35 protein-coding genes and 1 tRNA gene (2 of these 36 only partly in view) are annotated in these 57,671 nt (G+C 37.5%); 3 read left to right on the plus strand and 33 right to left on the minus strand.

The genetic code is table 11. The features are described 5' to 3' along the window. The 29 genes from IEV85_RS10980 to IEV85_RS11120 all read right to left on the minus strand — a co-directional run. A protein-coding gene (locus IEV85_RS10980) for a porin family protein (RefSeq protein WP_188463217.1) crosses the window boundary here: on the minus strand, positions 1 to 716 show its 5' end (the start). It extends 964 nt beyond the left edge of the window; 716 of the gene's 1,680 nt are visible here — the first part of the coding sequence; its start codon is at positions 714 to 716; its stop codon lies off the left edge, out of view. Between the two features lies 1 nt (position 717). Next, positions 718 to 3,795, minus strand: a complete 3,078-nt coding sequence (locus IEV85_RS10985; protein ID WP_188463219.1) for a tetratricopeptide repeat protein — start codon at positions 3,793 to 3,795, stop codon at positions 718 to 720. A gap of 70 nt (positions 3,796 to 3,865) precedes the next feature. Then, positions 3,866 to 4,888: a DNA polymerase III subunit delta gene (holA, locus tag IEV85_RS10990; RefSeq protein ID WP_188463221.1), complete on the minus strand. Its 1,023-nt coding sequence runs from the start codon at positions 4,886 to 4,888 to the stop codon at positions 3,866 to 3,868. Positions 4,889 to 5,086: 198 nt separating this feature from the next. Beyond that, positions 5,087 to 7,939, minus strand: coding sequence for an insulinase family protein (locus IEV85_RS10995; protein ID WP_188463223.1), 2,853 nt, complete (start codon positions 7,937 to 7,939; stop codon positions 5,087 to 5,089). Positions 7,940 to 8,240: 301 nt separating this feature from the next. After that, positions 8,241 to 9,038: a patatin-like phospholipase family protein gene (locus IEV85_RS11000; RefSeq protein WP_188463225.1), complete on the minus strand. Its 798-nt coding sequence runs from the start codon at positions 9,036 to 9,038 to the stop codon at positions 8,241 to 8,243. Then, complete coding sequence (locus IEV85_RS11005; RefSeq protein WP_188463227.1) at positions 9,035 to 9,883, minus strand: MBL fold metallo-hydrolase; 849 nt, start codon at positions 9,881 to 9,883, stop codon at positions 9,035 to 9,037. Before IEV85_RS11005 ends, IEV85_RS11000 begins: the two co-directional genes overlap by 4 nt. Positions 9,884 to 10,094: 211 nt before the next feature. Beyond that, positions 10,095 to 11,039 (minus strand): acetyl-CoA carboxylase carboxyltransferase subunit alpha, encoded by a 945-nt coding sequence (locus IEV85_RS11010; protein ID WP_188463230.1) that lies wholly within the window; start codon positions 11,037 to 11,039, stop codon positions 10,095 to 10,097. Positions 11,040 to 11,287: 248 nt separating this feature from the next. Then, positions 11,288 to 13,204, minus strand: a complete 1,917-nt coding sequence (locus tag IEV85_RS11015; RefSeq protein ID WP_188463232.1) for an alpha/beta hydrolase-fold protein — start codon at positions 13,202 to 13,204, stop codon at positions 11,288 to 11,290. A gap of 291 nt (positions 13,205 to 13,495) precedes the next feature. Continuing rightward, entirely contained in the window at positions 13,496 to 14,386 is an 891-nt protein-coding gene (locus IEV85_RS11020; protein WP_229712574.1) for an alpha/beta hydrolase, read from the minus strand. A gap of 78 nt (positions 14,387 to 14,464) precedes the next feature. Beyond that, positions 14,465 to 15,814, minus strand: coding sequence for a family 43 glycosylhydrolase (locus IEV85_RS11025; protein WP_188463236.1), 1,350 nt, complete (start codon positions 15,812 to 15,814; stop codon positions 14,465 to 14,467). Between the two features lie 485 nt (positions 15,815 to 16,299). Then, the gene (locus tag IEV85_RS11030) at positions 16,300 to 18,234 is read right to left on the minus strand and encodes a glycoside hydrolase family 97 N-terminal domain-containing protein (RefSeq protein ID WP_188463238.1); all 1,935 of its coding nucleotides are present in this window, start codon (positions 18,232 to 18,234) and stop codon (positions 16,300 to 16,302) included. Positions 18,235 to 18,294: 60 nt separating this feature from the next. Beyond that, complete coding sequence (locus IEV85_RS11035) at positions 18,295 to 20,214, minus strand: glycoside hydrolase family 97 protein (RefSeq protein ID WP_188463240.1); 1,920 nt, start codon at positions 20,212 to 20,214, stop codon at positions 18,295 to 18,297. A 289-nt stretch (positions 20,215 to 20,503) separates the two neighbouring features. Next, positions 20,504 to 23,116, minus strand: coding sequence for a xylan 1,4-beta-xylosidase (gene xyl3A / locus IEV85_RS11040; protein WP_188463242.1), 2,613 nt, complete (start codon positions 23,114 to 23,116; stop codon positions 20,504 to 20,506). A gap of 45 nt (positions 23,117 to 23,161) precedes the next feature. Then, positions 23,162 to 24,730, minus strand: coding sequence for a beta-xylosidase family glycoside hydrolase (locus tag IEV85_RS11045; protein ID WP_188463244.1), 1,569 nt, complete (start codon positions 24,728 to 24,730; stop codon positions 23,162 to 23,164). 14 nt (positions 24,731 to 24,744) lie between these two features. Beyond that, on the minus strand, positions 24,745 to 25,707 hold the full coding sequence (locus IEV85_RS11050) for a family 43 glycosylhydrolase (RefSeq protein WP_188463247.1): 963 nt from the start codon (positions 25,705 to 25,707) through the stop codon (positions 24,745 to 24,747). A gap of 1,026 nt (positions 25,708 to 26,733) precedes the next feature. After that, positions 26,734 to 26,807: transfer RNA gene (locus tag IEV85_RS11055), tRNA-Asp, on the minus strand. Positions 26,808 to 27,097: 290 nt separating this feature from the next. Continuing rightward, the gene (locus IEV85_RS11060; protein WP_188463249.1) at positions 27,098 to 27,706 is read right to left on the minus strand and encodes a hypothetical protein; all 609 of its coding nucleotides are present in this window, start codon (positions 27,704 to 27,706) and stop codon (positions 27,098 to 27,100) included. 266 nt (positions 27,707 to 27,972) lie between these two features. Continuing rightward, on the minus strand, positions 27,973 to 28,956 hold the full coding sequence (locus IEV85_RS11065; protein ID WP_188463250.1) for a sulfotransferase domain-containing protein: 984 nt from the start codon (positions 28,954 to 28,956) through the stop codon (positions 27,973 to 27,975). Positions 28,957 to 28,987: 31 nt separating this feature from the next. Then, entirely contained in the window at positions 28,988 to 29,902 is a 915-nt protein-coding gene (locus IEV85_RS11070) for a DUF5655 domain-containing protein (protein ID WP_188463252.1), read from the minus strand. Positions 29,903 to 29,912: 10 nt separating this feature from the next. Then, the gene (locus IEV85_RS11075) at positions 29,913 to 30,599 is read right to left on the minus strand and encodes an HNH endonuclease family protein (protein WP_188463254.1); all 687 of its coding nucleotides are present in this window, start codon (positions 30,597 to 30,599) and stop codon (positions 29,913 to 29,915) included. Next, a complete protein-coding gene (locus IEV85_RS11080; protein ID WP_188463256.1) occupies positions 30,583 to 32,193 on the minus strand; it encodes an AAA family ATPase in 1,611 nt (536 codons plus the stop codon). The genes IEV85_RS11075 and IEV85_RS11080 overlap by 17 nt, the downstream gene beginning before the upstream one ends. 451 nt (positions 32,194 to 32,644) lie before the next feature. Beyond that, positions 32,645 to 33,505, minus strand: coding sequence for a hypothetical protein (locus IEV85_RS11085; protein ID WP_188463258.1), 861 nt, complete (start codon positions 33,503 to 33,505; stop codon positions 32,645 to 32,647). Positions 33,506 to 33,541: 36 nt separating this feature from the next. Continuing rightward, positions 33,542 to 35,473 carry a tetratricopeptide repeat-containing sensor histidine kinase gene (locus IEV85_RS11090; RefSeq protein ID WP_188463260.1) on the minus strand — a complete coding sequence of 644 codons (1,932 nt, stop codon included), beginning with the start codon at positions 35,471 to 35,473 and terminating at the stop codon, positions 33,542 to 33,544. A gap of 3 nt (positions 35,474 to 35,476) precedes the next feature. Continuing rightward, complete coding sequence (locus IEV85_RS11095) at positions 35,477 to 35,854, minus strand: hypothetical protein (RefSeq protein WP_188463262.1); 378 nt, start codon at positions 35,852 to 35,854, stop codon at positions 35,477 to 35,479. A 1,726-nt stretch (positions 35,855 to 37,580) separates the two neighbouring features. Next, positions 37,581 to 39,431 carry a glycoside hydrolase family 2 protein gene (locus IEV85_RS11100; RefSeq protein ID WP_188463264.1) on the minus strand — a complete coding sequence of 617 codons (1,851 nt, stop codon included), beginning with the start codon at positions 39,429 to 39,431 and terminating at the stop codon, positions 37,581 to 37,583. A gap of 55 nt (positions 39,432 to 39,486) precedes the next feature. Further along, positions 39,487 to 40,659, minus strand: coding sequence for a glycoside hydrolase 5 family protein (locus IEV85_RS11105; protein WP_188463266.1), 1,173 nt, complete (start codon positions 40,657 to 40,659; stop codon positions 39,487 to 39,489). A 29-nt stretch (positions 40,660 to 40,688) separates the two neighbouring features. Continuing rightward, complete coding sequence (locus IEV85_RS11110; RefSeq protein ID WP_188463268.1) at positions 40,689 to 41,780, minus strand: family 43 glycosylhydrolase; 1,092 nt, start codon at positions 41,778 to 41,780, stop codon at positions 40,689 to 40,691. A gap of 254 nt (positions 41,781 to 42,034) precedes the next feature. Next, positions 42,035 to 43,564 carry a RagB/SusD family nutrient uptake outer membrane protein gene (locus tag IEV85_RS11115; RefSeq protein ID WP_188463270.1) on the minus strand — a complete coding sequence of 510 codons (1,530 nt, stop codon included), beginning with the start codon at positions 43,562 to 43,564 and terminating at the stop codon, positions 42,035 to 42,037. 24 nt (positions 43,565 to 43,588) lie between these two features. After that, a complete protein-coding gene (locus IEV85_RS11120) occupies positions 43,589 to 46,651 on the minus strand; it encodes a SusC/RagA family TonB-linked outer membrane protein (RefSeq protein ID WP_188463272.1) in 3,063 nt (1,020 codons plus the stop codon). Positions 46,652 to 47,037: 386 nt separating this feature from the next. On the opposite strand from IEV85_RS11120, the gene IEV85_RS11125 reads away from it, so the two are divergent. The 3 genes from IEV85_RS11125 to IEV85_RS11135 all read left to right on the plus strand — a co-directional run bounded on the left by IEV85_RS11125 (position 47,038) and on the right by IEV85_RS11135 (position 54,779). After that, positions 47,038 to 51,030 carry a two-component regulator propeller domain-containing protein gene (locus tag IEV85_RS11125; protein WP_188463274.1) on the plus strand — a complete coding sequence of 1,331 codons (3,993 nt, stop codon included), beginning with the start codon at positions 47,038 to 47,040 and terminating at the stop codon, positions 51,028 to 51,030. Between the two features lie 347 nt (positions 51,031 to 51,377). Beyond that, the gene (locus IEV85_RS11130; RefSeq protein ID WP_188463276.1) at positions 51,378 to 52,664 is read left to right on the plus strand and encodes a phage integrase SAM-like domain-containing protein; all 1,287 of its coding nucleotides are present in this window, start codon (positions 51,378 to 51,380) and stop codon (positions 52,662 to 52,664) included. Between the two features lie 108 nt (positions 52,665 to 52,772). Next, positions 52,773 to 54,779, plus strand: coding sequence for a DUF4365 domain-containing protein (locus tag IEV85_RS11135; RefSeq protein ID WP_188463278.1), 2,007 nt, complete (start codon positions 52,773 to 52,775; stop codon positions 54,777 to 54,779). A gap of 30 nt (positions 54,780 to 54,809) precedes the next feature. Here IEV85_RS11135 and IEV85_RS11140 read toward each other — a convergent pair whose 3' ends face one another. The 4 genes from IEV85_RS11140 to IEV85_RS11155 form a co-directional block, all read right to left on the minus strand. After that, a complete protein-coding gene (locus IEV85_RS11140) occupies positions 54,810 to 55,475 on the minus strand; it encodes a hypothetical protein (RefSeq protein ID WP_188463280.1) in 666 nt (221 codons plus the stop codon). A 2-nt stretch (positions 55,476 to 55,477) separates the two neighbouring features. Continuing rightward, positions 55,478 to 55,783 carry a hypothetical protein gene (locus IEV85_RS11145; protein WP_188463282.1) on the minus strand — a complete coding sequence of 102 codons (306 nt, stop codon included), beginning with the start codon at positions 55,781 to 55,783 and terminating at the stop codon, positions 55,478 to 55,480. Then, a complete protein-coding gene (locus IEV85_RS11150; RefSeq protein ID WP_188463284.1) occupies positions 55,773 to 56,948 on the minus strand; it encodes an antirestriction protein in 1,176 nt (391 codons plus the stop codon). Before IEV85_RS11150 ends, IEV85_RS11145 begins: the two co-directional genes overlap by 11 nt. Positions 56,949 to 57,034: 86 nt before the next feature. Next, positions 57,035 to 57,671, minus strand: partial view of a ClpP family protease gene (locus IEV85_RS11155; protein WP_188463286.1) — the 3' portion only. It continues 23 nt past the right edge of the window; only the last 637 of its 660 coding nucleotides appear in the window; its start codon lies off the right edge, out of view; it ends in the stop codon at positions 57,035 to 57,037.

Below are 57,671 nucleotides of genomic sequence, written 5' to 3' on the forward strand. Positions count from 1 at the left end.
GATCCCTCTCCAGCCTCATAATTAGAAAATAACTGGTAGAGTTCCAGACCTATTCCATACTGGTAAGCATCCTCCAGGTTTCTATCCTTCAAGTTGATACTGGCGCCTACTGTATGATAAGTACGTTGGATGCTGTCTCTGTCTATTTCAGTAACAGTGGAATCATAACCGTATAAATAATTATTATGTCTTTCATAAAAGGCATCAGCCTCAACCACTGTTTTATCGAAAATAAGCTTTCCGTAAGGCTTTACTAGCTGATAACCTGAGCCTGAATTATTGCCATCTACTGCTCCTTTTGCAAAGCTTTGATGGTTGAAATGCAGCCCATAGCTTTGGTTTTTATTTCTTTTATTAGCTAAAAAAGCTTCCAGATAAGTAGCTCCATAATTACCTAATCCGGCTTTTACCTGATTGGCATACAGCTTATCAAGTTTTTCATCCTGCACAGTAAGTACACGGATTTTAGGTTTAATGCTATTAAGTGTAGGTTGAAATTCCTTTATAGTGAAAGTAACCGGTACCTGAATACTGTCTTTTTTAATTTTCGGCACTTGCTGAAAATTACGCGTTGCCCGAGGTAACTCAATTTGCCTGTTTTTTTCGATAATGATTTGGGAATCTTCCATTTCACTGGTTTTAGGGTTTTCCCAATTATCCTGCGCATTTACAGTTTGTACAAGCGCAACAAGTATGATAAAAAGTAAATAACGCATATTAGTTTTTTGTAGAATCAGTTTCAAGAATCATTTCACCTTGGGCCGCCCGAATGGAATCTTCTTCCCTCTTATTTTGTAAAGATTGCTGCTTTTCTTCCTCTTCAATTTTTTGCAGTTTCAGTTTTGCTTCTTTTACCAGCACTACGGATTTAGCATTTTCAATAATGGAGTTTAAAGTTGCTTTGGCCTGGAATAATTCGCCCATAGCATGGTAATTATCTGCTATTAATAAAAAAGACTTTCCTAACCACTCGGGGTAATTGGCAAAATCATTATTTAAAGAAAACAGTGTATTAAGAGACTTTTGATACTCCTTAGAAGTATATTGCATTAAAGCAATCATATACTTTGATTCTGCCGCATTGGCATCTTTCGCATTATCCACTGCTTTGGCAAACTGCTCTTCTGCATTTTTGTAATCTCCCTGGTAGTAGTATGCCAATCCTTTGTTCAGATAAGCCTCATTCACAGCATTGGAATTGACCGGTGCTTCATTTAAGATTAAGTCAGCATATTTTATCATTTCTGAATACTTGCTTTCTGCCTTTGCAATCTGCAATAAACCTGAGTAAGCATTGTATTTATCTTTATTATTATCTGCCGATTGTAGTACCTTATTATAGTATAATCCGGCATTCTCATAATTATTGTTTAAGTACTCCAATTCAGCAATTTTCTGCAAAGATCTTTTCACAAAAGGTGTTTTATTCTCCTGAACCACCTCGTAAAAATAAGTAAGAGCTTTATCATTCTGCTGATTTCTGTAATAGGCATCTGCCAGGTAATACTTGGCTTCAAAGCTTAAAGCATTGTCAGGGTACTCGCTTAAGTAACTTTGGAAAGCTGCCACTGCTTTATCATAACTTTGGTTGAAGTACAATGATTTTGCAGCGTCAAATTCGATAGCTGTAACAGCTTTATCGTTAGGATTCGCTGTCTTATAAGCTGCTAAATATTGATCAATATCGCCTGATGTACCCTGCATTCCGTATATTTCCTGCAATCCTAATAACGCTCCGTTTGCTGTTGGGTGAGTAAGGTAATTATCTAAAATGTTTTTATAGTCCTGAATTGCCTGATCATACTTTTTTAGGTTGAAATAAGCAATGGCTCTTTTGGATAATGCATAAGGCTTCAATGGTGTTTGCTGACTCGCCTTTAACAAATAAGAAAATCCATCTACTGCTTCTGCATATTGTCCGCTTTCAAAAGCCACCTGTGCTTTCTGAAAAAGTGCATTATCATAATAGCTGGAGTTTTTATATTCAGACAAAATGATGTCGAAATTCTTATTGGCTTTCTCATTCTGGGATAAAATGCTGTGAATTACACCTTTTTGAAAGTAAGCGTAATCAATTTTCTCACTTCGCTCATTAATGGCTGTTTGATAGTTACTAAGTGCTAAATCGTAATTTTTAGTTACATAATAACAATCAGCCAAACGAATAATCGCATCACCGTAATAAGGCTGAGACTTCCCTCCTTTTACATAGGCGTTAAAGTAATTAAGCGCATTTTTAAATTGCTTGTCATTATAATAAGCATGTGCAATTCCATACTGCAAGCCGGGGTACCAATCGTCAGAAGTGGTAGAGTTATTCAACGACTTTTCGTAAGCTTTAATCGCTTCTTCATATTTCTTTCCAGTGGAATAGGCTTCGCCCATCCAGTAATATGCCTGGCCGGTCAGCTTCTTATTCTGCGGATAAGCTACAGATTTTTCAAAAAACTGTACAGCCATAAAGAAATTGGCCTGGTTAAAATAAATGACACCCTGATAGAAAGCGACCTTTTGGTAGGCCTCCTTAAGCTTTAGTGTTTTTTGAGGAACAGACTCTAAAAATTTAATGGCAACATCATAGGCATTTGTATTAAGGTAAGCCTGTGTAAGTAATTCTGTTGCTTCCGTAGCATAATTACTTCTCGGATATTGAGCGATAAAATCCTTTAACTCTGTAATTGCATCATTAAACAGGTTCTGCTTAATGTATAGTTTAGCTAACTGATACTGGCTTTCTTCTTTAATGCCTGAAATAAAATCTAACAATTTAGCCTGCTGAAATGCATTGATGGCATATCGTGTATTGTCTTTTTCCACATACAGCTTACCCAGGTAGTAAGAACTGAATTGTGAAAGCGAATCTTTCACTAAGCCCACTTGCTCAAAAAGGCTTATTGCTTCTTCTGTATTTTCTTGTTTGTACTCAGCATAAGCCATTCTGTAAAGTATTTCTCTTTCCGGTTTTGCTTTGCTTTTATCTCTGAAATCTGTAAAATACTCAGAAGCTTCCGGATAGTTCTTTTTGAAATAATAGGAGTCACCAATAATCAGGCTTAAATCAGCAGAAGCCATACCTGAAAGGTTATTCCGGATACTCTCTGCGTAATCAATTACCTGATCATACTTTTTTTGCCTGTAGTAAATATTGGCAATCATCGTAGAAGTAGTAGCTTTATAGGACTCATTTTCACTGGCCTTTTTTAAATCGATTACTGCCTGGTCATAGTCCTCCTGCTCAAAAGCGATGTAGCCTGCATAATAGCTGGCAGCAGGCTGATAACTTGAATTCCCTCTTTTTAATTGGTTAAAATAAGGAAGAGCCTCAGTAAATGCTCTCCTGCTAAAGTATGAATAGGCTAATTTGAACTGATAATCTGTTTTATCCTTAGGCTTTAATGCACTTTCTTTCACCAATTCATAATATTGAATGGCTTTAGGATAGTTTTTCTCTCTGTAGTAGAAATTTCCTAATTGAAAGTAAGCTTCTTCAGCATATACATTATTAGGATGATTTTTAACAAAGTTCTTGATTCTGGCTTCACCATCCGCATGGAAAAGGTAGATAGCCGCCAGCGCACTAAAATACTCTGCATTTTGCGCCTTAAGAGCTGTTCTTTTGGGATGATAGGTATACTCTTCCAAAAGCTTTTGGGAGGCATTATATTGCTGTGATTGAAAAAGATTAAGCCCTTCATTGTAGAGGTCATCCGCTGATTGATCAACGTGAGCATATTGCGCAAAGCCTGATAAAGGTAGACAGAACAGAAGTAAGGATATTAATATTTTGTGGTTCATTGTATTTTTCAATTACGTATTTAACTCTATTTAGTGTTAAATATTTTTTAAAGGGGTGTTTTTATTACTCTTAATGCATCAACTTAAACACTAATTCTTTCATTAATTGATCTTCCGGCATAGAAGCATTTACACCTTTGCTGGTCAAATCAGCCTGGTAAATGTAGGCCAGGTTTTGAATCACTTTATTAAGACTGAACCTCCTGACTGCTGCCATGTATTCTTTGGCGATATAAGGAGAAACACCTGCTGCCTGCGCTACTCCACGATCTGTTTTATCAGGATGTTGATGAATAAGTAGAAGTTTGGTAAAAAAGCTATGTAAAAAACCTATGGACAAGATGGCAGGATGATTTTTTGGGTCTGCGGCAAAATACTGAATAATTCTGTTGGCTTGTAACACATCTCCCTGAACCAATGCCTTCTGTAATTCAAATATATTGTAGTCCTTATTAATCCCCACGTATTCCTGCACCAGGGCAGCATCAATTTCAATGGGATCTTTAAAGTTGACGAGTATTTTGTCAATTTCATTGGAAAGCCGCTCCAGGTTATTACCTATGTATTCTGTGAGCAACATCATTGCCTGGCGGTTAATTTTATACCCTCTGCCGCTTACATATTGCTGAATCCAGTCTGGAACTTTATTTTCATAAATTTTATTTGATTCAAGATAAACGGTATTCTTTTCAATTACCTTGAATATTTTCTTACGCTTATCAATTTTTTTGTGCTTATGGCAGAAAACAAGAACAGTTGAAGGTTGCGGATTTTGAAGATAAGCTTCGAAAACTTCCATACCTCCTTCTTTCTTTTTAAAGTCTGCCAACTCCTGCGCTTCCTTTAAAATAATCACCTGTCTTTGTCCCATCATGGGAAAGCTTCTGGCAGCAGAAATCACATCATTTAAAGCTACATCTTTACCATATAAAATGCGCTGATTAAAGCTTTTCTCTGCATCACTCAAAGCATTTTTCTCAATGTAATTGCTAATAACATCTATAAAATAAGGCTCTTCACCCTGCAAAAAATAAATGGGAGCATAAACTCCTTTCTTTAAATCATCAACAATCTGCTCTGCTGTTTTTGCCATTCAATATCAATTATTTTAACAACGCGAAGATAAGAGATACTTTGAATATGATGAAGGGAAGCAAAAAGAATTACTGCTCTGGTAAAATGACATAGGAATGATGAATAAGTACTCAGGAAGCTAGCAAGAAAAAAGGATAGCATTTCTGCTACCCCTTCTATTTAATCGAACAAACAAAATAACTTAAAGCAACTAAGCTTATTTAACTTCAATTTTATTATCAACTGGGTTTCCATCAGCATCCACTTTTACCACTTCTTTTAAGTTTAAAGCCTCTACCCCTTCCAATTGTGTTTTGGCATCACCTACAATGATGTAACTCATTTCATCAACATTCATGTATTTATCCATAATAGCTTTCATATCTTCCACAGTATAAGCTTTCAACTCCGCTTGATTTTTGCTGATGAAATCCTTAGGCAGGTTGTAAGATGAGATTTGCTGAAGAATGCTCAACTTCTGACCTAATGTTTCATAGTCCCGTGCTTCTTTTCTGATTAAAGCAGTTCTCGCTTTTTCAAGTTCAGCCGAATCATATTCAGATTTATAAGTTTCGATAACATCTTTAAAAGTCTGAACTGATTGTGGTGTAACATTGGTTTTTACACTTGAATAAGCAGTAAATGGTGCTGGAGAATTAGATGATGGTAAATAAGAATAAGCTCCGTAAGTGTAACCTTTATCTTCTCTTAGCACCTGGAATAATTTCCCGCCTGAATTACCTCCAAGCCCATAATTAGCTACGGTTAATGGGTAATAATCTTTGTCGTTTCTTGGTACTGCCATTCTTTTCATTTGAATAACTGACTGCTTGGCATCACCAAAATTAGCAAAGTAAATTTTACCCTGATCAGGTACAGCATTTACCTCGTAAGTAGGAAACTCCACTTCTTTTTTCTGCCATTTTTCACTTAAACCTGATAACGCCTTTTCAACATCTGCCTGAGAAACACTACCTGCTACCTGAAAGCCAGTAATATTAGGCGCAAAGTAGTTGGCATAATAATTCTTCAGGTCATCAATAGTGATTTTCTGCACAGACTCCACTGTACCACTTGAGGGTTTAGAGAAAATATGGTTGTCTCCATAAATGATTTTATCAGCAACTGTACTTGCAATGGCATCAGGATTGGCATTGCGTTGTTTAATATTATTGATTTGTCTTTCTTTAATTCTTGCAAATTCTGCTTCATCCCATCTTGGCTCCAATAACATTTCTTCCATAATGGCAATGGTTTCAGCAAAGTAGCGCGAAAGTGAGTTTCCGTAAATTACAATTTCCTCATTACCACTGTAAATGTTAATGCTAGCACCTAATTGACCAATAGCATCCTGTAATTCTATAGGAGTTTTGTTTTTGGTACCTTCTTCCATTAGCTGGGTAGTAAGGCTGGCCACACCTGGCAATTCAGGGTTATCCAACATTTGTCCGCCTTTAATTCTAATACTGAAGTTCACTAAAGGCAACTCATTAGACTCAATGCCCAAAACTTTAATACCATTAGCCAAAGTAGTTTCATAAATAGTTGGTGCAGTAATCAAAGGCTTTTCACCCAAAGCCGGAATAACACTTCTATCTATTTTACTTGGTGTTTTTTCATAATCAGCAGCTGAATCAAGCTCAGCAAGATCAACATCAGTGGCAGGCTCAACTTCTTCTATTTTCACTGTTGCTTTCTCAGAACCATCCAAAATCAATTCAAGCTGCCCTTGTGGCACCATGCTTGTTATAATTGCATTTTTACCTTTAATGTACTTTTCATACACACGCATCACGTCCTCTTTCTCTACTGCTAAGATTTTATCGATATCCTTAGAAATAAAGCCCGGATCACCTTTAAATTCATTATAATTACTTAATTGAAAAGCTTTTCCGAGTACACTTGAAATTCCGTTATAAAAATTTGTCTCCTGACGCGCTTTAATTCTGTCAAGATCTTTTTCTGAGAAACCATTTTTCTCGAAATCAGCCAGTGCTTCGTTAATGGCAACATATACGGAATCCAAATCCACACCGTCTTTAGCTCTAACCCCTATGTTAAACTCACCTGCTAATTCGCTTGAGTTATTATAAGAGAATACACTTGGGGCATACTCAGTTTCTTCAACTAATTTCTTATAAAGTGGTGCTCTTTTACCTTCACTTAAAATTTCTCCTAACGCATCCAGAGCCCAGGTATCTTCATGATATTGCTCCACAGTAGGGTAAGTAATTCTCAAATCCGGAACTTTTGCATACGCATCCTCATGGTACAATTTCTTAGTTTCACTCAGTGTTACAGGCATTGGCTCCAATACTTTGGCCTCTCCTCTTGAAGGAATTTCACCAAAATACTTTTCGATCCATGCTTTCAGTTCTTCTTTATTGAAATCACCAGCAACAACCAAAGTAGCGTTGTTAGGTCCATACCAGTTATTGTAGAAATCTTTTACGTCATCTAAAGTAGCTGCCTGCAAATCTTCCAACTCACCAATCACCTCCCAGTTGTAAGGGTGACCTTCAGGATATAAAGCTTTCTTTATAATATAATTTCTGTGGCCATAAGGCTGGTTATCAACTCTCTGTCTTTTTTCATTCTGCACAACAGGTTTTTCTCCTTCTAAGTCTTTCTTAGTAATGGCATTAATGAAATAACCCATTCTATCAGCTTCCATCCAAAGTATTCTTTCAGTAGCATCTTTAGGAACTACCTCATAATAAACGGTTCCGTCTGTCCAGGTACCACCGTTAAATGTGCCTCCCAAGTCAGAAATATTCTTAAAGAAAGCCCCTTCTTCAACGTTTTCAGATTTTTGAAACAACATGTGCTCAAAAAAGTGAGCAAATCCAGTTCTGCCCGGAAGTTCCCTGCTGGAACCAACATGCATTTGAATGGCTACTGCCACAATTGGGTCTGACTTATCCTCATGTAAAATTACCTCCAGGCCATTAGGCAGGGTATATTTTTCGTAGTCGATGGATAATTCCACTTTGCTTTCCTTCTTATCTGATTGACATGAAACGACTGCCAACATCAAAAAAGCCAAAGCGAATGCTGATAACTTTCTCATAATTTTAGTTTAAATTCTTAATTTGTTCATAAATTCAGGAATAAAAATCACTTAATCCATTTTAAAAAATATGAGCGGATTGCTTATAAGATGAGTGGTAGAATTAGGTTGCTTAGCAGTACCTACATCATCTATAAATTCTGTAATTGAGCTGTATTAGCGCCTGAATAAACCAGCCTTATAATTGTATTTTTCAGGTACAAGAACCCTATCGTTCTTATAACTAGATAGATCGTAAATCATCAACTATCCAATAATTACAGTTGAGAACAAATGAGGTAATTAAAGAATTACGTTTACCCTATATCTCTGATGATTTGCTTTTTGCTTTGCCAGCAGATTTTATAAAGCCAGGCTTTTGCTGAGCCAGCATATTTTTAGTGTATTCGTAGCCGATATCAAATATTTCATGAGCTTTGGAAAGTGCAAAAACTTTATATTGATCCAATTGCTGAGGTTCAATGAAAAAATCTACATATTGCTTTTGCTCTGATGTATTGCAGCCAATAGCCATTAACATTGTGCGTTCCAGTGTATCCTTAGTTCCTCTGGCCATTGCATGCTTTGCTATCGGGTTGCAGTTTATTCCAAAGAGATAATCAGCTTGCTCACGGATAACCTGAGCCGGCATATTGCATAAAACACCTCCATCCACATAGAGGTCTTCTCCTATTGTAATTGGCTCAAAGATAACAGGAATACTGGCAGAAGCTAATAAGGGCCTAATGAGTTCTCCTTCAGAAAAATACGCTACTTTTCCTTGTGTATAATTTGTAGTGGAAATGGTAAAAGGCAATTCCAGGCTTTCAAAGTTATTCTCGGGAAAATAGTTTAATAAGAGGTCCGAAATCTTTTCAAGCTTAACAAAGCCTGAACCTATAATTATAGGTCTGAAATACTTCAGGAAATTAATGTCAGCAATAATTTCCATTGTTCTTTTGGGAAGATACCCTGCTGCCAGAAAAGCACCCACTATTGCTCCAGCACTGGCACCTGAAATAATTGAAGGTCTGATTCCGGCTTCATGCAAGGCTTGTACAGCCCCCAAATGCGCAAAACCCCGTGCACCACCTCCTGAAAATGTTATACCTATTTTCACAATACTTCTTCCAGCTTAAATATTTGATCCAATCGAACACCTTTTTCAGTATTCTTCACTGTACAACATTCATTGGTAGCATCATGTTCCATAAATATAATATAATTGTTATCTGCTGCTTCCTTCAGAAACTTCTGCTTCTCATCCATAGTGAGCAGAGGTCGGGTATCATAGCCCATTACATAAGGTAGAGGAATATGGCCAACAGAAGGCAATAAATCTGCTGCGAAAACAATGGTTTTATCTTTATAGTTAATTTTAGGAATCATTTGCTTGTCTGTATGTCCATCAGCATACAGAATATCAAATTGCTTAAAAGGGGAAGGTTTACCCTGATCAACAAAGTGAAGATGTCCGCTTTCCTGCATGGGTAATATATTTTCTTTTAAGAAGCTCGCTTTTTCCCTTGGATTTGGCTTGGTGGCCCACTCCCAGTGGTCTTTATTACTCCAGTATTTGGCATTTTTAAACTGCATTTCCAGCTTAGTTTGTGCGGCATCTTTCCAGTTAACACCACCTCCGCAGTGGTCAAAATGAAGGTGTGTTAAAAACATATCCGTTACATCATCAGGGCTAAAGCCTGCTTTCTTAAGCGACCCATGCAAAGAAGCGTCTCCATGAAGATAAAAATGACTAAAGAATTTAGCATCTTGCTTATCTCCTATTCCATTATCAATCAATATCAACTGGTCGCCATCTTCAATCAGCATGCAGCGCATGGACCATGTACATAAATTGTTCTCATCAGCCGGATTGGTTTTTTGCCACAATACTTTGGGTACTACACCAAACATAGCGCCACCGTCTAACTTAAAAAAACCTGTTTCTATGATATGTAATTTCATTTTAGCTTATTTTAAATTTAGTTTATCTGGGTTCAAATTATATTTTTATAACCGTAAACCCAGCTTTACCTATAACTCAAATAAAGTTTCCTCCTATCTCCCTATCTGTATCAGAATGAGCATGTGTTATAAGGTACTGCACAAATTTTTAGATGAAAATTTATAAACAAAAAAACCGCCTCATCAGCGGTTTCTAAAATTGTATCAGGCATTATTTTACAACGCCCATCTGGTTAAATTTTTCAATTCGTTCTTCAATTCTCTTTTCAGATGATTTTTTACTTAACTCTTTAGCATTTTTAAGGATTGTTTTCTTAATCTCTTCAGCAATGGCTTTTAAGTTAGTATGAGCACCTCCTAAAGGTTCAGGAATGATGCCATCAATCAATTTATTTTTTAGCATATCCGGAGCCGTTAATTTCAGGGCTTCCGCTGCCTGCTCTTTGTAATCCCAGCTTCTCCAAAGAATGGAAGAACAAGATTCCGGAGAAATTACTGAATACCATGTATTTTCCAACATCAATACTTTATCTCCTATAGCAATGCCTAAAGCTCCTCCTGAAGCACCTTCACCTATAATTATACAAATTACAGGTACTTTCAACATAAACATTTCCTTCAGGTTGCGCGCAATGGCTTCGCCCTGCCCTCTCTCTTCTGCTTCCAGACCTGGAAATGCTCCCGGAGTATCAATAAAAGTAACAATTGGTTTTTTAAACTTCTCAGCCATTTTCATCAACCTTAAAGCCTTTCTGTAGCCCTCAGGGTTAGCCATCCCGAAATTTCGGAGCTGCCTTTGCTTGGTGTTGCGTCCTTTTTGTTGGCCAATAAACATAAAAGTTTCACCGCTTACTGTACCAAATCCACCTACCATTGCCTTATCATCGGCTACTGTTCTGTCACCATGCAGCTCTACGAAATCATCTGTTATTTCATAAATATAATCCAATGTATAAGGCCTGTCCGGATGCCGTGATAATTGTACACGTTGCCAACGGGTAAGGTTTTGGAAGGTCTCTTTTTTTAAGGACACAATTTTTTCTTCAAGTTTACTTATAGCTGAGCTGATATCTATATCACTGTCCTGAGCCAGCGATTTCATTCCAGCTAATTTATTTTCCAATTCTACTATCGGTCGTTCAAATTCCAAAAGCATTATTTTAGTTTATTTTTTATAGTGTAAAATTAGCATTTTAATCCGAAGACACACATAAAAATGTATAATTAACAAAATCCGATAAGATAATTCAGGATTTCAGTCTTTAAGCTAATTTAATTATAATTTAAGCTCTTTATACTATAAGTGTAAAATGAACATTAAATATGCACTATTTCATTTTTATTACTTTAACTGATTTATCTGAATGTATTTACGTACAGCACAAAAAAACGGTCAAAATTTATCTACTTAAACAACAAAGGTGCAAATTTGAATAAATCATGCCTCCACACAGGCCATGTATGTCCTCCGGGGTGTTCGCTGTACTCATATTTTATGCCCATTTCATCAAATTTCTCCATCATGATCTTGCAGTTTTCATAAGCAATATCTTCTTTTCCACCCATTGAGATGAAAAAGTGCTTTAAATTACTGTTAATTTTTTCTCTATTTTCTTCCATATATTCGTATTGAGGTTTAGATAATTCATCTGAATTAGCAAACCAACCTGAGCTAAATACCCCTAAATAAGCAAACTTATCAGTATTTTTAATACCTGCATGCAATGTTTGCAAACCTCCCATCGAGAGTCCCGCCAGGGCTCTGCTCCCGGCATCAGTCTTAACACGGTAATTGTTCTCAATGAACGGAATTGCTCCCAATTTCAATTCATTTTCAAATGCTTTGAGAGAATTTTCATTAAACCCTGCTCCCCTGCCAAATATGTTACCATCCATCATAGCAATTACCATAGGTTTTGCCTTATTCTCCGCTATTAAGTTATCTAATATCAAATTTGCTTTGCCCTGAGTCGCCCAGCCGCTTTGATCTTCACCTCCTCCGTGCAATAGATACAATACAGGATATTTTTCAGATGATTTATCATAACCCGGTGGTGTATAAATATACATTTCGCGCCAAGAATTGGTAGCCTCCGAAAAATATTGCTTGATTCTGATATCTCCATGTGGCACTTTTTTTAATTGATAAAAATCATCACCACTGAAAGGTATTTCTATGCCACTGGCCATTCGTCCCATACCATAAAATGTTTCACTGGCAGGGTCTGCTACAGCAACTCCATCAATTATTAATGAGTAATAATGAATTCCCCCACTTATAGAATCAGTAGTAACGGTCCACACTCCCTCCTCATCTTTTTCCATATCATACTTTTTGCCTAAGTCTACCTGGATATTCTGAGCATCAGGTGCTTTTATTCTAAAAACAACTCTATTATCCGGCAAAATTCGTGGGTACGCTGCATTCCTGACATTAGTACTGGCAGGCATTCCTAAAATACTGTATTTATTAAATAAATGTTCTTTAACGGGTTTAAACAATAGTTGCGAGAACATATATAAATCGTTCTTCCAAACATCAAAATCGTGTCCTCCGGGTTCTACATAGAAAATATGAGGCACTTGCTTATCTCGGAGGTAATCACTGGTTCGCTGACTAAAATTGATAAGTCCATCGGAAGCACCACAAGAAATCCAAAGTAATTTCAACATTTCACGAGCTTTATCAGGATTGGGCACAAGTTCTTCAGGGGCTTTTGTATTAGGAGCAGAAGAAAATCCTCCTACCCAGGCAAACTTATCAAGGTTACCTAAGCCAAAATTGAGAGACTGACCACCACCCATTGATAAACCGGCTATAGCTCTGTGTTCCCTATCGCTATAAACCTTAAAGTTCTTTTCGATAAAAGGAATAAGATCGTTCAAAAGGTCTTTCTCGAAAGTGGCAAAGGCTTCTACCTTATCTTCTGCAAAAATGTTACCTTCTGCACGGTCATTTTTCATAGCCCTTCCGTTCGGCAATACCACAATCATAGGTTCCAGTTTTCCATCGGCATAGAGATTGTCAAGAATCACATTCGGAGCACCGTGTTTTAACCATTCCTTTTCATCCCCACCTATGCCATGTAGAAGATAGAGAACAGGGTATTTTTTCCTTTTATTGTAACCAGGAGGCGTATAAATTAATGCTTTGCGCGCAGTGCCTACAGTTTTAGATTCGTAAGTAATGCTGTCCAATTTTCCTTTGGAAATTTCAGACCTCTCATTATCGAAGCCTTCAGGTGCTTTTTTCTCAATGCCCTGAGCAAAGAGGATTGTATTTACTACAATTAAGCTTAGAATCAGAATGATTTTCTTCATTGGTAAAAAAGTTTATTTGTTGTTAAATAATATGTTTAAGGTTCTACTTCAAATTTCTTGGTACGCTACACTTTCTTTATTTAAGATAAATAATGTATCAAGTTTGCTCTATCCACTCTTTTTTCTATTACTGATATACTGTAAGACTCTTTCCTTTCTTTTGGCTTTCCCGATGAAAATTAGGGACAGGTACCCAAAGGAAACAATGCCATAGGCATCCCTGTAGGGAAACTCAAGGCTGAATTCATCTCTCTATAAAAAATACTTACCAGTATATAAATGTTATTACCATTATTTCATATAACTATTCATTTTCAACCAGTCCAATAAAGGATTGATCCATCCTTTTCGCTGAAATATAAATCCATGGCCTCCCCTGGGATAAATATGCATTTCAACGTCCACATTGTTAAGCCTCAAACTTTGAAAATAAGCTATCGTGTTATTTACATCAACCAACTTATCATCTGCTGTATGGGTTAAATAGGCAGGAGGTGTATTGCCTGTTACTTTTAGTTCATTCGAGTATAACTTAACATCTTCTGAACCAGGGTTTTCACCCAATAAAGCATCCCGAGAACCTAAATGAGTTAAACTGTCAGTCATACTAATCACTGGATATACTAATATTTGAAAGTCAGGCCTAAGGCTTGTGTTTTTGGGATTTGAAATATAAGATGTATCAAAATGAGTAGCAGCAGTTGAAGCCAAATGCCCTCCGGCAGAAAATCCCATGATACCAATTTTGCCTTTGCTCAAACTGAATTTAGCAGCATTTTCCCTCACGAATTTAATAGCCTGTTGCGCATCTTGTAAGGGACCGATTTTTTTATCGACCATAATCTGATCATCAGGCAAACGATATTTTAAAACAAAAGCAGCAATACCATTTTCAGCCAATATTTTGGCATTGGTCACCCCTTCACCTTCATACACTACCACTCCATACCCACCACCCGGTATAATGATGATGGCTGTTCCGTTTGCTTTTTCAGGATTAGGCTTAAAATACGCTAAAGTGGGGTGGGATACATTTCTGATAACATCCTCTCCGGTTTCTTTAAGCGCTGAAGCTTTTGAGTTGGGAATTTCATCGGGGTATAAATTAAAGACTTCCTGTGCGCTTACTATTGTTGAAAGGAACAACATGGAAGTAAGAAAGCTGAGATAAAAAAATTTCATCATAGAGTTACATTTAAAAATTGTGGTTCAAAACATATACTTACTGGTTTACCTTGACTGTCCATAGTCAAAAAAAATCTAATCGAATTTTATCCAGTCAATTTCAATCTCATTATTATCCTTTGCGACAATAAAGAGATTGTGAATACCGGCTTCCATTTTTGATAGAGAGGAATTGGTTTCTTTCCAATCCTCACTTGGCGGAACCTTGATTTTCGCCACTAAAGCACCATCCAATTCGTTGCTCCTTATTTCCAAAGATCCGCCTTTTGAAGACCTAGCTCTTACCATCACAGATTTTAAAGGTTTTTTCTCAAATTCCACACTGTTGTATTGTACCCAGGCTCCTGCTTTATTGTAGAGAATTTTCCATCCTTTAAAAGTGTTTAATGAATCCAGAAATGCTAAAGCAGTTCCTTTCTCACTTTTATGGGTATACCTGTCCACCTGTATTTTTGCAGTAGCTTTTGTTAAGCCAATGCCTCTTAAAGTAGGGCTCACTTTTTTAATAGTTCCATCCTTATTAAAAAACAGGCTATCTGCTCTGATTGACCTTGCTTTATCAAAATCAGGAGAGTAATCATTGTGATGGTAGAATAAATACCACTGGTCTTTAAAGTTGATGATGGACTGATGATTTGTCCAGCAACCTGTGGGTGATTCATCCATAATTACCCCGGTTACTTCAAAAGGCCCTAGTGGGTTATCAGAAATGGCATATTCTAATCTTTCTGTTTTATTTTCTACATGAGGATATGTAAGGTAATAGATTCCATTCCTTTCAAAAACATAAGGGCCCTCCTTTAATCCTTCATCAGGTAAGTCTTTAAGTGTAACTACTTCCGAATCGAGTTCCAGCATATTCTCTTTCAACTTAGCCCCATAAATATCTCCTGCTGACCAGTAAAGATAAGCCTGACCATTTTTATCAATAAAAACATTCGGATCAATGCCGCGGACACCTTTTATGGGGTGTGCTTCCGGAGTAAATGGACCTTCCGGTTGGTCTGCTACTGCTACGCCAATTCTGAAGCCTTTGCCGTAAGTGACTGTATCTTCAGGAAAGGTTGGAAAATAGAAATAATACTTTCCGTTTCTTTCAATACAGTCAGGAGCCCACATGCTATAACTTTCAGGTTTTACCCATGGAACCTTATTTTGGTGGACTATCATTCCATGATCTGTCCAATCAGTGAGATTTTCTGAAGAAAACACATGATAGTCTTCCATAGCAAACCAGCCAATACGTCCTTTGCCTTCAGTGGCGATAATATCATGAGAGGGATATACATAAACCTTGTCACCAAATACTCTGGCAGATGGATCAGCTGTAAACTGATCATTAATCAGAGGGTTTTGAGCAAGTGAATAGCTCATGGACATAAAAATCAATGCAATTGTAATAGAAATGTGATATTTGTGTTTCATGTGTATATAATTTTTTTTTATGTCGTCATATCTATATGTCGGTGCAAGTAATTAGAAAATGTGATTTCTATATTTTAATATTTCAGATGCTCGTAAGCAGATCATTCCGTTCTGGCTCTAAGACTCCTTCTTTTCTTTTTTTTTCTTTATAACAAGTTTTGGTTCCCTCAAATGATGTCATTTCTACATTTCGCCAAAAACACCTCTATAGTTCCATGAAGGGTAACACCCCTATAATCCCCTCAAGGGGATAGTCTCACAGATTTAAGTTAACCGAAATCCAATAACTTCACCACTATTTTCTACTGTAGTAAAAGGCTTGCTATTTCCCTTGAAGTTTCAGCCAAAGGCTGACCAGCCTCTGGCTGGAATCCCTAAAATGAATAAGGCCGATCTTTCTAATAAAATATTGACTTAATTTAATGGATTTGATAATCATCCTCGGTTTTCATGTTTTAAGTAATACCCTTTCATATCTATTAATTTTAATTAACTATAATAACCCCACCGTTAGCCGGCATTATTAACTCAATTTCCTGATTCTTTTTATGCTTCATGGTTTTAAGCTTATTACCTGATTTCCTGCCATCTTCATAAACTTTCAATTCGGCACCAGCATTAATCATAGGTATTTTTGCTTTTATTTTAAGAGTTTCTTTTTGAGCATTAATTCCAGCTATATACCATTTGTCTCCGTTCCTGCGGGCCAGAATTACATATTTACCGGGAAATCCATCAATAAAAACCGTTTCATCCCAGGTGGTGGGTACTTCCCTCAGGAAATCAAGCTGATATTCAGGAGTGTCTTCAAGGTTATTAGGGGTTAAAGCAAACATTTGTACAGGGTTTTGGAAAAGTACACTGGTTGCCAGCTGAAATACATTGCTCGTAAGTCTTTCCTGTCCTTCGCTATTCCCTTTGTTTAGAAACTTGTTGAGCAGGACGCCTCCAAATTCCATACTTGCTACAGCATTGCGACTAAAGGGATGTAAAGCAGCGTAGAAAGCTTCATTGTCACGCGCATCCTGTGTGAAAATGAGCATCTCTGAAGCGATCACTGCTTCACTGCCAACAAAGTTAGGATACATGCGTTCCCATCCCCGGGGAAGTGTAGCTCCATGAAAAATAACCATTAAGCCATAATCATTCGCATCAGAAAGGATATTTTCATACAAGCGCATAGTTTCCTGCTTATCTCCCGCAAAAAAATCTACCTTTAAGCCTTTTACACCCACTTCTTTAAGCCACTTCATTTCACGCTTTCTGGCTATTGAAGTATGCATTTTATCTTTAGGCGTCATAAAAGCATCATTAGCTGACCCATTAGAGTTGTACCACAGAAAAACTTCAACATTTTTGGATTTTGCATACTGAATAAGTTCTTTCATTCGATCATATCCAATGTTCTTATCCCACCAGGCATCAATTAAAATGTACTCGAAATTCATAGCAGCTGCTAAATCAATATATTTTATCTGGTCTTCATAGTTCATACTATTGTCCTGCCAAACAATCCAACTCCATGAGCCACGCCCGAATTTATAGTCCTGAGAAGCCTCATAAAGAGGTTCTACTACATCAAAAGGAATGGTGGTTTCTACAACAGGCTTTAAAGTTTCACCAACTGTAATGGTGCGCCAGGGTGTAACTCCGGGTAAACCAACCTGCGCTCCCGTGCTTCCGAAGCCATTGTTATTTTTCATATCCGGATAAGCTACCTGATACATACCGTTTTGGTAATTACTTAAATGGGAAGCACAGTAAAGGCTGGAGACGCCAGTTTCTGATATTAAAACCCATCCATTATTTCCTACTTTAAATAAGCCGGGAAACACATAGCCATTTTGATTGGTATTGGTTTCCATTGCCACATCTGCAGTATAGCCACTTTCATAACTGGGCGCGGTACGGGCAAAACCGGACATGGATTCCATCATGGGAGAAAGAAATGATGTAGTAGCAGAAGGAAACTTAAAGCCTGTAAGCTCCCTTTCCACAATAATCGCCATAGTTTCGCCCCAAACGGGCAGTTCATACCTGAAAGCAATATTGTTATTGCTTACCTGAAAAAGAAATGAAAGCTGCTTATTATCTGCGTTTTCGACTGTAAACTTTAAAGTATTAGCCTGGTAATCTACAGACGACTGCTTGATTTTGTCTGCAGTATAACTTTTACTGATTTTGTCTTTGGAAGAAGCAAGAAAACTCATTTCATCAATAAAATCACCTTCATTAGTTATTAAACCTAACGGAGATTTCTCAATCATTACCTCATCCTTGTAGTGTACCGAGTAAATAGCTTTTCCGTTTTCAACAGCTATTTCTAATTTTAATTGACCATCCGGACTTTGTATAGCCTCATTTTGAGAGAATAAAGGGGATGAAATCAAAAAGCAGTATAAAATAATTATTTTCTTCATTTTCATAAATTGAGTTTTCTCTTTTTTAATATTTTATTATGCAGCACTTCAGTTTATTTTTTATTCCATCGGTTGAATATGAGCTACAAAACCACCTCTGCGAAGCATCTTTACGTCAATTGTGCTGGATTTATCTACCATCAAATATTCTGTTGAAAATGCTTTATCGTGTTCACCATCTGCAATTAATGTTAGTTTATATGATTCTCCCTGAGGTAGAAAATCAAATTTTAAAGTCTGGGTTTTATCTTTATCTCCATCAGAATTAATCCCTCCTATGTACCAGTCATTATCCTTTCTTCGTGCCATAATTGTAAATTCCCCGGGGTAGCCATCCAGTAATTTTGTCTCGTCCCAGGTGGTAGGCACATGCTGAAGGAAAGATTTAGGGGCATGTGGTAAATTCTGATAACCTTCAGGGCGATCGGCCATATGCTGGATGGCAGATTCAAACACCACACTTAATGCCAGTTCATGTCCGTAAGAGGTTATATGAGGGTACTGAGAATTGGTAAAGGTAGCGGGTGTATAATCCATTGAACCTACTATGTTTCGGGTAAAAGGCAACACATTATTATGTTCAGGGGCAGTGGTTGTTAGTTCCGGGCCATTATTGTACCATTCAGCTCCGCGAACTCCTTCGTAGGTCATCAGGTGCGGATAAGTACGCTGCCAGCCTCGGGGAACCAGACAGCCGTGAAAATAGACCATCATTTTATGTTTGGCAGCATCTTCCAGAATGTCAAGGTAATATTTCATCATTTCCTGTTTCTCACTCAGAAAAAAATCAATTTTCACCCCATAAACGCCCAGTTTGTTCAGCTTTGCAAACTCTTCTATTCGGTTTTCATGAGTTTTCATTCGGTCTACAGGTGTTGAAGTAATCCATTTAAACATGCCTGAATTGTACCACATTAATGGTTTTACACCTATTGAATGAATGTATTGTAGAGCGTCTTCCAGATTACCTCCATTTCCCATTTGATCCCATTCCCAGTCCAGAAGAGTATATTTCCAACCCATTTCAGCCGCTAAATCCGCAAACTCGGTAACTGTTTTAAAATCTTTAGTGCCATGATTATGAGACCAGTAATTCCAGGAAGCCAAACCAGGTTGAATCCAATCAGTATCTTCTAAAACCGAAGGAGTTGAGACATCCTCTACCAAAGTAGATTCCACTACCTCTGCAAGGCTTCCTATAATAATCACTCGCCATGGTGACTTCCAGGGCAGGTTAATAACCGGCAAGGCCTCTCCTAATCCTTCCTCTTCAGCAGGTAAGGTCACTTTATATTCTGATGCTGAAATGGTATTGCTTAATTTTGTAGCCGCAAAATTACTGTCTATATCCGCTTCATGGATCAGATACCAGCAGGAATGATCACCGGCATTAAAAAGAGCAGGGTAACACCAATCTTGTTGAACACTTGCATCTTTCATATGATGATATAGCCCTTCATTAGAAAGATCAAATTTTTCTAACCACCTGCTTGTACTATCCTGAATTTTGTATGCGGTTAATTCGTCTCGAATGGTAAAGGTTCCTTTCCGTTCCGGGAATTCGTACCTGAAAGTCACACCATCGTTATAAGCTCTTACAATAATGTTTAATCTGGATTTCGAGGGGTTTTCAAAATACAGCACCACTTCGTTGCCCAAATTACTGCGTTGCGAGCTTTTACCACTAACAGAACTGTATGCTTCTTTTATCAGTACTGGTTTATCAGCTTTAATGAACTTAAGCTCGTTCAAAAAATCCTGATCACTTCGAGAAAGCCCGAGGTTTATTTGGGAAATAATTTCACTAAGATTATTGTCTTGTAAATAGTCAATTTTCAAATGCCATGTCCCTCTATCGGCATTCTGCGAATTAATCAGATTTACTTTTATTTTATTGTTAGGAGAACTGACACTAGCTTTTTGTGCAAAACCGTTTGCAGCAATTAAAAGAAATATTAAAAAAGTTATCCTTTGTTTCATGTGTGTATGTTTGTTTCTATAGGCCACCCCGATTAATCGGGGCAGGCTATGGAATTCCCCTAAACCTATTCATCCTCGATCGGTATATTAAGGATGCTAGTTTTATGCTCATTTCATGTGTGTATATTTATTTCTAGAGGCCACCCCGATTAGTTGGGGCTATCTATGGAATCAGAAATAACGAAACTATCGCAAAACCTCACGTTTTTATATTCAACCTTCACTTGGTCATTAGCCTTAATCATGCTGATTTCATTAGTTGTTTAAAGTAGTATTACTATAGTGCTGCTTATTTTATGGAAACCTTTGTCATATTTAAATCTTTTGAACTGGAGCTATTTCCATAATAAATTTCATATTCACCCGGAGTCACATTCATAGCCCTTGTGTCCCAATCATAAAACTCAAAAGAAGAAGGAGGTAAATTAATGGTAACCTTCTGTGTTTTACCCGCTTTAACAGCTACCCTTTCAAACCCTTTTAGTGTCTTTAACGGACCATCAGTATCATTTACCTTACGGACATATACCTGAACTATTTCAGTGCCATCTCTTTTGCTGGAGTTTTTCACAGGAATAGTGATCTGAACGGATTCATCAGATTGTATAATTGACTTGCTCAAACTGGCTGAACCTATATTGAATGCTGAATAACTTAAACCAAAGCCAAAAGGAAACAACGCATCCTCCGTATACCGGTAAGTCCTGCCTTCCATGGAGTAATCTTCAAAATCTCCCAAATTGTCGGAATTTCTATAGAAAGTGACCGGCAGCTTCCCTGCAGGATTATAATCTCCAAAAAGCACATCAGCTATAGCCATACCTCCCTGCTCTCCTGCATACCAAGCCTGAAGAATGGCATCACAACTTTTAGTTTCAGGGGCTAGTGCAATGGCAGAGCCTGAACAGTTAACAAAAACAACTGTCTTTCCAGCCTCTTTTAGGGTCTTTAAACAATTTCTTTGAACTTTAGGAAGTTCGATATTTGTACGATCGCCCCCTTTAAAACCCTCGTATGACACAGGCATTTCTTCTCCCTCAAGCAAGGTTGAAAGCCCTCCCACAAATATTACTGTGTCAATTCCATTTAACTTTTGAATTAACTTGCTAAAATCAATGTCATATTCTTTTCCGAAATCAAATTCAAGATTGGCCTGCCAGTTATTTAACTGGGCGTAAAGGATTTCAATTTTATAAGTTTTTCCAGCTTCCACTTTAAATGGAATTCTTGAAGGCAAGGTACGCCAGTTCTCATATTGAGCTATTGTGTCCCCGTTTACCAGTAACCTGAAAGCTCCGGTTGCACCACTTTTAAATACCAGGTCATCAGTTTTTTCAGGAGTAAATTCTGTTTCATATTTTGCGGAAAAACCTTCAAGCTTTACACCTGAAGCAAATTCATGTTGCCCTGCAGTAGTGAGTTTTAAAGGACTTCCCACCTGTACAACGGTTACCACATCCCCACTCCTGTCGGGTGTATTCCAGTAAGTAGCTTTAAATCCTTTTTTTCCATTAAAGAATGTTTTGGAGAAATAGCTTTCGGTTACTTTGTCTTCTACCAAATCACTTGCTTTGTCGTAGAAAATATTTTTTTCAAGAACCTTTGATTTTACTCCTTCCAAAATGGTAACAGTTTCATTAGGGGTACCATTGTAATTTCCCCACAACATAGGCTCATCATTTGCATTGGGCCCGATAACGGCTATGTTGCTGATGGATTTTTTTAAAGGCAGCACATTATTCTTATTCTGAAGCAGCGTCATAGACTTCCTGGCCATTTCAAGGGCCAGTTCCTGATGTTTCTTGTTGTTTAAGACTGATGGCGGTATTTTGGTCCAGGGCACCAGAGAGTCGGGATCCATTTCTCCCAGATCAAAACGACCAATGAGCACACGGGCCAGGCTTTTATCCACCTCGGATTCTAAAATTAAATCTCTCTCAATGGCTTCAGGCAAGTTTTCAAAGGGATAATTACTCCATACACATTCCAGGTCAGTTCCTGCATTTACAGCCGCTGCAGCCGCATGGGTGGCATCTGAAGAAACATTGTGGGTAGTGAAAAAATCATTTACGGCACCACAATCTGATACAACCAGGTGTTTATATCCCCATTCATCGCGCAATATGCGTTGCAGCAACCTCGTGTTACCGCAACATGGTTGATCATCCAGCCTTTGATAAGCACACATTACCTGACGAACATCAGCTTCCTGTACCAGAGATTTAAAAGCTGGTAAATATGTTTCATACAATTCACGAGGGCTAATATTATTCAGGTTCAACTCGTGCCTACTCCATTCCGGACCAGAATGTACTGCAAAATGTTTGGCACAGGCCAACAGTTTACGGTATTTGGCATCCTCAGGGCCTTGAAGCCCTTTTACCACCGAAACACCCATTAATGTAGTTAAGTAGGGGTCTTCTCCATAGGTTTCCTGGCCACGGCCCCAGCGTGGGTCCCTAAAGATATTTACATTAGGCGTCCATACTGAAAGGCTTAAAAATCGCTTATTCTCATTGCCTGCATTAATCCACTGATTATATTTTGCACGTGCCTCATCAGAAACAGCATCAAAAATCTTAAAAACCAGCTCGTTGTCAAATGAAGCCGCCATTCCAATAGGCTCGGGAAAAACTGTAACGTTATCATTATTTGCATAACCATGCAAAGCTTCGCTCCACCAGTTGAACTTTTTTATACCTAGCCTCGGTATAGCTTCGGATTGATCAAGCATTAAGGAGGCTTTTTCCTCCAGGGTCAAACGGGAAATTAAATCATTTGCACGTTCCTCTGAACTTAAGGCTGGGTTTTGAAAAGGGAAATTCTGCGCGTTGATAGGTATTACACCCATCAATAGCATACTTAAAAGTAATAAATACCATTTTTGAAGTTTAGTAGGCATATTCATCAATCGATATATTTAGATAGTATTTCATTTGTAATCCGTTTACCTCTTGTCCAACTTATTGTCACTTATCAGGAAATAGTCAAAATCCACAAAGCCCCCTACATTTTTGGTAGCATAATTAAACAGACCAAATCTGTAGCCCATAAAATGTGGAAGTGTATAGGTCATTTTTAAAGGTGATCCAATAGCTGTCCATTTTTCACGATCAAGACTGTAATAAAATCTTGCGGTATCTGTTTTATCCTTAAAATTGCATTCTGCTTTTAAGTAGACATGATTTTGATTAAGAGGAACACTTTCCAATTCTTTGGAAGTATGGTCTACAGCACTTACCATTACTATCTTTTTTGTGCCGTTTTCAAACTTTACGCCTACCAAACCAAATTCCTTTTGCAATAGACATAAGCCGGCAAAATCACCTTCTTTCATATTAGAAACATCTAACGAGGTGGAACCAGTACTTTGCGGACCAATAGTTCGCTGCGTAAGTGTATTTTTGGCCTGGACAAAGCTTGTATCTATTCTCCCGGTTTTTAGCCTTAAATAACCTTTTCTTTCTTTTACGGACCAAAGTGAATTATCTGGATTGTGATTCCATTGCCAAACAAGCGGCAATGCCTTGTCATTTTTCCTGCGTTCAAAATTATCTGAAGCAACAATCCCCGGCATCAGGCCTTCGCTGGCAGGTAGGTCAAGGTATTCCGGAACTTTACCCTCTTCCCCTAAAACAGGCCACCCTTCTTCCCACTTCACAGGAACTAAGTAAGGGATTCGTCCTACCGCTCCGTAGTCACGAAAGAGGTAAGCGAACCATCTCCCGTCCGGAGTATCAATGAGCCCACCTTGTGCCACTCCCAAATCCTGTAGACCAATTCTTCCCTCCCAGGGACCTGTTATGTCATCTGCACGATGAATAATTACTGTGCGCATTCCGTCATGTGGCCAGGTAATATTAAAAAGGTAGTATTTTCCATTTACCTTAAAGAGCTGGGAACCTTCAGCCCCAAGCATGATATTGTCACCTGCAGGAGCACTGGCATTTTCAATAAGCACCCTTTCCGTACCATTTTTAACGCCTGAAAGATCATCTTTCAATTCGGCTATTTTAAGTTGACCGGCACCCCAAATCATATAGACTGTACCATTATCATCAAAAAAAATAGTATGATCGTGGTAAGAAGGCTTAAACTCTATCTTATTCCATGAGCCGTTTTCCAAATCTTTAGTAGTGAAAATATGGGTTTTACCGGTGGTGGCAGAAAAAGTACTTACATAAAAAGTATTATTATGGTAGCGTAAGCAACTTGCCCACGAACCTCTCCCATACGTATTTTTACCGTTCTCTAAATTAAGTTCTTCGTTGTTTCCAAGTGTCTCGTATGCATAATTAATCAGATGCCAGTTTACCAAATCATTAGATTTCATAATAGGAACACCAGGACTCATATGCATAGTTGTACTACTCATATAGTAGTTATCCCCTACTCTGATCATAGACAAATCTGGAACATCCGCAAAGATGATTGGATTTTGTGCCCTATTTTCCTGTGCGAAAACATTTGATGAACAAACACAAATAAATACTAAAAAGGAATATATATTCTTCATTGCTACAGACATAATCATTTTACCGGGGCTACACCTTCTTTTGTCTGTACTACTTTTTGGATAGTACCATCTTCATTGTAATACATGTAGTCTATACAAATTGATCTTCTGTAACTGCCACCAGTTGGAAGAAGCCCGTTGTGGTACATGAAATATGATTTCCCTTTAAAATCCACAATGCCCGGATGAGTGGTAAAACTATTCGGAACATTTTCCTGAATAATGCCCTGGTACTCCCATGGCCCTTCAGGACTTTTAGATGTGCTATATTCTATCATTTCAGGTTTAGTACCCTTACCGGCATATATCAGGTAGTACAAATCTTTTCGTTTGTAGAGCCACGGACCTTCAATAAAGTTTTTTACATCAACTATATGAATCGGGCCATCCTTTTCGATCATGTTATCTTTTAATTTTACGTATCTACAACTTCCATTGCCCCAATACATATAAGCCTGTCCATCATCAATAAAGACAGTAGGATCAATATCATCCCAGCTATGCTCCATATCGGTAGTCATCTCATTTACAATTAAAGCTTTGCCTATGGCATCTTTAAAAGGGCCTGTTGGACTATCTGATACAGCCACTCCTATAGCTGCACCTCCCTTACTATTTTCATCTTTCTTATGAAAGGTAGAAACATACCAATAAAATTTTCCATCCCTTTCTACGCACTGAGCAGCATAAGCATCACCAGTCGCCCATGAAAATGATTTGGGAGATAAGGGTGATCCATGATTTTTCCAGTTCACCATATCTTTAGAAGAAAACACAAGCCAATCAGGCATTTTGTAATTGGTGTGTTCAACAGAAGCTGTGTCATGACTAGTGTATAAGTAGACTGTATTGTCGTACACCAATGGCGCGGGATCAGCTGTAAACACGTCTGTAATGATAGGATTTTGCGCAAAGGAATTGCCCGATGCTAAAAGAGCAATAAAAAGAAATAAGTTTTTAAGGTTTCTAATTTTCATGTGTATATGATTTACAGAATTTTTGGTTGACATATGTTAAATGAGATGGAATCCACTAAGAAGTACATTGATTTATTGCGTGTAAGCATTATTCGAAAGACATCAATCGTTTGCATTGGCGCTCTAAAAAAATGTTTTCGTAAAAAAGTGAACCATCAAAAGTCTTATTTTCAGATGCATAATAAATAATAAACGTCAAAATGACAGTATCAAATATAGAAAAAAATATTTTTTATTTTATTGTTGGTATAATTTGTATAATAACGGAGTCAAATAGGGACTACTAGTAGTTTGAAAGCATTTTGAGGAGGAACTCATTTCACATCCTATTGATCATTGTGAATGATGCTATTCTTTTGATGTGAATTGGAAGGTTAAACAACCTCACTCCAATAAATCCCCCCTGCCCCCTTTTTAGAAAAGGGGGAGAACCATCTCGGAAAGTTTAATAGGTAGAAATCAGCATTTGAATTGTCTTTTAATTAAATCGTCATTCCAGCCAAAGGGCTGGCAGGCCAGAAGGTTTCGGAGAGCAACGAAGAAAGCTATCAGGAATCTTTACAATGATGTGTACATCATTACCATTAACAGTAAAATAATAGATATTTCAACCATAGGTTTCAATCTTTAGAATCCCGACTGCTTTGGAATGACTGTCAATTTTAAGGGATTCTCGTCATTGCGGACATGCTATTCTTTCGATGTAATCGGAAGAATTTATGTGAAGCAATCTTTTAATTTGGACACACTAAACGTATTGCCTGAACTTCATAAGAATGCCGCGGTTTTCTATACAATACAAAAAAGCTATGTAGAAAACCTCGCAGTGACGGGTTCTAATAAAGATTTGCAAGTTAAACAATTCACTCCCACGTAAATCCCCCCTGCCCCCTTTTTGGAAAGGGGGAGAACGATCTCGGAAAGTTTAATAGGTAGAAATCGGATCAACCTGAAAATCTGGGGATGTTGTAATTAATTATAAACTACCCTAAACAAAAAAAGCCCACTTAAAAAGTGAGCTTTTCGCGGTCTGGACGAGACTCGAACTCGCGACCTCCTGCGTGACAGGCAGGCATTCTAACCAACTGAACTACCAGACCAAAACTTGTTTTCTTTACCGTCTTTCCGATAAGGTGATGCAAATGTAGGCGCATATTTTTTAATTGCAAAACCTTATGATAAAATAATTTTAAAAATATTATCAAAATTCGAACCGAAACTTAAGATAAGATTGAATATCAGTTCATTAGTGTCCCAAAATTATTTTAAAAAAAATGCAGTATTTTAATTACTTCAACGGAATATTTGATTTCTACACAGAAAAGTAAAATATTTCCCAAAGTATAGCTGCAGACTTTTATCTACAACCAGGCATCGATCATCTTACTTCTTAGTTTTTCAATCTCGCTCTTAATGCATTTCCTATGGCCATACCAATTGGCTTAAATTCTTCGGCACTGAACTCATCCGTTTTGGCATTATTACACCAATAGCAAATCGGTTCGCAATTGTTATCAGAATATTCCTGGTTAGGAGCCTTACGGTCTATTTCCATCCTCCAGCCTCTCTCGTTCTTTTTAAAGAGCTTATTGCTTTTAGCTAGTTCCACTATTTCATCAACAGTAATATTGCAGTAATAACATTCATTGGCTTCCTGAAGCGCTTTAAACTTGTCCGGGTGCAATTGCTTTTTAAATACTTTGTGGAAGTACTCTTTCCTCCACTGCGGCAATACAGCTTTTAGTTTGCGCTCAGTCTCTTTAATGGTAATATAAATGGCATCAATTTGCATTTCGGTGCCGGGCAGTGTCTCTCCTCTCTCGGTATGGAAAAATTCTGCTGCGTATTTTTTGATTAAGTCTTGCTTCTCAGACAAGTCATATTCCAGAAACTCTTCCAGCAAAGAGGAATCTACTGCCTTGCCGTGAATAATTTTGTCAAAAAGAAAAATCCTTAATCTGGATTTGAAACTGTCGTTGGATTTTGATAAATAGGTCATGATAGTTTATGAAATTAAGCTACTAACCTTTATTTAACGAAGTTTTGAGTGAAAGAGGTGCGTTTTGGGTTAAATTGTGAGGGGTTGGAGGAAGATGATTAAGGATATAAATATTATGTTTAGAATATTGAAGTTTCCAATTAATAAAATTAAGTCCATGACACAAATAGTAACAAAGCAACTTGCATTTATAGCAAAATACTTTACTAAGAATATTACACTCAACATTCAAGCAATAGTTTAATTACAAGACTCAATTTGTATACCTACCGCTTATTAGTAATTTGTAAACAAAAAGATGAATTGGTCACATCAATATTATATGGTTTCTCACTATAGTTTTTTTGTAACCAGACATTAAAATAACCACCGTAAGTCTCAGCTAATTGGTTTATTAATCCATAATAATGCTTTTTGAGGTACTCTTCAATTTCAGAAGGGCAATCTATTACTTTTGAAACATTTACTTTTTCTAGAAGGTCACAATTCCTATCAATATTATTAGGATTAGCCCCTATGAATTGGACTATTTCTTTTAAAAGCTTTTCCGGGCAATCTATTATCGCATCATAAAAGCAAACTAGTATTTGAGCTTCAGGAAATATTTTCGAATATTTTTCCAATGTATCAATGTAATTTGATCTAAGAAGTTGATCATCGGAATTAATAAAATCAATTATAGATTCATGCTTAAATTTTGATCGCGATTTTTTACTACTATGTTTTCTTGAAAACCTATAATGAGACCACGCTCTTTCTATTGGATCCCTTAAAATGAAAATGATCTTAGCATCAGGTGCTAGTTTGTACATCTTCCGAATATCATTTTCCTCTAAAATAGCATAAGAAGGCGATATTTCACCAGAAAATCCTTTTAAATTTTTAAATAATGATAAATACCATTCATCATTATAATTATAAAACATCCACTTCAAAGCCCAATTAATTTGAATAAAATCTAACCTTAAAATTGCTTTAATAAACATTATAACAACAAATTTCACCCATTCGTATATGAGGACTCTTTTATATACTTTTGATTCACTTAATGTATTTGGTGAAGAATATTTTTTGTTCTTATCGAAATAATGAATTTCTTTTATCCCAAGAGAAAAATCAGGTAATTTTTTGAGGTTTGAAAAGAGCCAACTAGTTCCTGCTTTTTGGGCCCCTATTCCTATGAAATTAATAGAAGACTTATCTATTACAAATTTAGAAATCGGAGGGTTAACCCTTAAGGAATCTTTCATATAGGTTTTGTTTTTCAGTCAAATTGAAAATTTAGCTTCCATACACATTATAACTCTGTTTTACCAAACTCATTAAATAGTCCAAGTCCGTTTCTGGTGTAACAACTGCTTCATAGTCTCCAAGTCCCCAGTGTCCAATTTCAGAAACATCTCTAAAAAGAATCTTATAATCTTCCAAAGTACCCTTTTTTAAATTAATTCTTACCCTTAATTGCTTTTTTTGGATTTCAAGATCACAAAATACCTTTTTGCCTATTTTAAAACCAATATATTGCTTCACAGGATTAACCTCAACCTCATCTAAAGCGGTGATACGTTCTTTTAAGTCGAAATAGAGCTCTTTAGTAACTTCAGATGCTTTGGCTAAATGATCCTCTTCTGTATAGACTTTAATTTCCTTACTGACCTGCTCCACTCGTTCATCTTGGTTGCTGATTGTATTTACACTAACCTGACTACTGGACTTATGCAGGTTCAGCATAATCAAATCATTTTCATATTTCTTGATTTCCCAAAGCTCAAAAGGCAGGTCTTTGAACTCAATGCTTTGCTTTTGGTAAGTTGTAAATTGAGGGGCCACAAATAATACGCGGGATTGACTCCAATCTACTTCCTGTTTTTTGAGCATCTTGCCAGTTTGCTCCTGATACTCTAAAATAAAATCAGCTTTATTATTGAGCAGTAAGCTTAAATAAGAATAACCTTGATCTACCACCGAAAAGCTTTTACCCTTTTTATATTCAATGATTACAAAAGCATCACTTTGAGAGTCAAAAGCCAAAGTATCAATGCGTAAGCCATTCAACTGAAACTCAGTTTTTACGAAATCTAATCCAAAGAGCATTTGTAAATTGGCTTCTACCAGTTGCTGAATATCTTTTTCAAGCTTAAAAGATTGGCTTTTGATTTCTTTGAGATGGGATTTGTTGAGGTTGTAGAGGTTCATACAGTTTAATTTAATGATTTTCAATCATATCTAAAATTGCATCTTTGGCTTCTAGCAACTGTTTAAGCTTATCCTCATTTTTCTCTTTTCTTATCCTTTTTGTAATATTTCTAAATGTTTTTTGCTCTCGTAAGTTAATTTGTTCTCTAAAATCTAGAATTATCTGATACCTGTGCATATTACAAGTATCAAATGTGAATGGTCCTTTAGTATTTGGTTTTGGAATTAAAAAGAAATCATCTTCTATTTCGAAATGGTCACACCAATTATCAAAATGAGGATTAAAAAGACGGTAATGATCTCCTGTATCTGGGCAGTGTTCTTCATAATCACCATAATGTGTACTAGGATTCACTAAAACATTATCAACTCCCTTTGAAGAATTACAGCCTACACATGAAACCACCAGATTAAAATTCGCAAACATCCAGTTTGGCTTCTTGTCACGACATGTAATATGTTCAATTGGATAACCATAACCCTCAACGGCAATTTTTACTCTACAATAAGCACACCTAGTTTTTTGTCTTCTAGCATAATGCTTTCTAATATTTTGCTTTAAACTTTCAAATGTAGATTTGCTCCAATCATTAGCTAGATATGGAAAATTATCAGCAATTTTTGACTCCTCATTCCCAGTTTTGGCATATGTCTTACCTCTTAATGTATATCCAAGTATTCTATTTAATGTAGCCATATTTAGAAATTAATTTATCGACTACTTCTTTAAGGGGGTCATCATCTGATAATTTTGTAATATTCTCATCAACTAGCTCTTGAACCATTGATCTTATTAGTAGTAACCTTTCCTTATTTTTAGGTTTAGCAATTTCGTCCAAGATCTCACCTATTTTTTCAGAGATGAAATAATTCCGTGTAGTGGGCACATTAAAAACTTTTAACAAAATCTCTTCTGCTGACCAACCATAAGTACTTGACAGCCAATTCTCAGAACTCAAACCTTGTTCAATCCTTCTCAAGGTTATAACATTGGAACTATCGGGTTTTAAATCAGAAATTAAAAAATGCGAGTGGGTTGCAATAATAAAATGAGAATCTGGAAATTTCTTAAACATCTTTTTTAATAAATGAATATACTTCATTTGCCAATTAGGGTGTAAGCTTAGTTCTGGTTCATCAATTAAAACCAAACTGTTCTCTCGAATATTTGATAATATTCTAATTAAAGACATTATAATTTGATTTTCACCAGCACTAACCTGATCCAGTGTAATGTCTCTTCCATGCTTTTTAATTTCAATATTCTCAACATATAAAATATCAAGTTGAATTAAATCATTAATTATAGAGTAATCCAAACCATATGCCTTTTGGCTAAAGAAATCAACTTTCAACTTTTTCGAATCTGAATTTTTTATTCGATCTAGGTAGTTATGCTTTACTAGTTCATTTATATAATCAATAATAGCATCCAGCCTTGTGTGATTTTCTATACTTAAATTTTTATCCTCAAGTAGCTGTTTAAATTTCCATGCACCCCATGGTTCGGTTTTTCTTATTTGCTTTTCTTCATATCTAATATAAAAATCCTCAAAATCTGACACAGTCAAGTCATCCTTGTAGAACCTAAGTGTATATTTTGTTCTAAAATTAATTGATAAATAAGGATCAAAACTCAGAAATTCCACAATAGTAGAATTTAGAATTTCTATAAAGTTTTGTTGATTTATTGCTTCAAGAAGCGCACTGGTTATTTTCCTTTTGAATGCGTTTGATGATACATTTCGGGGAGTATGTTTTAAACCGCAGTACTTGTAAATATTGCTTTCATCATCTTTCTTAAATGTAAATCGATCATTAACTTGCGAAGTACTAGCTATGACCTTTGTAGGAAGAATCAATTGATCTATATTAATTGAATACTCTTCATTGGGTAGCATTTTAAAATCATCTAAAAAAAGATGACTTCCAAGGGGTCTATTAAATGTAATGTTAATTTTATTTACATCAGACCTTTCCTTTTTGATACCTTTTTGAACTAACCATCTATTCGAATATACCTCATAATTGGCTTCATAAAAAGAGTATCTCAAGTAGAATGCAAAGCTAATATCATCTCTTTTTTTTTCATTCTGCATCTTTTCTAATTGGTAGAAAATATCAGCTATAGTTTTAAGAATAAAACTTTTCCCAGTTCCATTCATGCCAATTATTACAGAGGTAAATGGTTCCTCCTGTTTTTCAGCATCTTCTTTTTCGGGATAAAAGTCTATATCTAAATGTCCTAAAGTAGGATGCCCAAACACTTCCAGCTTATGAAATCTAAACATAATCTACTTTTTAGTTGAAATTTCCTTCTCCCCCTTCACCAGCTCCAACAACACACTAGCGGGTTCATCATTTGGGTCTTGGGGGACTAGCTCGCCTTTGAAGGCTTTTTGTAAAATGACATATGATAAATTAATCTCACTAATATACTTCATTATGGTTTTGGTTTTATCCATTAAGTATTAAGCCCTCATTCCCTCAATAAATACCTGTACAAACTGCTTCATTTTATCAATAATGCGCTGGCCGATGCTTCTGGCTTGTAAAACACTAGGGCGGCTTTCCAGGCATGTAAATACTTCACCTCTTAAGGTTTCATGCTCATTGCAGCTGTAATCATCTATAATCTGTTTTGATCAAAATGCTCTTCATTACATAATTCTTTAAGTTCTCTCAATATTTTTAATTGATATATTGTCTTTATCAAAAGATAAAGTAGTTAGAATGTCTTTTCTAGTAAACCCTAACCTCAGGCACAACACCGTCACGGTTAAAGCCAAAGGGGCTTTTAGGATCCATTATGTTTTCACCATAACTTTTGTACTTCTCCTCACGAAAGAGCTTTCCCTCTTTAAAATAACTTATTAGTATTTCTATATCAGCATAAGAGCCCATCCATCCGGTCGACTTCGTTATTTCACAAACTTTTTGTGCATCTCTAAAATAAACAGTGGTTTCATTACTTCCATGCTCTCCCCCAGCTCCACTTTGAGTCATAACTTTTTCATTTTCCTTATTCCGAAACGCTAAATCCCACTCTTCATAATACCCTTCATCCGATTCGGAAACATAGGCTATGGTATCCGTAGTCTTCTCCATTGCAGCCACTGAAATGATATACTCATCTATTGCTTTAGATTGAGGATTGGCGGGTAAATCTCTGTTCTCTACCGTATGGTAAGCATTCATTGTCCGCAGGTATAAATCTTTATGCGGAATTTGGTAGAAACTTATTTCAGGCTCCTCATTATTCTCTTTAAACCAGACCATTTTTCCCTCATCATTATAGTAGCCTCTCAAATCAGGATTCACCTTATTATTTTTAGAAGCAAAATAGATGAAATAGGGAAGCTTTTTGTTGGCATCGAAATAGTATTCAAAACGACCATCTGACACTTCTTCCTTAATAATGACTACGTTTCCATTCTCTTCAGAAACATTATATGGGGACACTGAATAAGTCTTCAGGTCTACTTTTCCCCCTGTAATTCGGTAATAACGATCGCGAACGGATTGAACTACTTCATCCTTGGTCTGAGACATTGCTAATAGACCACTGAAGAGCAAAGCGGCAGTAAGTACTAATTTTTTCATCATTTTGTATTTAGAACAACTTTATTGTGATGCACATTACAAGGTTTCATCAGAGGGTAAAAACACTGTGATGGTGGTGCCCACCCGTACTTCACTTTGAATTTCTATCCTACCCTTGTTCATTTCAGTAAATTCCTTCACCAGCTGCAGGCCCAGGCCTATCCCCTTTTCACCTTTTGTGCCTGCACTTCTGTTATAATTATCGTAAGCCAGCAGATTATCAATTTTCTCCTGAGTCATTCCTATCCCGCTGTCTGCTACTGAAATTCCAATCATACCATCTTTCAAAATAGCTGAAACAATAATTTCCCCATTCGCATCTGTAAATTTGATGGCATTACTCACCAGGTTTCTCAAAATGGTTTTTACACTGTTTTCATCCGCCCAAACGATTGCATCGTCATGTACAGTAGATATAAGGTTCAACTCCTTTGTTCTGCCCATATTCGAAAATAAATCGAGCAATTCATTCACCAGGTTGGCAAGAATGATGCGCTCCGGATTATAAGGGATGGCTCCTTGTTGCGTAACCGACCAGTCCAATAGGTTGGTAAGTAAAGTTGAAAGATTGTTAATCGAATTATCAAATAGCTTATGGATGTATTCTAAATCTCTAATATTATTAGCGTCTATAGAAGTTTTCATGATGGCAGAAAGCCCTTTGAAGGAATTTACAGGCCCTAACAGGTCATGCGAAACAATGGACAGGAACTTCTCTTTGGTCTCATTCATGGCTTCCAGCTGATCCCGCTGTGCTTCTACTTCTTCTTTCCTTTCGGTGATTATAAGGTTGAGTGTTTGTTTACGCTTGTAGTTACGGTAATATAGGAACACCAGAAAGCCCAGTAAAACAATGATGACAACCATGGCTATGAAAATAATATTCTGTTGTTCTCTTTTATTTTCCAGCATATCAACTTCAAGCTGCTTTTGAGCTACCTCGTATTCAGTCTGCAGATCAGCCATTTTACGAATAGTTTCTTCATTGTTGATACTGTCCCTGTAGACTAAATATTGTTCCTGATGGAAATAAGCTTGTTGGAAGTTATTCTGCATCTCATAAAGCTCAGAGAGCTTCAGATTGGTATCCATCAATTGTTCTTTTAAATTATATTCAGAAGCGATTTGCAGACTATGAAGGCCATAATTGATGGCCTTTTTAATGTTTCCTTTATTAGCATAAAAATCTGCCATGCTTAAATCATAATCAGCAATCGGATAATATGCCTCCAACTCTGTCAAAATAGCAATTGCCCGCTCAATATGGTCCTGCGCTTTCTCTTCGTGATCCATTTTCGCATAAAGCAAACCGGTATTTCCAATGTTATAAGCAATGCCTAATTTGAAATCAAGGCTGTCGTAGATTTTACTGGCTTTTTCAAAATAGAGCAGTGAACTATCATATCTACCAATATCTTTATAAAGCAAGGCAGCATTATTATAAGTGCCTGCTAAACCTTTCACATCATTTAGTTCATGTAATAATATGATTCCTCTCTTATAGAAAAGCAGTGATTTTGAGTGATCTTCTGTTTTTTTATAAATATTGGCTATGTTGCCATAAACAATAGCCTCTTTAGACTTATCTCTTAAGGATTTTGCACATTGTATAGCTTTGAAATAGTTTTCAAGTGCTTTATCATATTGGCTTATCTTTATATAATTATGTCCATACCGCAACGTGGCCTTATACAACCAAAGTGTATCTTTTTTTCGAGAAGCAATTTCATAAATTTTATCAGTGTATTTTAGCCTTAACCTAGGATTGAGAATCTGGTTTTTAGCTATTTGTTCAAATATCTCCAGTCTTAATGAATCTGAAATGCCACTTTTTTCAGAAAGGGAAATTAAACTATCTGTTGCAGCTTCACTCTGTCCGAATGTATTATTATTGTATAAATAACCAAAGGCTACTAAAAGCAGCACTTTGGCTAAATGATTATATATTAAATAAAGATCAGCTTTCACTGTTTAATCTCCTTCAGTGCCATCTTCATCCACTTCTATAACAGGGTCACCTATATAGGATTGCCCTTCAATCATATAAGCTATATCATAGATTTCCGAACCAGTTACACTTTCTTCAACTGTTCCTTGCCATGCTGTTTTAGGATCGTTAGGGTCAACAGGTGTAGGCGTAGAACTAAGTACGTTCGTGCTACCACTTACAGGTTTCTTTAATATACCTATTATATAATCGACACCACCATCCGGATCCAATTCCCAAATTACATTATCTCCGGGTCTTACTTTGGTGGTAATTGTGCCACCTTTATTACCCTCACTATCGGTGAGATACAGTTCGTTACTATCGGACTTTTTACTAACTTTAATAATTCTATCTGCCATAAAATAATGTGGTTTTAAATAATAATTGACAACAATATACATGTTTCCACATTATTTGTAAATATATAGTGGAATTATTCGAAGAATATATTGATTACAAAAGTATATGGGTCAGTTTTGGTGATGAAAGAAGTCAATTTGAAGGGTAATTTAAGTAATTCTACTTTTTGCCTGTATTTCTTTAAATTGCCATGCTTTCTATGTCTCACAAAAAGCTATGAGGAAAACCTCGCAGTGACGGGTTCTACTAAAGATTTGCAGGTTAAAACAAACTTATCCATTTATAAATTAATAAAATCCCCCCTGCCCCCTTTTTAGGAAAGGGGGAGAATGATCTCGGAAAGTTTGATAGTGAGTAATCAGCATTGGAATTACCTTTTAATTAAATCGTTATTTAAGCCAAAGGCAACTCAGAGTTTTAAGAGGTACGAGAAAATATCAGGAATCTTTACAATGATGTGCAACATCATTATCAGCAACTGCAAAACAATAGATATTTCAACCGTAGGTTTCAATCTTTAGATTCCCGACTGCTCGGGAATGACGATCAATTTAACAGAATGGGGCAAAAAAACATGGTTATGCCAAATTTTACCGTTTTTGTGAACATGCTATTATTTCAATGTCAATTGAAAGAATTCATGTGTGGCAATCTTTTGATTTGGACACTCTAAACGTATTGTCTACATTTCATAAGACTGCCGCGGTTTTCTATGGCTTCCAAAAAGCCATGAGGAAAACCTCGCAGTGACGAGTTCTACTAAAGATTTGCAGGTTAAAACAATTTCATCCTTTTTACAAACCAATAAAATCCCCCCTGCCCCCTTTAAAAAAGGGGGAGAACGATCTCGGAAAGTTTGATAGTTAGTAATCAGCATTTGAATTACCTTTTAATTAAATCGTTATTTAAGCCAAAGGCAACTCAGAGTTTTAAGAGGCACGAGTAAAATATCAGGAATCTTTACAATGAGGTGCAACATCATTACCATTAACAGCAAAATAATAGATATTTCAACCGTAGGTTTCAATCTTTAGATTCCCGACTGCTCGGGAATGACTATCAATTTAACAGAATGAGTCAAAAATCAATAGCTATGCCAAATTGTATCGTCATTGCGAACATGCTATTATTTCAATGTCAATTGAAAGAATTCATGTGTGGCAATCTTTTGATTTGGACACGCTAAACGTATTGTCTACATTTCATAAGACTGCCGCGGTTTTCTATGGCTTCAAAAAGGCCACGAGGAAAAGCTAGCAGTGACGGATTCTACTAAAGGTTTGCAGTTAAACAATCTTATCCTTTTTACAAATCAATAAAATCCCCCCTGCCCCCTTTTTAGGAAAGGGGGAGAATGATCTCAGAAAGTTTGATAGTTAGTAATCAGCATTGGAATTACCTTTTAATTAAATCGTTATTTAAGCCAAAGGCAACTCAGAGTTTTACGAGGTACGAGGAAAACATCAGGAATCTTTACAATGATGTGCAACATCATTATCAGCAACTGCAAAATAATAGATATTTCAACCCTAGGTTTCAATCTTTAGATTCCCGACTGCTCGGGAATGACTGTCAATTTAACTTAATGGGGCAAAAATCAATAGCTATGCCAAATTGTACCGTTATTGTGAACATGTAATTCTTTCGATGCTAATCGGAAGAATTCATGTGCGGCAATCTTTTCATTCGGCCATGCTAAACGTTCTTGTAAGTTTGAGGCTGATGCTATTCCATTTCCACTAAATACTTATCGTACAATACCTGATGGATTTCAGATAACTTTTCAGGAGCCAACTTGATTACTTTTCTATCATAGGTCATCAATCCATTAGTTTCCACTTCTACATCTGTTGTTTGTGTGTAAACTGCAGCAGAAAGTCCTCGTCTAATCAAATCTGCTATTTTGGAAATGTATTCTTTGTATTTATCAAAAAGCTCTTCTTTATTTTGAAAGCTACGGTAGCCCCAGTTATCCTTTTCCTGCCAGGTATGGCCTTCTACCGGCAAACCAAGCCCTCCGTATTCACCCAACACCAGAATTTGGTCTTTTCCAAACAAATCCGCTCTTGGCATAGCGGGCTCAGGATAATTATGGATGTCAATAATGTGACCCACTGGCTCAAAATTACCTCCACTGGCACTGTTTACCAACCTTGAAGGATCCCTTTCCAGTGTCCAATTTGTAATCTCAGCGGTCTTAAACTGTCCCCAGGCTTCATTAAATGGTACCCAAACTACAATGCTTGGGAAATTGTGGAGGTCTTTCATAATCTCAGCCCATTCTTCACGGAAAATTTCAATGGATTCTTTTGTTCTATCTTTATCGGTTTGAAGACCTTCTACACCAGGTTTTGGGTTCCATCTGTTTCCCAGATCTCCGCTGGGCATATCCTGCCATACCAGCATTCCTAACTTGTCAGCAAGATAGTACCATCGTGCCGCTTCCACTTTTACATGTTTACGAATCATGTTGAAACCCATTTCTTTGGTTTTCTCAATATCAAATGCCAAAGCCTCCTCTGTAGGTGCAGTATATAAACCATCAGGCCACCACCCCTGATCTAGCGGACCAAATTGAAATACAAATTCATTGTTCAAAAGCATCCGTTGAGTGCCTTCTACATCCGGCTCCATACTAATTTTACGCATGGCAAAATAACTATCTACTTCATCAACTGCCTTTCCGTTTCTTATAACAGTAATCTTTAAATCATATAAAAATGGTGATGCAGGAGACCACAGCTTAGGTTCTTCAATTTCCAGAACAGCCTCTTCATTTCCGTTAATCACTTTTTCGGAAATTTTAGTCCTGCCATCAAAAGCAGTTATTCTAAGCTTATCATTTGTTTGCAGATTTTGTATATCAGCAGATACTTTCAATGTCTTTTTATCAACATCAGGTGTTTGCTTTGTTGATGTAATATGGGTCTTCGGAACTGATTCCAGCCAAACGGTTTGCCAAATACCTGTTACAGGAGTATACCATATACCTTCCGGTTTCTTAACCTGCTTACCGCGCGCCTGCGGACCTTCATCTGTAGGATCCCACACCCTCACAGCTATTTCCTGATCACCACCCTTCTTCAATGCAGCAGTAATGTCAAAAGAAAATGGATCATATCCTCCACGGTGAGTACCTACTTTTATGCCATTTACATAAACATCTGCCAACCAGTCTACCGCTCCAAAATGTAACAAAACAGTTTCTTTTCTAAGCTTTGAAGGCACTTTAACAGTAGTTTTATACCAGAGTACACTATCCTTCCCTACTCTTTTGGCCACACCGGACAAGGCTGATTCAATAGCAAAAGGAACAAGAATTTTACCCTGGAATTGGGTTGGTATATCATCTCCATCAGTTTTAGCCTCCAAGGCATAATTCCATAATCCATTAAGGTTCTGCCAATTCTCCCGTATCATTTGAGGTCGCGGATATTCAGGAAGCACATTCTCCTGATCCACTTCTTCTGCCCAGGCAGAAGTTATTTTGCCTGGAACAATCTTCCAGGGCGCATCCTGAGCATTTATTATACTCACCCGGACTAAAATAGCGAGGCTTACTAATAAGTATTTCATAATATTATCTGTTTTTTAGCTGAACTGTATTTACTGATACTCTTCTGCTTTTTGTTTATGGCACAGCTTCCACATCAGTCAATTCTTTTATCAGTGCTACCTCCTCTTCTTTATAAGGCATTCCATCAGCTCTCAGCACTTCATGAAACCATACTTCAGGAGCAGTAGTGTATACCTTATCCCAGCTATCCCACGGATACTTGGTCTGCGTTTTACCATCCACAAAACCCCAGTTGTACATAGCAATATTCAATTCTTTCGCTATAGGTAGAAAACCTTGAAAGGTACTCCCATTTGGGCGTGCCATGTATTCGGTACACAGCAGTGGCCTTTCATATCGTTGCAGCCATTTGATTCTTTTTTTGAACTCAGCGGGATCATCATAATTATGAAATGAGATAACATCCGACTGCTCAATTTGTACCCGCTGTAAAGGTGTCATCGCCTCGTGCGTGGACCAATCCCCTATCCATACACCTGAAGTAATTGGCTGAATGGGCTGAGATTCTCTTGCCCATACAAAAGACTTTTTCAGCAATGGCAATACATACTCGGCCTTATTCTCTAATTCTACCTTTCCATATGCCCTGTCGTTGGTATTGTCTGGCTCATTCCAGATGTCCCAACCCAGTACACGCTTATCTTCTGCAAATGCCATCACTACTCCTTTTACATAGCGTTCAAGCCTTGGATGCTGAGTGGTGTCTTTTAAGGCTTTCAGTCCCGGACTTTGCACCCAGCCAGAGTTATGAAGATGTGGCTGAGGCACTCTCTGTTTACCCGCCTCAGGATAAGGATCCCAACAAGAATCAAACAGTACAAATAATGGTTTGATATGGTGTTTATCAGCTATCTTTAAAAATATTCCCATTCTTTCCACTAATCCCGTAGAATCCTGCTGCCAAAGTAAATCATGCAGGTAAACTCTCATAGTATTCATTCCCAGGTCGGCAGCCCAGCCCAGTTCCTGGTTAATAATGGCTGTATCGAAAGTGTTTGCCTGCCACATCTCCAATTGATTAATTGATGTTCTGGTATTGTAGTTGGCTCCTACTAACCAAGGCTGCTCTTTGTACCACTTATTAGCCTTCTCTTTACTCCATACGGTTAAAGAAGGTTTTTCAGAAACATTTACTTTGCTATTCTGCTCTTTTTTTTCTGGAGAAGTACAGTTATGGAATATTAAAACTGCAAGCCCTATCAGCAGGGAAATTTTATATGATCTCATTTATTGTTGTTTATTACTTTATACATATTTTATTCTGTTACCTCACCGGAAGGTTTATCTAATGGAGTATTGATTCTTACAGGTTCACCAAAATCAGGCGCTCCCTCTTCAGTCCACTCAAATTTTTGAATTCGAGTGCTCCTGTTATTTCCACAACCTTGCCCACTTTCAGGATTTGCATGGTAAATAATCCAGTCCTCTGTTCCATCCGGTGATTTAAAGAAGCTATTATGTCCCGGTCCATATGCATTATGCTCCGGCTTTTTGGAGAAAACAGGCTCACTTTTCTTCTGCCAATCATCCGGATTTAAAGGATCTCCTCCTTCATTTAGCGTTAGCATGCCCAGTTTGTAATCATCCGTCCAGCATCCACTGGCAGAGTAGATTAAAAACACCTCATCATTTTTATTTCTGAGGATTTGCGGCCCTTCATTTACCAGTCCATTCTTTTCCCAATCGTAAGTGGGTTCAGAGATCATCACACGGTCGCCTTCAATAGTCCAGGGGTTAGTCATCTTAGCAATGTAAAGTTGCTGAATGCCGGGATCATCATCACCTCTCCAACCCGACCAGATAAAGTAAAGCTGACCTTCATAATCGAAAACTGTCCCGTCAATAGCCCATTTGTCAGAAGTGCTGGTAACCTGTCCTTTAAATTCCCAGGTGCCCACAGTGGGATCGGGAGAATCATTCTCAATCACAAACATCCTATGGTTTTTATCGTCCCCATCATCAGCGGCAAAATAGAAATACCATTTTTCATCAATCCGATGTAATTCAGGTGCCCATATATTTTTTGAATAAGGGCCTGATGCCGGAGGTGTCCAGACCGTAGTACTTCTTACCTCTCCCAGCTCGGAAATAGCATCTGTTTTATAAATTCCAATTCTATTTCCCATGGTGTGTGTATAATAATAGACTTTTTCATACTGATAAACCCATGGATCCGGCCCGTTATTTACTATAGGATTGGTAAAAGTGCTGTCCACCTCGCTGATTGGAGGAGGCGTGGGAGTATGTTGTTTATCTCCACCATCATCGCTTTTGCAGCTGGTAAAACCTAGCTGCATAAGAATCAGGGTATATAAAAAATTCAGTTTCAGAAATTTTGCTTTGTTCATTCGGTATTGATTTAATGATTATCTGATTTATTGAAAAAAATGGCTCTACTCCGATTTTAATGAAAAAAATCATTTAAGATGCTTAAAATGTATAGTTTGGCAAGAATGCTCTATCTATTTTCAGTTCTCTAATTGGTATTTTCTTAGACTCTTTATTTTCTTTTTGCTTGAACAAAAAGAAAGAAAAATTCAAGGCTGTATTCATTTATTAACGGCATTAAAAAACAGAATTACCTATAAATTCTTCTTACTTTTTATCTCCAGGCCCTATTCTGCTCAAGATTCGGGTTGATATCAATTTCTTGTGCAGGAATAGGCAAAAGTTCATCTTTCCCGACATCAAAAGTTAGAAATCCGGGATCTCTATCTGCCAGTTCAGGTCCAAGATCACCCCACCGGGCTAAGTCATTCCATCGGTGGCCTTCACCTGATAACTCCAGCAAACGCTCATGCTTTAGTTGCTCCAGAAAATCCGCTTCTGATAAACCTGGCATTACATCAGACAAAAGGGCCAAACCCGCTCTTTGTCTTACTCTATCCACATGTTGATAGGCTTCTCCTGTGCTTCCTGTTTGATTAAGCGCTTCTGCATACATTAGCAACACATCAGCATACCTGATATAGCGCCAGTTATTAGGGGATCTGTAGCCTTCACCGTCTTTCCAGTGATCGTTTTGAAATTTCCTGAACCAAACCCTGTTATTTTCAAGGCCATACCTTTGCGCAAAAGTCTGACCATAGATCATGGTGAATTCAGGGCCTCTTACATCGGTTGAGTCATAAAGAAAAGTAGCTTCCAACCTTGGATCCCGCTCTCCTTCTGTAGTAGTTTCATTCAAAAACTCTCTGACTACCCAGCGATGTGCCTCACCATCGGACCAGCCAATACCACTTGGCCCAAAAAACTGCGCAATTGAAGTACCATAGTTATGGTTAGGGGTTTCAATGTCATTATCAGTAAATTCCGTAGGGTTCTCAGAAAACTGCCATTCAAAAACTGATTCTACATTGTTTTCAGTAAAAATTAAGAAATTATCCCTGTAATTAGAGGTCAATTCATAAATACCACTTCCTTCACCTTCTACCAGCCATTCCAATGGGCTCAAAGCAGCTGTGTAATCCTGTTGTTGCATGTAAGCTTTAGCTAAAAGTGCTTTTGCAGCACCTTTGGTCACTCTGCCTAAATCCTCAGCATCCGGATAGACAGCTGGCAAACCTTCCGCAGCTGCTATAAGATCAGCTTCTATCTGCGCCCAAACCTCTTCCTGACTGGATGTTCCAGGCTGATCATTTGGAGTTGAAGGTTTAAGCATTAATGGAACATTTCCCCAAAGCGATACTAATTGATAGTAAAAAAATGCTCTGAAAAACAAAGCCTCACCCATCAACCGTTGCCTTAATTCCTCATCCATTTCTATAGATGGCACGTTAGCTATTACCTGGTTAGCTCTGAATATCCCCACGTAATTGTCATTCCATATTCCGTAGGCATTGCCATAGTTATAATCAGTTACTAAAAACTGATCCATATTATTTACTATGTCTGTGGCCGGGCTGGTGCTTCTTCCCACATCGGACCTGATGATATGATAAAACGGCATCCAACGGGAAATTGATCCTCTGTGGAGTGTACTGTAAATGGCATTTACACCTGCAGTAGCATCATTGGCATTTTGCCAGAATGCCTCAACAATAGGCTCATTAGGATTTTCAATATCCAGTTCTTTTTCACAAGCAGTTGTTAAGAAACAACCTGCCAGTAGTATGTATATAATCTTTTTCATATAAGTTAAATTTTGAATATGATGTTAAAATTCCAGCTGCACCCCTAAAGAGAATACTCTGCTTGAAGGCCAGTTGCCATTATCAAGTCCCCTCTCATAAATACCATTACCTGTCACGTCAGGATCCAATCCTGAATAAGGAGTAATAGTGAAGAGATTTTGAGCGCTTATGAATAATCTCCCGCTTTCCAGGCCGGTTCTGTCCATAAAAATTTCAGGTAATGCATAACCCAGTTCTAAATTTCTTAGCCTTACGTATGAGCCATTTTCCAACCATCTGTCAGTATTGCCCAGGTTGTTATCAATAATTCCCTGCTCGGTATCCAGGCCTATTCGCGGATCAGAGGTATTGGTGTTTTCAGGAGTCCAGGGATTAATATCAGCTCTGAAGTTGGTTCTTTGATAGCTATCTAATACTTTTCTGACATCATTATAAATTACCGTACCAAAAACCCCTACAAACTGTGCATTCAAGCTAAATTGCTTATAGCTAACATTAAACTGAGCACCTGTTTGTAAAGTAGGCCATGGCGATCCTGCAAAAGTTCTGTCTTCCACATTAATAGTTCCATCATCGTTATGATCCACGTACTTCACATCTCCCGGCTTGGCGAAAGGCTGAATGACTGTACCTTCTGAATTGGTATAGTTAAGCACCTCATCTTCACTCTGGAAAAGTCCATCGGTTTCCAATACATACCATTCCCCAATGGATCTACCAACCTGCGTTCGGGTATTGCCAATTTGGATATAGTCTATGCCTTCTCCTCTATTCCCTACATCTTCCACTGTATTTTTAATGGTGGTGATGTTAAAGGAAGCATCCCATTTCAAATCAGAACCATAACTTCGGTAAGTAACTGCTGCTTCAATTCCGCGATTACGGATGGAACCTGCATTTACAAATGGGTTTCCTCCTAAGTTGCCTAAGTAACCTCCAACAGGCAATTGCAGTAAATTGTCTTTTGATAGGGCATCATACGCTTCCACTGAAATCAATAAACTATTCCTAAATAAGCCAGCTTCAATGCCTATATTTTTAACAACTCTTTCCTCCCATTTCAGGTCAGGATTCGCTAACCTTGCCTGGGTACTTCCTACATTAACATCTTCATTTGGTCCAAAAATGGCTCTTGGGTTAGTATTAATAAATGCGGTATAGTCCCACGAACCTACAGGGTTAATTCCTAATTCACCATAGCTGGCTTTCAGTTTTAAATCTGAGACTTTATCCAGGTTAAAGAAGCTTTCTTCGCTGATTCTCCAGCCTGCTGCCACAGAAGGGAAAAATCCCTGACGATAGTTGGCACCAAATCTTGAGTCTTCATCCAGACGAGCAGTAAGTGTAAGTAAATACTTGTCATTATAAACGTAATTCACCCTTCCTAAATAGCCGTAAATACTATAATCTACTGGAATACCACCATCTGCCACCGCATCTCCGGTTGCTGAACCTATTGTTTTATAGTATCGGCCATTGTACACCATCAAATTGGATCGGCCAGCAGAAGTAAACTCTCTTGTAGAGCTTTGCTGACTATACCCTAAAACTCCATTGATGCTATGTGCTCCTAACTCTTTCTTAAAATTAAGTGTATGTTCAAACAACAGGCTGGAATACCTCGATCTCTCCTCATTTATAGTGCTGGGATAATCCGGTGCATTAAACCTCCAAACACCATATTCGTGCACGTTTTTCACATGGTCGAAGCTCACCTCAACACCGGCATTAAACTTATAATATAACCAGTCTGTAAACTCCACATCTACATAAGCATTACCCACAAGCTTGGCAAAATTAGCCCTTCTGGAATCAATTGAATTTACTGCCACTGAATTCCAGGCATAAGTTACTGCATCAATAGAACCTATTCCCCAACCTTCCGGATTTGTTGCTGAAATATAATCATCACTTTGCACAGGAATTACAGGAAGCATCTGTGGCATATCATAGAAAGGGTTTCCGTCTCCCGGAGATCTATCAAAAGAATTGGAAAGCAGCAGGTTTTCTCCGAAAGTTATTCTACCTACTTTACTTTTGGTGTTTACTCTTAAACTTGACCTATCAAAGGATTGACCTATGATAGCTCCTTCATTTTTAAAGTAGCTTCCTGATACAAGATATGAACTCGTTTCTGATCCTCCTGATAAAGTAACATTATAGTCCTGAATATTTCCAGTTCTTATCACTTCATCCTGCCAATCTGTATCAATTTCAGGATTCACATCAGTAACGCTGGATGGAATAGTTTCTCCTGAATTTTCATATTGTCTCCTTTGCATAGCTGCAAATTCAGCACTGTTCATCAAGTCCCATCTGTTAGCAATTTGCTGAACTCCATATTTAGCAGAAGCGCTTATTTTGGCAGGTCCTTCCTTTCCTTGTTTAGTAGTAATAATAATGACACCGTTGGCAGCACGAGAACCATAAATTGCGGCTGCAGAAGCATCTTTCAGAATTTGAATAGAAGCGATATCATTGGTATTGATCGTAGGGTTTGCATCAGCAATCATTCCATCAATAACATATAATGGATTAGTGTTAGTAAAACTTGCTACACCACGAATATCAATGGAAGCCCCCTCTCCGGGCCCACCACCATTTCTTACTGTTACTCCCGGTGCCAAGCCTTGAATAGATTCAGCCAGTGAATTAGCACTTACCCGCTTAGAAGCTTCGGGAGTTATTACTGCTACTGCTCCCGTAAGGTCTTCTTTTCTTACCGTTTGGTAACCAATAACCACTACTTCGCCCAGTGTAGTAATATCTTCAGAAAGGGTAACATTAATTGTTTGGCGGTTTCCAACAACAATTTCTTCTGTAGAAAAACCCACAAAGCTAAATACAAGTACAGATTCACCAGAAGGAACCTCTAATGTAAATTCACCATCAATACCTGTAACTGTTCCAGTATTGGTTCCTTTTAAAAGAACACTTACTCCTGGCAGAGATGTGTTATCCCCAAGAGAGGTCACTTTCCCCTGAACCACCTGACTTTGATTCTGAGCATTTAATTGCTTTTGAATGCAAAGCAGAGGAATCAACATCATCCACAATTTGATCTTCAATAGTACGTTTTGTCTCATATATTTTTGTTAATAAGGTTTAATAAGCATACAATCGATTGCTATCCAAATAATTTATTGTGAGAAGAGTAATGGTGAGGTTGGATATTTCCAACTCTCACCAATCACCTAAACACTACAACTATAAAAAATATGCAAATTCATAGTATGTAGTTAGAAACAATTGCAACAAACAGCACAAAGCTGAATTACAAACGTTTGCATCACTTCGGCAAATAAGGTGTTTAATTGAATGATACACCTTTCATTTTTTATCAAAATTTCATCAAAACTTCTCAATTATAGGTTTTGGCTGGTCTTTCTTAAAAAAATGACACTAATTGTATAATCTTGAAACTAATTGTGGAATAGATTCCATTAATTTTAACTACACAAAAAAAATAAACTTGAAAAAAGAACTCGTATTACTAACCTTCCTCCTATCATGCCTGCATCTTAACCTGCATAGTCAATCCTATAGCTTTAGGCATTACCAGGTAGAAAATGGACTTTCCAATAATTCGGTCCACAGCATCATTCAGGATAGTAATGGCTTTATGTGGTTTGGCACTAAGGATGGCCTCAACCGTTTTGATGGTTATTCATTTAAAATTTTCAGAGGTACTCCTAATGATTCTACCGGTTTAGTAAGCAATATTATTCAAACTCTTTATGAAAAAGATGGAAAACTATGGGTGGGCACAGATAAGGGGCTCTATGAATATAATGCGCAACTTGAAACACTCAGGCTTGTAAAATTTACTGCTAACAGAATCATCAGAGCTATTTATCAAGATGACAGGAATAATCTCTGGTTTATTGCTGACCTTACTTTATTTAAATACAACACAAACACGAAAGACCTTCATGAATACAAGATAGATAAATACTTTGGTGCTACTTCCATCACAAGCACACCCAGGGGAGACCTCTATGTATCAACAGATTCCGGAGAAATTAACCAGTATGACCCCACCCTGGATACTTTCAGGAGTTTTAATATATTCCGGAAATCAGAAAAAACCTCCTATAGATGGATCGAAAAAATTTACGCTGTTGATGATGAAACCTTATTAATAGGCACGCAAAGCCAGGGAGTAAAGATATTTGACATCAATACTGGTTCTTATAAAGATGTGCTTCCTTTTGATATAGACCACGGAGAGTTATTTGTGAGGGACTTTGTAAAAGAAAATGAGGAGACCTACTGGGTTGCTACGGAATCAGGGGTTTTTATTTATGATGTTAAGGAACAAACTTTTACTAACCTAAAAAAAAGCTATAATAACCCCTATGCTATTTCGGACAATGCCGTGTATTCTGTCTACAGAGATAAGGAAGGTGGAATTTGGGCTGGCACCTATTTCGGAGGAGTAAATTACTATCCTAAGCAATACACTTCATTTAAAAAATACTTCCCAAAAACCGGGGAAAATTCTTTAAGCGGAAATGCAGTAAGAGAAATTTGCCAAGATCAATATGGTAATTTATGGATTGGAACTGAAGATGCAGGAATAAATAAATTTAATCCTGATACCGGACTTTTTAAAAGTTATGGACCTGCAAGAGACAAAAGCAACCTTTCTCACTACAATATACATGGTTTATTAGCCATTGAGAATGAACTATGGATTGGCACATTCCATCATGGCATTGATGTAATGGATCTCACTTCAGGCAAAATTATTCGTCACTACTCTGCGGATGGAAAATCAGGCTCCTTTAGAAGTAATTTCATCTATTGTATTTACCAAACCCGCTCTGGAACAATTCTTATTGCTACATCACAAGGATTGTATCGATTCAATTCCACAAGTGACGACTTTACAGCACTACCTGAAGAGGCAGACATTTATCCTTACACCACCGTTGTAATGCAAGCTACCAATGGTACAATATGGGCTGGAACTTTTAAAGAAGGAGTTTATTACTTTAATGAAAAAACAAAAGAAAAAGGCTTTTTTAAATACGATTCTCAAAATAAAAGTAGTCTCAGCAACAATGCTATATCAAGTATATTTGAAGATAGTAAAAAGCAAATTTGGATAGCCACAGAAAACGGGTTAAATAAATTCAATCCAAGCGGAAATAACTTTATACGATATTCAACAAAAAATGGCCTGCCAAGCAATGTGATCTATGACCTGTTGGAAGATGATCAGAACAACTTATGGATCAGCACTTCAAAAGGTTTGGCATGTTTCAACCCTGAAACAGAGCAGGTAAAAGTGTTTACCAAAGCACATGGGCTTTTAAGCGATCAGTTCAACTACAATTCCTCTTTTAAAACAGACGAAGGCATTATGTATTTTGGAAGTGTAAAAGGCATGATCAGTTTCAATCCTGCTGAATTTGTTAACGATACTTACGTACCTCCTATCTACATCACAGGCTTTCAAATGCAAAACGAGGAGCTTCCTATACAAGAAGAGAATTCTCCATTGGTCAATGCTATCAATTATACAGATAAAATTGTGCTTCCTCACAACGCATCTTCCTTTAGTATTGATTTCGCAGCTCTTAGCTATACTGCACCGGAAATGACTGAATATGCCTATAAAATGGCAGGCCTTGATAATCAATGGACCTACCTCAAAACCAACAGGAAAATATACTTCACTGAACTGGCACCGGGAAGCTATACATTTAAAGTGAAGGCTTCCAACAGCAGTGGACTCTGGAATGATGAGGCCGCCACATTAAACATAGTTATATCGCCTCCCTGGTGGGCTGGTAATTTGGCATATGTACTTTACACATTGCTAGGAGGACTCATCATTTTCCTAAGCGTACGCAACTATCACAAAAAAATAGAGAAGAAAAACAGGAGGAAGTTAAGCTTGTTGGAAAATGAAAAAGAGAAGGAAATCTATCAGGCAAAAATTGAATTCTTCACAAATATAGCGCATGAGATCAGGACACCCCTCACATTAATAAAAGGCCCTTTAGAAAGCGTTATAAAAGCTTCTTCCAATAACCACACTATTGGAAATAATCTTCTGATTATGGAAAAAAACACCAACAGACTTTTAGAATTAACTAACCAACTGTTGGATTTTCGTAAAACTGAAATCAAAGGGTTTAGCCTCACTTTTGTGAAAGCTGATGTAATGGAAATACTTAAGGAGACTTTTGAAAGGTTTAAATTGGCTGCAGAACAAAAAGGGCTACTCTGGTCGATTGATATCTCTCAGAATCATTTATATGCTTATGTGGATCCTGAAGCGCTGACCAAAATTTTTAGTAATTTGTTTAGTAATGCTGTAAAGTATGGAGAACAGTCTTCATCTGTGCACCTCTTACCTTTTAATGCAAATGAAGATTCCAATTTCACCATCATCTTTAAAAATGACGGTTCCGTAATTCCTATGTCTCTGCGTGCTAAAGTTTTTGAACCTTTCTTTAGGCTGGAAGAAAATGAAAATCAATCCGGAACGGGAATTGGCCTTCCTTTGGCACGGTCGCTTGCTGAACTCCATAAAGGCACATTAGAGCTGGATTTAACTAATATCACACAAAATGTATTTATACTAACACTTCCTGTACATCAGGAAAAGGAGTTTAATTTGTATGATGAGGACAAATTAGAGGTTGATGATAAAGAAGTGACAGACCATTTGCAGGAGGAAGCCTCAACAAAACCGGTGATATTGATAGTTGACGATAATCTAGAAATGCTGGATTTTATTGAAAATGAAATAGGTCATGAGTATGCAATAATTAAAACTACCAATGGAACAGAGGCACTGCAGGTTTTATCCAATCAAAATGTACAACTGGTAGTCAGTGATGTACTGATGCCTCAGGTTGGGGGTTTTGAGCTATGTAAGCAAATTAAAACCAATATAGACAACAGTCATATTCCTGTAATACTACTCACTGCTAAAAACACCTTACAAGCTAAAATTGAAGGCTTGGAATCCGGAGCTGATGCATATCTTGAAAAACCCTTCTCATCCGAACATCTTCAGGTTCAAATTGCCAATCTGCTCCAAAACAGAAATAAAATCAAAGAATACTTTTCAAGCTCACCTCTGGCCCATCTTAAAAGTATGGCCTATTCAAAAACAGATGAAAAATTTCTGGAAAAGCTGGATGAAGCAATTTGCAAAAACATTACTGACCATGATCTTAATGTGGAATATCTCGCTGAAATTATGAATATGAGTAAACCTACATTGTATCGTAAAATAAAAGTACTCTCCAACTTAACTCCTAACGAGTTAATTAATTTAGCTCGATTGAAAAAAGCTGCGGAGCTCTTGATGGAAGGTGAATATAGAATCTATGAAGTGGCTTCACTTGTGGGCTATAATTCCCAAACCAGTTTTGGAAGAAATTTCCTTAAACAATTCGGAATGACTCCTTCAGAATATGCCAGTCAAAAAGATAAGGTATAGGAGATATCAATTCATCTGTAGGCACTTCTTATATCTTCATTGTAGGAAGGGATCAATCTTTCAAATTTTAAGCAAAAAAAAAAGCTACTCAAATGAGTAGCTTTTAAGAGCCTCCTATCGGGATCGAACCAATGACCTACTGATTACAAGTGACCAGACATACGGTTTATCTTGATCTCTAAAAATTCATAACTATTTGATAAACAAATGTATAAACAAATAAGCAGGGTAATTAGGGTTCATCAAAAACCATCTTAAACCACGAAAAGTATTCAAAAAATGTTCAAAATGTCTTGATACATTTACCTGCTTAGGTTACTTTAGATGTAACGTAAAATAGCATTGTTATGGCCAAATTGAACCTCATGCCCGATCCCAGATATAATAAAGTTGATAGATATCCTTTGGTCATCCGGGTCTCCCATAAAGGTAAGCCCAAATACTTGAAGACCGGGTTTATCCTGAACTCTAAAGATTGGGACGAAAAGAGAAGACAGATAAAGAGTTCTTTTCCCAACTCGGTAAGAGCTAATTCCAAAGTCCAGAAAAAGATGTCACTGGCGCAGGAAGTTTTGTCCGATCACCATGCTGTTCTCAAAGAGCTAACCGCTGATCAAATCACCAACCTCATCATGCAGCGATTTGAGGAAAATGATAAGGAAAAACTACCCCCTATCCACAACCTAGCACCACAATCCCGCAAAACCACCCTCAAAGAATATGGTGAGAAAGTCATTGCACGGTATAAAAAAGCTAACCGCTTCGGAATGGTAGGTTCTTTTGAAGATGCCCTTGTAACATTTTCAAAATTTCATGGTAACGACAACCTTTTGCTTACCGATATTGACGAAACGTTCTTGGAAGATTTAGAGGCAGATTACCTCGGACAGGGTCTGAAGCTGAATGGGCTGGGCACCAAATTACGAGCTGTACGCAGAATATATAACCTTGCCATAAAAGACAAGGATACCGAACTGAATGAGACCCACTATCCATTTGGTAAATCCGGCTATTCTATCAGAACAGAAAAGGCAAAAAAGCGGGCAGTAAACCTGGAGGTTATACAGGCTATCCGTGACTTAGACTACCCAATAAACTCTACCCGGTGGCATCACCGTAACTATTTTCTGTTCATGTTCAATATGCGTGGTATGAATTTTATTGACCTGGCCTTTCTTCCCACTGATGCCATACAAGAAGACCGCTTGAGATACAAGCGTACAAAAACCAAACGTGGAAACAGCGTTAAGGAATTCAACATTAAAATCACCGAAGAAGCCCAACGCATTCTGGATTATTATGCTGACCCGAAAAATGACAAGGGGCTGGCTTTTCCTATTATGCGAGACGTGATTGATTCAGCTGATAAGGAGTATATTTATAAATTGTACCAGAATCGCTTGCGTAACCACAACAGACGGTTGGCATTTATAGGGGAAGCGGTTGGGCTTACAGAAAACCTCACCACTTATGTAGCGAGACATACTTTTGCAACTGCCGGACTTCACAAAGGCATTTCCAAAGCACAAATTGGCGACATGCTGGGACATACCAACTACTATACTACTGAAGCTTACTTTGATGATTTTGATAAGGATGTACTCGATGATGCTGCAGACCAGATTTTGGGTTAGGATGGTGAGCTAATTTTGTAAACTATTATCCAATCTGGTGGTTTTTAGCCTTACTCTTTCTGATATTCGTATCATCTGGTAATTCAGTCTGTATAATGAAATTTATTTATGTCGTTTTTTGATAGTCCCACTGTCGATGATAATGCAAAGAAAAGTGAAGAGTCAGTTCTAAAAGTAAAAGGAATATTTACTAAAAGAAATGGGTTTATTAACCGTGAGGAGAATCCGGATTATGGAGTAGACCTTGACGTAGAACTTGTTTTAGAAGCTCATCATGCTTCTTCTCAGAAATTTGCGGTACAAATAAAAAGTACAGGAAAGGTCTCAACAGTAAGTAAAGATGGACACAAATATATCTCTTTATCATTTGAAACTTCTCGTCTCGGTTACCTGTGCCGAAGGCCTCCTGCTTATGGTATTATTATACTTTACGAAGAGGAGACTCAAAGGTGCTATTTTGATTATGTTGACGAAATAGTTAACAGAGTTAGTTACATTAAGGGAAATGATGACTGGAAACAGCAAGATTCAGTAACTATTTATATTCCTGAACAACTACTGGAAACTAGCTCGTCAAAAGCTTTACATGACAAAATGTGCAGAAGGCATAAAAGTCATGAGCTGCTGCTGTTCTCACATGGAACAACTTATGATATTCCGGTAATTTCTTCCTTTAATCAGAATATACTTGAAAACATCGATTTTAATAGTCCACAGCAGGTTGGTGAGTTACTAGAAGAATACGGAGGACATCTGTTTAATAAGCAGGAATTTCAGATGTTATCCAGATTATTAATGGATCTTCCTACCTCAAAAATTATTGCATCCAAAAAGCTTCTCTTTTTAGCGGCAATTACCTTTGGACAGGTAGGATATATTATCGAGGCAGACTATTACCTTAATAGATGCTTTAATTTTATTAAGGACTTTGATCAGGAAACGCATGAACTTTTGGAGTTCACTAAATATAGGAATGACTTTATCAAAGGTGATATTGACTATAAAAGCTTTTCAAAAGAAATGGAAGTATTGAGAAAAAATTCCATAAATACTCTAAATACGCTGACCTTTGAAATTAATATTATCTACCTACAGTTATTGGATCAGTTCAATAAACAAGAACCTGATCACTCCGTAGCAGAAGTCATTCAAAAACTATTTCAGAAAATCGAAAATGCACCCCTTGAAGAACATTCCAAGCAACTTCTTAAACTTTTTCAATCGGAAAATTTGCATATCTACGGAAGCAATATCTTTTTAAAAGACGCTAATAAATTCAAGCTACAAGAAAAACTAAATATTTCGGTATCCCTTAATGTCAGGGTTGAGAGAGTAAAATTTGTACTTCCCTTATTTGAAAAAGCCATCCAGTATGCTCATGAGGTGAGAATTTACGCAGAAGAGAAAGATGATTCACTTGTTAAAGCCTACTCATTACAGTACTTGGGAAGATTTTTTCTGGATACCCAATTCAATGTAATGATGCTCAAAATAGATCAGGAGTATGGAGAAGATCAGAATCATATATCGCAATTCCTCAAGAATTTAAATTACTCACTTATAGCTTACAATCTTTTTTTAGATTTAGGATTAAATAAAGATGCACATCAAACACTTACCAATGTCTATGAAATTCAGATGCTTTGTTTTCTTCTTTACGGAAAAGATATAGGCCCCAAAAAGCTTCACGAACTCGAATCTATCATTCGAGATATCGAGGAAAAAGCAGGGATTCCTCAGTTTAATTCTGTTGTCAGACCGGCTTATGAGAATCTCAGAAGAAATCTGGTCCAAGGCAATCAGCCGTGGACGACCATTCCAGAAGATGAGGTAGAAAAATATGCCTGGAAAATTCTGGAGGCATATGAGCTACCTGAAAACAGGTTGCCAAATATCATTGCTGATATTAGAAATTATCAAATATTTGAAAGGGAATGTGAGAACAAAAACATTGAATTGCTTCAGGATCTAAGGCATCTTCAAAGTAAATCAACTACTTATGCTGAACCGCCAAAATACATCCTTCGAAGTAAACTCTCTAACATTGAAACCAAGCCTAGCCGGGATATTTACCATCTTCTTCAACAGTTCAGCCATTTGTTAAAAAAAAAATGATTTCGCATTAGAGAATTCAAAATTTTTCTTTTAATCAAAAATTCTTTTTAATAGACCCTTCTTCCTCTCCAGAACCACGCTATACAAACTATCCCCCTGAGTGTTGGGGTTATCAAATTTAATCTCAGCCACTGCTTGTTTTCTCCTAAATAGATTAAAAGGTGGCTTACCTGGTCGTTTATAATAATGGAAAACTTCAAAGTTGTGAATGATCTTGTAGTCGGCAAATAGCGTATCCAAGGAAGGTACATAGAGTGCTTTAAATTTGAGATCCGGATTGTCCAAGATAAACTTCTTGGCAGGAACTGGTGACAGAGATATTTGAGATTGTACCAGGTAAACAGTATCAATTGAGCCGGTTTGAAAAGTACCGCTGGTGGATGATCTGACTGAAGAGTAGCTAATCAGGTTCCTTTTAAGGTTGCCAACTTCCTTTCTTATTGTTTCCTTCAAATCAGCCTCCAGTACCAGTTTGGCATTGGCGGCATCTATTTCGGCAATCTCTGCCCGTATCCTATTCCTTCCAGCATCATCTCTCCATATTTCAATTTCTCTTTGCTTCAGACTGTAGATTTCTTTAAAGTCTTCGGTTTTCTGTTTCTCTTTTCTCAGGAAAAAGAAAAGCACAATAATAATTATGGCCTGGAGTATCCAGTAATACTTTTTGATGAAGTTGAAGATCGTGAGAAATGTCATGACTAGTTTCCTTTAGAATTTTCTGAACGGTCTTCTTTGTCCTTCAACTCCAGTTTGATCTCGTAAAGCAGCCTGGTCATTTCTGAGTTGGTTTTAGAGAATTGTAAAAACAGCTTTTCCTGTGTTAGTTTGAGTTCAGCATTATTTTGCTTTTCAGTGGTCACTTCATATTCCAGTCGGGCCAGTCGTACATTCACATTGACCCACATAGTTATTATCACGATGAGCAAACTGACTGAGCTAAAGATCAAGTGCCCCATATTTAGGGTGGTGTTTAATCGTATGATGGCGTTATTCTCATTCTCCATTTTCTTGTTTTTCAAAACTGTTGATGATTTTTCGCTGGGTGATGTTGTACTGAATTCCCGTTACCCCATATCTATTCTTTGTGGCCACTACATAATTATTGGTGAAAGTATCATCCACCTTCACGGCTTCCAGATTGATACCGGAATCAAACAAGGGTGCTGTGCCACCCCGGATGGTTCCCTGTGTTGTTCGCTGAAAAATGATGATAAAGATGGTGTTTGGAAATTCCTTTCTAAGCCGGTCAAATTCTGTGGACTTTACATGCAGCTTGTTCCAACTGTCAATGATGATTACGTCAAAATCTTTGGCAGCTTTCCGGATGGTATCAAATCCTTCTGGTAGCTGATCGGTGATGAATATGTTATCCCTATTTTCAGCTTCCAGGTATTCTTCCCGCATTCTTCTCACCAAGTCGGACTTGCGTCCAATCTCCAGAGAAAACATGGCCACTTTCAGGTCAATATCTGCAAAGCCGTTGGCCAGTTGGTAACTAAAGCGGGTCTTCCCACCTCCCTGATCACCTTCCAGAGTAATGGCCAGCTCAAATCTTTCCAGATCTCCCAGCAGTTTACCTAAATCACCTGCCAGCCTGAATGAATTTTCTGAAGGTCTCTCATCAATTTCATTCATGGAGTCAAAAAGGCTTTTCTTTCTCTTCTCTATAAGCTTAGGGGTTTCTTTGGTTGAAGAAGAAGCGCCCACTCCATTCAAAGGCTGTACCTGTGACCCTAATTCCAGGTCTTTTTTCCATGACTTATTGATGGTAATTTTGATTTTTCCGCCATCAGGAAGCTTGTTGTATTGCCTAATCAGGGTATCCTGAATTTTGGCAATATGCCTGGCTTGCAATGATGACTTTCTGATTTGCTTGGTAAGAATAGCTTTCTGCAAGGATTTGATGTAGAGACCTAGCTGATGCTTGGTCTTTACCTGGTTATGCATTTTTAGGAACTTCTCCACAAACCCTTTTGCAGCATCGTTTCCCTGCCTCAGGTGATCATTGAGTTTCTGGATGTACAGGTCTATGGATTTTGTTACAGTTTGATCCTGTTTGTACCAGGCATTGGCCTCCAAAAAGAATTCATGCCCCTCTTGAAGCACTTTGGGCAGGGTTTGTAGATTGACTTCCCTAATTTTCTCTGAATAGTTGTTGACCGAAACCATAGGACAAGGATAGGCCTTTTGAAAAATAGGGTTTCGGGTTTGTTCGGGTTTGCTTCTTTATCTATTGCAATTGTTTTGATACTCCACTATTTTAAAGACTCTTCAGCATAATATCCCACATCGGGATTTTTATTATCAATGAAAATCAGATTAGAAGTATCTCCAAGAACTTCATCAACTAAGCCATATTCTTTTGCCTGCACGGCATTTAAAAATTTGTCCCTAATAAAAAAATCCTCAATTTCCTTCCAGGTATGACCAGTGTTTTTACCGATGATATGAAAAAGTTGTGTTTGAAGTCGCTCTTGTTCTCTTGTTGCTATTCTAACATCTTCTGTATACCCTTTTGCTCCACCACCTGTCGGGTGCATGTGAACAGTAGATTGAGCTAATGCATAACGCTTACCGACTGCTCCACAAGTCAGTAACGCAGTAGCCATACTTCCAGAAAATCCCACCGAAACGGTAGACACTGGGGCTGAGATCATCTGCATGGCATCATAAATCGCCATTCCTGCATAAACACTGCCTCCAGGAGACTGAATGTACATATCAATCTGCCGTTTGGGATCCTGACTATTGAGGTAAAGAAGTTGGGCAACAATGACATTAGCCACTTGATCGTCAATGCCGGTACCTAAAAAAACAATCCGTTCTTTGAGCAATAAACTGTAAATATCATAGGCTCGTTCCCCTCTTCCGCTTTGATCTATGACCATCGGT

The organism is Marivirga lumbricoides, from assembly GCF_014636295.1.
Taxonomy (GTDB): Bacteria; Bacteroidota; Bacteroidia; order Cytophagales; family Cyclobacteriaceae; genus Marivirga; species Marivirga lumbricoides.

Bases quoted from the DNA above. Each gene is read 5' to 3' on its own strand.
- IEV85_RS10985 (WP_188463219.1), bottom strand. From the start codon at position 3,795: ATGAACCACAAAATATTAATATCCTTACTTCTGTTCTGTCTACCTTTA.
- holA (WP_188463221.1), bottom strand. From the start codon at position 4,888: ATGGCAAAAACAGCAGAGCAGATTGTTGATGATTTAAAGAAAGGAGTT.
- IEV85_RS10995 (WP_188463223.1), bottom strand. From the start codon at position 7,939: ATGAGAAAGTTATCAGCATTCGCTTTGGCTTTTTTGATGTTGGCAGTC.
- IEV85_RS11005 (WP_188463227.1), bottom strand. From the start codon at position 9,883: ATGAAATTACATATCATAGAAACAGGTTTTTTTAAGTTAGACGGTGGC.
- IEV85_RS11010 (WP_188463230.1), bottom strand. From the start codon at position 11,039: ATGCTTTTGGAATTTGAACGACCGATAGTAGAATTGGAAAATAAATTA.
- IEV85_RS11015 (WP_188463232.1), bottom strand. From the start codon at position 13,204: ATGAAGAAAATCATTCTGATTCTAAGCTTAATTGTAGTAAATACAATC.
- IEV85_RS11020 (WP_229712574.1), bottom strand. From the start codon at position 14,386: ATGAAATTTTTTTATCTCAGCTTTCTTACTTCCATGTTGTTCCTTTCA.
- IEV85_RS11025 (WP_188463236.1), bottom strand. From the start codon at position 15,814: ATGAAACACAAATATCACATTTCTATTACAATTGCATTGATTTTTATG.
- IEV85_RS11030 (WP_188463238.1), bottom strand. From the start codon at position 18,234: ATGAAGAAAATAATTATTTTATACTGCTTTTTGATTTCATCCCCTTTA.
- IEV85_RS11035 (WP_188463240.1), bottom strand. From the start codon at position 20,214: ATGAAACAAAGGATAACTTTTTTAATATTTCTTTTAATTGCTGCAAAC.
- xyl3A (WP_188463242.1), bottom strand. From the start codon at position 23,116: ATGCCTACTAAACTTCAAAAATGGTATTTATTACTTTTAAGTATGCTA.
- IEV85_RS11045 (WP_188463244.1), bottom strand. From the start codon at position 24,730: ATGAAGAATATATATTCCTTTTTAGTATTTATTTGTGTTTGTTCATCA.
- IEV85_RS11050 (WP_188463247.1), bottom strand. From the start codon at position 25,707: ATGAAAATTAGAAACCTTAAAAACTTATTTCTTTTTATTGCTCTTTTA.
- IEV85_RS11060 (WP_188463249.1), bottom strand. From the start codon at position 27,706: ATGACCTATTTATCAAAATCCAACGACAGTTTCAAATCCAGATTAAGG.
- IEV85_RS11065 (WP_188463250.1), bottom strand. From the start codon at position 28,956: ATGAAAGATTCCTTAAGGGTTAACCCTCCGATTTCTAAATTTGTAATA.
- IEV85_RS11070 (WP_188463252.1), bottom strand. From the start codon at position 29,902: ATGAACCTCTACAACCTCAACAAATCCCATCTCAAAGAAATCAAAAGC.
- IEV85_RS11075 (WP_188463254.1), bottom strand. From the start codon at position 30,599: ATGGCTACATTAAATAGAATACTTGGATATACATTAAGAGGTAAGACA.
- IEV85_RS11080 (WP_188463256.1), bottom strand. From the start codon at position 32,193: ATGTTTAGATTTCATAAGCTGGAAGTGTTTGGGCATCCTACTTTAGGA.
- IEV85_RS11085 (WP_188463258.1), bottom strand. From the start codon at position 33,505: ATGAAAAAATTAGTACTTACTGCCGCTTTGCTCTTCAGTGGTCTATTA.
- IEV85_RS11095 (WP_188463262.1), bottom strand. From the start codon at position 35,854: ATGGCAGATAGAATTATTAAAGTTAGTAAAAAGTCCGATAGTAACGAA.
- IEV85_RS11100 (WP_188463264.1), bottom strand. From the start codon at position 39,431: ATGAAATACTTATTAGTAAGCCTCGCTATTTTAGTCCGGGTGAGTATA.
- IEV85_RS11105 (WP_188463266.1), bottom strand. From the start codon at position 40,659: ATGAGATCATATAAAATTTCCCTGCTGATAGGGCTTGCAGTTTTAATA.
- IEV85_RS11110 (WP_188463268.1), bottom strand. From the start codon at position 41,780: ATGAACAAAGCAAAATTTCTGAAACTGAATTTTTTATATACCCTGATT.
- IEV85_RS11115 (WP_188463270.1), bottom strand. From the start codon at position 43,564: ATGAAAAAGATTATATACATACTACTGGCAGGTTGTTTCTTAACAACT.
- IEV85_RS11120 (WP_188463272.1), bottom strand. From the start codon at position 46,651: ATGAGACAAAACGTACTATTGAAGATCAAATTGTGGATGATGTTGATT.
- IEV85_RS11130 (WP_188463276.1), top strand. From the start codon at position 51,378: ATGGCCAAATTGAACCTCATGCCCGATCCCAGATATAATAAAGTTGAT.
- IEV85_RS11135 (WP_188463278.1), top strand. From the start codon at position 52,773: ATGTCGTTTTTTGATAGTCCCACTGTCGATGATAATGCAAAGAAAAGT.
- IEV85_RS11140 (WP_188463280.1), bottom strand. From the start codon at position 55,475: ATGACATTTCTCACGATCTTCAACTTCATCAAAAAGTATTACTGGATA.
- IEV85_RS11145 (WP_188463282.1), bottom strand. From the start codon at position 55,783: ATGGAGAATGAGAATAACGCCATCATACGATTAAACACCACCCTAAAT.
- IEV85_RS11150 (WP_188463284.1), bottom strand. From the start codon at position 56,948: ATGGTTTCGGTCAACAACTATTCAGAGAAAATTAGGGAAGTCAATCTA.